The organism is Streptomyces sp. NBC_00094 (assembly GCF_026343125.1).
Lineage (GTDB): Bacteria > Actinomycetota > Actinomycetes > Streptomycetales > Streptomycetaceae > Streptomyces.
Window position 1 is genome coordinate 3,955,184 of record NZ_JAPEMB010000001.1, and the last position, 56,966, is coordinate 4,012,149.

Annotated in this window: 50 protein-coding genes (2 of these 50 running past the window's edge); 25 read left to right on the plus strand and 25 right to left on the minus strand. The window is 72.1% G+C overall.

The features are described from left to right. A protein-coding gene (locus tag OG580_RS17360) for a hypothetical protein (RefSeq protein ID WP_267044591.1) crosses the window boundary here: on the plus strand, positions 1-112 show its final stretch. 788 nt of this gene lie to the left of the window's left edge; 112 of the gene's 900 nt are visible here — the last part of the coding sequence; its start codon lies beyond the left edge, outside the window; its stop codon occupies positions 110-112. Between the two features lie 155 nt (positions 113-267). Here OG580_RS17360 and aspS read toward each other — a convergent pair whose 3' ends face one another. Next, the gene (gene aspS, locus OG580_RS17365) at positions 268-2,094 is read right to left on the minus strand and encodes an aspartate--tRNA ligase (RefSeq protein WP_267044592.1); all 1,827 of its coding nucleotides are present in this window, start codon (positions 2,092-2,094) and stop codon (positions 268-270) included. Positions 2,095-2,271: 177 nt separating this feature from the next. Here aspS and OG580_RS17370 point away from each other — a divergent pair, with 177 nt between their 5' ends. Both OG580_RS17370 and OG580_RS17375 read left to right on the plus strand, forming a co-directional pair. After that, a complete protein-coding gene (locus tag OG580_RS17370) occupies positions 2,272-4,386 on the plus strand; it encodes a SpoIIE family protein phosphatase (RefSeq protein WP_267044593.1) in 2,115 nt (704 codons plus the stop codon). Positions 4,387-4,529: 143 nt separating this feature from the next. Next, positions 4,530-5,345: an MBL fold metallo-hydrolase gene (locus OG580_RS17375; protein ID WP_267044594.1), complete on the plus strand. Its 816-nt coding sequence runs from the start codon at positions 4,530-4,532 to the stop codon at positions 5,343-5,345. 14 nt (positions 5,346-5,359) lie between these two features. Here OG580_RS17375 and OG580_RS17380 read toward each other — a convergent pair whose 3' ends face one another. From OG580_RS17380 to OG580_RS17390, 3 genes are all read right to left on the minus strand, one after another. After that, positions 5,360-6,451: an AI-2E family transporter gene (locus tag OG580_RS17380; RefSeq protein WP_267044595.1), complete on the minus strand. Its 1,092-nt coding sequence runs from the start codon at positions 6,449-6,451 to the stop codon at positions 5,360-5,362. A 250-nt stretch (positions 6,452-6,701) separates the two neighbouring features. Then, positions 6,702-7,664 carry a pirin family protein gene (locus OG580_RS17385; RefSeq protein ID WP_267044596.1) on the minus strand — a complete coding sequence of 321 codons (963 nt, stop codon included), beginning with the start codon at positions 7,662-7,664 and terminating at the stop codon, positions 6,702-6,704. Positions 7,665-7,787: 123 nt separating this feature from the next. Then, the gene (locus OG580_RS17390; protein WP_267044597.1) at positions 7,788-8,240 is read right to left on the minus strand and encodes an SseB family protein; all 453 of its coding nucleotides are present in this window, start codon (positions 8,238-8,240) and stop codon (positions 7,788-7,790) included. A 144-nt stretch (positions 8,241-8,384) separates the two neighbouring features. Here OG580_RS17390 and OG580_RS17395 point away from each other — a divergent pair, with 144 nt between their 5' ends. Both OG580_RS17395 and OG580_RS17400 read left to right on the plus strand, forming a co-directional pair. After that, entirely contained in the window at positions 8,385-10,214 is a 1,830-nt protein-coding gene (locus OG580_RS17395; RefSeq protein ID WP_267044598.1) for an acyl-CoA dehydrogenase, read from the plus strand. Between the two features lie 290 nt (positions 10,215-10,504). After that, complete coding sequence (locus OG580_RS17400) at positions 10,505-11,812, plus strand: M18 family aminopeptidase (protein ID WP_267044599.1); 1,308 nt, start codon at positions 10,505-10,507, stop codon at positions 11,810-11,812. 83 nt (positions 11,813-11,895) lie between these two features. On the opposite strand, the gene OG580_RS17405 is transcribed toward OG580_RS17400, so the two are convergent. Further along, a complete protein-coding gene (locus OG580_RS17405) occupies positions 11,896-13,704 on the minus strand; it encodes an NHL domain-containing thioredoxin family protein (protein ID WP_267044600.1) in 1,809 nt (602 codons plus the stop codon). Positions 13,705-13,772: 68 nt separating this feature from the next. Here OG580_RS17405 and OG580_RS17410 point away from each other — a divergent pair, with 68 nt between their 5' ends. Further along, complete coding sequence (locus OG580_RS17410) at positions 13,773-14,258, plus strand: LURP-one-related/scramblase family protein (RefSeq protein ID WP_267044601.1); 486 nt, start codon at positions 13,773-13,775, stop codon at positions 14,256-14,258. 8 nt (positions 14,259-14,266) lie between these two features. Here the strand turns inward: OG580_RS17410 and OG580_RS17415 are convergent, their stop codons facing one another. After that, positions 14,267-15,502, minus strand: coding sequence for a PLP-dependent aspartate aminotransferase family protein (locus OG580_RS17415; RefSeq protein WP_267044602.1), 1,236 nt, complete (start codon positions 15,500-15,502; stop codon positions 14,267-14,269). Positions 15,503-15,565: 63 nt separating this feature from the next. Between OG580_RS17415 and OG580_RS17420 the strand changes: the two genes are divergently transcribed. From OG580_RS17420 to OG580_RS17430, 3 genes are all read left to right on the plus strand, one after another. Continuing rightward, the gene (locus OG580_RS17420) at positions 15,566-17,035 is read left to right on the plus strand and encodes a PLP-dependent aminotransferase family protein (RefSeq protein ID WP_267044603.1); all 1,470 of its coding nucleotides are present in this window, start codon (positions 15,566-15,568) and stop codon (positions 17,033-17,035) included. Positions 17,036-17,062: 27 nt separating this feature from the next. Then, on the plus strand, positions 17,063-17,671 hold the full coding sequence (locus tag OG580_RS17425) for a hypothetical protein (RefSeq protein ID WP_267044604.1): 609 nt from the start codon (positions 17,063-17,065) through the stop codon (positions 17,669-17,671). A gap of 163 nt (positions 17,672-17,834) precedes the next feature. After that, positions 17,835-18,134, plus strand: a complete 300-nt coding sequence (locus OG580_RS17430) for a hypothetical protein (RefSeq protein WP_267044605.1) — start codon at positions 17,835-17,837, stop codon at positions 18,132-18,134. A gap of 113 nt (positions 18,135-18,247) precedes the next feature. Here OG580_RS17430 and OG580_RS17435 read toward each other — a convergent pair whose 3' ends face one another. After that, a complete protein-coding gene (locus OG580_RS17435) occupies positions 18,248-19,051 on the minus strand; it encodes a carbon-nitrogen family hydrolase (RefSeq protein ID WP_267044606.1) in 804 nt (267 codons plus the stop codon). 155 nt (positions 19,052-19,206) lie between these two features. Between OG580_RS17435 and OG580_RS17440 the strand changes: the two genes are divergently transcribed. Then, positions 19,207-20,034, plus strand: a complete 828-nt coding sequence (locus OG580_RS17440; RefSeq protein ID WP_267044607.1) for a maleylpyruvate isomerase family mycothiol-dependent enzyme — start codon at positions 19,207-19,209, stop codon at positions 20,032-20,034. A 228-nt stretch (positions 20,035-20,262) separates the two neighbouring features. Here OG580_RS17440 and OG580_RS17445 read toward each other — a convergent pair whose 3' ends face one another. From OG580_RS17445 to pdhA (OG580_RS17465), 5 genes are all read right to left on the minus strand, one after another. Continuing rightward, positions 20,263-21,621 carry a nitrate/nitrite transporter gene (locus OG580_RS17445; RefSeq protein WP_267044608.1) on the minus strand — a complete coding sequence of 453 codons (1,359 nt, stop codon included), beginning with the start codon at positions 21,619-21,621 and terminating at the stop codon, positions 20,263-20,265. Beyond that, positions 21,618-22,259, minus strand: a complete 642-nt coding sequence (locus OG580_RS17450) for a GntR family transcriptional regulator (RefSeq protein WP_267044609.1) — start codon at positions 22,257-22,259, stop codon at positions 21,618-21,620. The genes OG580_RS17445 and OG580_RS17450 overlap by 4 nt, the downstream gene beginning before the upstream one ends. Positions 22,260-22,436: 177 nt before the next feature. After that, positions 22,437-23,840, minus strand: a complete 1,404-nt coding sequence (locus OG580_RS17455; RefSeq protein ID WP_267048036.1) for a dihydrolipoamide acetyltransferase family protein — start codon at positions 23,838-23,840, stop codon at positions 22,437-22,439. Between the two features lie 31 nt (positions 23,841-23,871). Next, positions 23,872-24,852, minus strand: coding sequence for an alpha-ketoacid dehydrogenase subunit beta (locus tag OG580_RS17460; protein ID WP_267044610.1), 981 nt, complete (start codon positions 24,850-24,852; stop codon positions 23,872-23,874). 2 nt (positions 24,853-24,854) lie between these two features. Then, positions 24,855-26,045: a pyruvate dehydrogenase (acetyl-transferring) E1 component subunit alpha gene (gene pdhA / locus OG580_RS17465; RefSeq protein WP_267044611.1), complete on the minus strand. Its 1,191-nt coding sequence runs from the start codon at positions 26,043-26,045 to the stop codon at positions 24,855-24,857. Positions 26,046-26,386: 341 nt separating this feature from the next. Here pdhA (OG580_RS17465) and OG580_RS17470 point away from each other — a divergent pair, with 341 nt between their 5' ends. The 3 genes from OG580_RS17470 (at position 26,387) to OG580_RS17480 (ending at position 28,678) form a co-directional block, all read left to right on the plus strand. After that, positions 26,387-27,046 carry a response regulator transcription factor gene (locus OG580_RS17470; RefSeq protein ID WP_267044612.1) on the plus strand — a complete coding sequence of 220 codons (660 nt, stop codon included), beginning with the start codon at positions 26,387-26,389 and terminating at the stop codon, positions 27,044-27,046. 144 nt (positions 27,047-27,190) lie between these two features. Further along, entirely contained in the window at positions 27,191-27,646 is a 456-nt protein-coding gene (locus OG580_RS17475) for a pyridoxamine 5'-phosphate oxidase family protein (protein WP_267044613.1), read from the plus strand. Positions 27,647-27,661: 15 nt separating this feature from the next. After that, the gene (locus OG580_RS17480) at positions 27,662-28,678 is read left to right on the plus strand and encodes a phosphotransferase (protein ID WP_267044614.1); all 1,017 of its coding nucleotides are present in this window, start codon (positions 27,662-27,664) and stop codon (positions 28,676-28,678) included. 87 nt (positions 28,679-28,765) lie between these two features. On the opposite strand, the gene OG580_RS17485 is transcribed toward OG580_RS17480, so the two are convergent. Continuing rightward, positions 28,766-30,373, minus strand: a complete 1,608-nt coding sequence (locus OG580_RS17485; protein WP_267044615.1) for a protein kinase — start codon at positions 30,371-30,373, stop codon at positions 28,766-28,768. Positions 30,374-30,651: 278 nt separating this feature from the next. On the opposite strand from OG580_RS17485, the gene OG580_RS17490 reads away from it, so the two are divergent. From OG580_RS17490 to OG580_RS17515, 6 genes are all read left to right on the plus strand, one after another. After that, the gene (locus tag OG580_RS17490) at positions 30,652-32,316 is read left to right on the plus strand and encodes a protein kinase (protein ID WP_267044616.1); all 1,665 of its coding nucleotides are present in this window, start codon (positions 30,652-30,654) and stop codon (positions 32,314-32,316) included. A 135-nt stretch (positions 32,317-32,451) separates the two neighbouring features. Continuing rightward, positions 32,452-33,294: a hypothetical protein gene (locus OG580_RS17495; RefSeq protein WP_267044617.1), complete on the plus strand. Its 843-nt coding sequence runs from the start codon at positions 32,452-32,454 to the stop codon at positions 33,292-33,294. A 96-nt stretch (positions 33,295-33,390) separates the two neighbouring features. Next, positions 33,391-34,044 carry a PadR family transcriptional regulator gene (locus tag OG580_RS17500; RefSeq protein WP_267044618.1) on the plus strand — a complete coding sequence of 218 codons (654 nt, stop codon included), beginning with the start codon at positions 33,391-33,393 and terminating at the stop codon, positions 34,042-34,044. A gap of 159 nt (positions 34,045-34,203) precedes the next feature. After that, on the plus strand, positions 34,204-34,938 hold the full coding sequence (locus tag OG580_RS17505) for an ABC transporter ATP-binding protein (RefSeq protein WP_267044619.1): 735 nt from the start codon (positions 34,204-34,206) through the stop codon (positions 34,936-34,938). Continuing rightward, the gene (locus OG580_RS17510; RefSeq protein ID WP_267044620.1) at positions 34,935-37,805 is read left to right on the plus strand and encodes an FtsX-like permease family protein; all 2,871 of its coding nucleotides are present in this window, start codon (positions 34,935-34,937) and stop codon (positions 37,803-37,805) included. The genes OG580_RS17505 and OG580_RS17510 overlap by 4 nt, the downstream gene beginning before the upstream one ends. Before the next feature lie 110 nt (positions 37,806-37,915). Continuing rightward, entirely contained in the window at positions 37,916-38,464 is a 549-nt protein-coding gene (locus OG580_RS17515; RefSeq protein WP_267044621.1) for a bacterial proteasome activator family protein, read from the plus strand. 174 nt (positions 38,465-38,638) lie between these two features. Here the strand turns inward: OG580_RS17515 and OG580_RS17520 are convergent, their stop codons facing one another. From OG580_RS17520 to pdhA (OG580_RS17550), 7 genes are all read right to left on the minus strand, one after another. Further along, positions 38,639-39,625, minus strand: a complete 987-nt coding sequence (locus OG580_RS17520) for an NAD(P)H-quinone oxidoreductase (protein ID WP_267044622.1) — start codon at positions 39,623-39,625, stop codon at positions 38,639-38,641. 94 nt (positions 39,626-39,719) lie between these two features. Beyond that, a complete protein-coding gene (locus tag OG580_RS17525; protein WP_267048037.1) occupies positions 39,720-40,781 on the minus strand; it encodes a TrkA family potassium uptake protein in 1,062 nt (353 codons plus the stop codon). A 20-nt stretch (positions 40,782-40,801) separates the two neighbouring features. Then, positions 40,802-42,157, minus strand: coding sequence for a molybdopterin molybdotransferase MoeA (locus tag OG580_RS17530; protein WP_267044623.1), 1,356 nt, complete (start codon positions 42,155-42,157; stop codon positions 40,802-40,804). Further along, entirely contained in the window at positions 42,154-43,008 is an 855-nt protein-coding gene (locus tag OG580_RS17535) for an NTP transferase domain-containing protein (RefSeq protein WP_267044624.1), read from the minus strand. The genes OG580_RS17530 and OG580_RS17535 overlap by 4 nt, the downstream gene beginning before the upstream one ends. Positions 43,009-43,090: 82 nt before the next feature. Then, positions 43,091-44,494, minus strand: a complete 1,404-nt coding sequence (locus tag OG580_RS17540) for a dihydrolipoamide acetyltransferase family protein (protein WP_267044625.1) — start codon at positions 44,492-44,494, stop codon at positions 43,091-43,093. Beyond that, positions 44,494-45,540, minus strand: coding sequence for an alpha-ketoacid dehydrogenase subunit beta (locus tag OG580_RS17545; RefSeq protein ID WP_267044626.1), 1,047 nt, complete (start codon positions 45,538-45,540; stop codon positions 44,494-44,496). The genes OG580_RS17540 and OG580_RS17545 overlap by 1 nt, the downstream gene beginning before the upstream one ends. Further along, entirely contained in the window at positions 45,540-46,700 is a 1,161-nt protein-coding gene (gene pdhA / locus OG580_RS17550; RefSeq protein WP_267048038.1) for a pyruvate dehydrogenase (acetyl-transferring) E1 component subunit alpha, read from the minus strand. The genes OG580_RS17545 and pdhA (OG580_RS17550) overlap by 1 nt, the downstream gene beginning before the upstream one ends. Positions 46,701-46,877: 177 nt before the next feature. Between pdhA (OG580_RS17550) and OG580_RS17555 the strand changes: the two genes are divergently transcribed. Next, positions 46,878-47,504 carry an Lrp/AsnC family transcriptional regulator gene (locus OG580_RS17555; RefSeq protein ID WP_267044627.1) on the plus strand — a complete coding sequence of 209 codons (627 nt, stop codon included), beginning with the start codon at positions 46,878-46,880 and terminating at the stop codon, positions 47,502-47,504. Between the two features lie 103 nt (positions 47,505-47,607). Here the strand turns inward: OG580_RS17555 and OG580_RS17560 are convergent, their stop codons facing one another. Both OG580_RS17560 and OG580_RS17565 read right to left on the minus strand, forming a co-directional pair. Continuing rightward, positions 47,608-48,201, minus strand: coding sequence for a TetR/AcrR family transcriptional regulator (locus OG580_RS17560; protein ID WP_267044628.1), 594 nt, complete (start codon positions 48,199-48,201; stop codon positions 47,608-47,610). After that, a complete protein-coding gene (locus tag OG580_RS17565; protein WP_267044629.1) occupies positions 48,198-49,769 on the minus strand; it encodes a 3-hydroxyacyl-CoA dehydrogenase in 1,572 nt (523 codons plus the stop codon). The genes OG580_RS17560 and OG580_RS17565 overlap by 4 nt, the downstream gene beginning before the upstream one ends. Before the next feature lie 124 nt (positions 49,770-49,893). Between OG580_RS17565 and paaN the strand changes: the two genes are divergently transcribed. Further along, positions 49,894-51,591 carry a phenylacetic acid degradation protein PaaN gene (paaN, locus tag OG580_RS17570; RefSeq protein ID WP_267044630.1) on the plus strand — a complete coding sequence of 566 codons (1,698 nt, stop codon included), beginning with the start codon at positions 49,894-49,896 and terminating at the stop codon, positions 51,589-51,591. A gap of 80 nt (positions 51,592-51,671) precedes the next feature. Here the strand turns inward: paaN and OG580_RS17575 are convergent, their stop codons facing one another. Genes OG580_RS17575 through OG580_RS17585 form a run of 3 tightly spaced genes read right to left on the minus strand, consistent with a single transcriptional unit; the run spans position 51,672 to position 54,417 of the window. After that, entirely contained in the window at positions 51,672-52,352 is a 681-nt protein-coding gene (locus tag OG580_RS17575) for a TrmH family RNA methyltransferase (protein ID WP_267044631.1), read from the minus strand. After that, complete coding sequence (locus tag OG580_RS17580; protein ID WP_267044632.1) at positions 52,349-53,632, minus strand: HTTM domain-containing protein; 1,284 nt, start codon at positions 53,630-53,632, stop codon at positions 52,349-52,351. The genes OG580_RS17575 and OG580_RS17580 overlap by 4 nt, the downstream gene beginning before the upstream one ends. Beyond that, entirely contained in the window at positions 53,629-54,417 is a 789-nt protein-coding gene (locus tag OG580_RS17585; protein WP_267044633.1) for a DUF5819 family protein, read from the minus strand. Before OG580_RS17585 ends, OG580_RS17580 begins: the two co-directional genes overlap by 4 nt. Positions 54,418-54,529: 112 nt before the next feature. Between OG580_RS17585 and paaA the strand changes: the two genes are divergently transcribed. The 4 genes in view from paaA to paaD are tightly spaced (each overlapping or abutting the next) and all read left to right on the plus strand, a layout consistent with a single transcriptional unit that may run on beyond the window. Continuing rightward, positions 54,530-55,546, plus strand: coding sequence for a 1,2-phenylacetyl-CoA epoxidase subunit PaaA (gene paaA, locus OG580_RS17590; RefSeq protein WP_267044634.1), 1,017 nt, complete (start codon positions 54,530-54,532; stop codon positions 55,544-55,546). Then, complete coding sequence (paaB, locus tag OG580_RS17595) at positions 55,543-55,830, plus strand: 1,2-phenylacetyl-CoA epoxidase subunit PaaB (RefSeq protein ID WP_267044635.1); 288 nt, start codon at positions 55,543-55,545, stop codon at positions 55,828-55,830. The genes paaA and paaB overlap by 4 nt, the downstream gene beginning before the upstream one ends. Beyond that, positions 55,827-56,564, plus strand: a complete 738-nt coding sequence (paaC, locus tag OG580_RS17600) for a 1,2-phenylacetyl-CoA epoxidase subunit PaaC (RefSeq protein ID WP_267044636.1) — start codon at positions 55,827-55,829, stop codon at positions 56,562-56,564. Before paaB ends, paaC begins: the two co-directional genes overlap by 4 nt. Continuing rightward, positions 56,558-56,966, plus strand: partial view of a 1,2-phenylacetyl-CoA epoxidase subunit PaaD gene (gene paaD, locus OG580_RS17605; RefSeq protein WP_267044637.1) — the 5' portion only. Its footprint extends 89 nt past the window's final position; 409 of the gene's 498 nt are visible here — the first part of the coding sequence; its start codon is at positions 56,558-56,560; its stop codon lies beyond the right edge, outside the window. Before paaC ends, paaD begins: the two co-directional genes overlap by 7 nt.

The window sequence follows — 56,966 nt, forward strand, 5'->3', positions numbered from 1 at the left end:
CGACGTCCGCGACCGCGTCACCGGCTGCGGCGATCCCGAGACGCTGCGCGGCTGGCTGACCCGTGCCGTCACGGCGTCCTCGGCCGAGGAGATCTTCGGGGACGAAGCGTAGGGATCCGGCCGCCCGCGCCGCCTGACGAATGCGTTGCCGACCACCGACCACCGACCGCCTGACAACCGACTCGGCTGATCTCCGCCGCGTATGCCGAAGGGGCCCGGGACCGTATCCACGGTTCCGGGCCCCTTCGGGTGACAGAACGTCAGTGACTACCGCGCGGCGTCCGGGTGGACCGCCTCCGTGACCGGGCGCTCGTCGGACGGCTTCTCCGCCGCCTTCTCGACCGGCTTGCGCAGCTGGATGTTCAGCTCGCGCAGGCGGGACTCGTCCAGCTCGGTCGGGGCGCCCATCAGGAGGTCCTGGGCGTTGCCGTTGAGCGGGAAGGCGATCGTCTCGCGGATGTTGGGCTCGTCCGCGAGGAGCATGACGATGCGGTCGACGCCGGGGGCGATGCCGCCGTGCGGCGGGGCGCCGTACTCGAAGGCGCGGAGCATGCCCGCGAACTCGTGCTCGACGGTCTCGCGCGAGTAGCCCGCGATCTCGAAGGCCTTGAACATGATCTCGGGCTCGTGGTTCCGGATCGCGCCCGAGGACAGCTCGATGCCGTTGCAGACGATGTCGTACTGCCAGCCGAGGATGTCCAGCGGGTCCTGGGTCTCCAGGGCCTCGAGACCGCCCTGCGGCATCGAGAAGGGGTTGTGCGAGAAGTCGATCTTGCCGGTCTCCTCGTCCTTCTCGTACATCGGGAAGTCGACGATCCACGCGAAGCGGAAGACGTTCTCCTCGAACTGGCCGGCGCGCTTGGCGGCCTCGACCCGGACCGGGCCCATGATCTTGGAGACCTCGTCGAACTCGCCCGCGCCGAAGAAGATCGCGTGACCCGGCTCCAGGCCGAGGCGCTCGGTGAGGACCTTGACGTTCTCCTCGGTGAGGAACTTGGCGATCGGGCCGGTGAGGGCGTTGCCCTCGCCGACGCGGACCCAGGCCAGGCCCTTCGCGCCGAGGGAGACCGCGAAGTCGCCGAGCGCGTCGAAGAACTTGCGGGGCTGGTCACCAGTGTTCGGCACGGCCAGGGCACGGACGTGCTTGCCGGCGAAGGCCTTGAACTCGGACGCCTCGAAGACGTCGGAGATGTCGACGAGCTCCAGGGCCGTGCGCAGGTCGGGCTTGTCGTTGCCGTACTTGAGCATCGACTCGCGGAACGGGATCCGCGGGAAGGGGGACGTGACGTGGCGTCCGCCGCCGAACTCCTCGAAGATCTCCGTCATCAGCTTCTCGATCGGCTGGAAGACGTCCTCCTGCTCGACGAAGCTCATCTCGACGTCGAGCTGGTAGAACTCGCCCGGCGAGCGGTCCGCGCGGGCGTCCTCGTCGCGGAAGCAGGGCGCGATCTGGAAGTACCGGTCGAAGCCGGAGATCATCAGCAGCTGCTTGAACTGCTGCGGCGCCTGCGGCAGCGCGTAGAACTTGCCCGGGTTCAGGCGGGACGGGACGACGAAGTCGCGGGCGCCCTCGGGGGAGGTCGCGGCGAGGATCGGGGTCGCCATCTCGTTGAAGCCGAGGGCCACCATCTTGGAGCGGATGGAGGCGATGACGGCGGAGCGCAACATGATGTTGCGGTGCATGCGCTCGCGGCGCAGGTCGAGGAAGCGGTACTCCAGGCGCCGCTCCTCGTTGACGCCGTCGTCGGCGTTGATGGTGAACGGGATCTGCTTCGCGGCACCCAGGACCTCGACCGTGACGGCCTCGATCTCGACCTCGCCGGTGGCGAGCTCCGGGTTGACGTTCTCCGCGCCACGCGAGACGACCTTGCCGTCGACGCGGACGACGGTCTCCTTCGTCAGCTTGTCGAGGACCTCGGCCGCGGCGGTGCCGGGGCGGGCGACGAGCTGCGTGATGCCGTAGTGGTCGCGCAGATCGATGAAGAGGATGCCGCCCAGGTCGCGCCGATTGTGCAGCCAGCCGCTCAGCCGGACGTCGGTGCCGACGTCAGAGGCGCGGAGCTCGCCGCAGGTGTGGGACCTGTACCGATGCATCGTCGTTCATCCAGTCTTCGGGATCTTGGGATGGGGCGCCGTCACCGCACGCCGTGACTCGCGGGACGCAAGTCACAGGACACGCAGACAGACCCACCCAGGGTACCGGCCTGCCCATGATCCCTTTTCGAATACTCTCAGTGGCGACCTGCTGTCCGATATTCATAAAGTGGGGCAATGCGCACCGAGGACGTCCTGGCCGCGATCGCGACCGGCCTGTGGCGCTGGGACAACGCGTCCGGGATCGTCTCGCTCGACGCCGAGGCGGCCCGGCTCCTCGGGCTGCCCGCCGAGTCCGTCCAGCTCACCGAGGCGGCCGTACGGGCCCGTTTTCACCCGGTCGACTGGAACGAGATCGACGGGGTCGTCCATCTGGCCGTCGCCGAGGACACCCTCGCCGAGGCCAGGCTGCGGATCATGGACGGGCACGGCCGGGTGATCCGTACCGTACGGAGCAGGTCGAAGCCGCTCATCGAGGGTGACGACTACCAGCTGGTCGGCACCCTCCAGGAGGTCGCCGAGCAGCTCCCCGGCACCGCCGCGCACACCCCGATCACCGGCGACTGGCGCCGCTCCCGCGAGGCCTTCCTGCTCGACGCGGGGCGGGCGCTCGCCGAGGCCCGGTCGACGGCCGAGGTCCTGCGGGTGGCGGCCTCGCTCTCCATGCCGGGCTTCTCCCCCGACGGGCTCGCCGTCTTCGGCGTGGCCGGCGACCGGCTGACCGTCATCGGCCACCACGGACACGACCAGGGCGACGAGGGACCGTTCTCGTCGATGTCGCTCGACACCGACTACCCGGCGGCCGAGGTCGTACGGAACGGGCGGGCGATCTACCTGCCGACGCCGGACGAGTACCTGCGCCGCTACCCCACGACCTGGCCGCTCGCCCAGCGCTTCGGCCGCCGCTCCTGGGCCTTCGTGCCGCTGGTCGTCGCCGGGCGCACCATGGGCGCCTGGATGGCCGCCTTCAAGCACCCGGTCGCCTTCACGCCCGACGAGCGCTCGGTGCTCACGACGGTGGCGCGGATGCTCGCGCAGGCCCTCGCGCGCGCCGGGGTGGCCGAGTCGGAGCGCGAGCTGTCCCTGGGGCTCCAGCGGACGATGATGCCGGTCCTCGGCCCCGGCATCCCCGGCATCCAGGTCGCCGCCCGGTACGTGCCGACCGGTGGCGGGCTCCAGGTCGGCGGCGACTGGTACGACATGATCCGGCTGCCCGGCGGCACGTCCCGCACCGGCGGCCACGGCGCCGGGCGCATCGCCCTCGTCATCGGCGACGTCCAGGGCCACGACGTGCGGGCGGCGGGCCTGATGGGGCAGCTGCGGATCGCCCTCCGCGCGTACGCCTCCGAGGGCCACCGGCCGGACGCGGTGCTCTCGCGGGCCTCGCGCTTCCTGTACGGGATCACGGACGACGACGGGGAGAACGGCGGCCCGCGCTTCGCGACCTGCCTCTACCTGGAGGTCGACCTGGAGACGGGCACCGTCGACATCGCCCGGGCGGGCCATCCGGACCCTGCCGTACGGATGAACGACGGAACGGTCCTCCTGAGGCCCACGGCCGGCGGGCTCCCGCTCGGCATCGTCCCCGACACGGACTACCCCACGACCCGGCTCACCCTGGATCCCGGCGAGACGCTGATGATCTGCACCGACGGCCTCCTGGAGACCGGCGGGCACGACCTGGACACCGGCTGGGAGCGGGTCAGGAAGATCCTGGAGTCCCACGACGGCGAGGACCTGGAGCAGCTCGCCGACACCCTCGTCGAGGCCGTCCACGGCCCCGGCTCGCACCACACGACGGGCCCGCTCGCCGACCGCCGCGAGGACGACATCGCGGTCCTGCTGCTCTCCCGCCGGCCCGTGGGCCCGGTGGTGGAGGCCCCGCGCCGCACCCTGATGACGATCGCCCAGGCGGAGCCGGAGCGGATCGCCGAGGCCCGCGAGCAGCTGCGGCAGCTGCTGCACGACTGGGCGGACGAGGAGCAGCTCGACTCGGCGGTCCTGATGGTCTCCGAGATGACCACCAACGTCCTCGTCCACACGGACGGTGACGCCCTCCTGGTCGCCGAGGTCGCCTGCGCGGAGGAGGGGCGGCGGCTGCGCGTGGAGGTCTCCGACCAGAGCGACGAGCTGCCGCACAAGCGGCACCCGGGCGAGATGGCGTCGAGCGGCCGGGGCCTGATGCTGATGGAGATGCTGGCGGACGCGTGGGGCGTCGACCCGCGGGGCGAGGGCAAGTCGATCTGGTTCGAACTGAACGAGCGACCGTCGGGGAAGGGCTGCTGCGGGTAGGAGGCGCGGCGGGGCCCCGCCCGCTTCCACCGGCGCGCGGCGCGCCTCGCACGACCGCGCGGCGCCTCGCACGGCGCGCGCCCCTCCCCCGTACGGCGCAGACTGGTGTCGTACGGCCGCCCGGGGGGACCACGGAGTTCGCCATGGACACCCACAAGGTCGGCAGTGACACCACCGTGCTGGCCGACAGCCTCGAAGTCCCCGGGATCGGGCACATCCCCGCCAACGCCTACGTCCTGACCGCCGCCGAACCGGTCGTCGTCGACACCGGCCTCTCGGTCGAGGACCGTGACTTCGTCGCGGCGCTCGGCGAGGTCATGGACCCGGCCGACGTGCGCTGGATCTGGCTCACCCATCCCGACCGCGACCACACGGGCGGGATCTTCGACCTGCTCGACGCCGCCCCGCACGCGCGCGTGGTCACGACCTTCGTCGGCGCGGGCATCATGACGACCGAGCGGGCGCTGCCCATGGACCGGGTGTACTTCCTCAACCCGGGCCAGTCCCTCGACGTGGGCGACCGCGCGCTGCACGCCTTCCGGCCGCCGCTCTTCGACAACCCGGCCACCGTCGGCTTCTACGACGACCGGACCCGGATCTGCTTCAGCTCCGACTGCTTCGGCGGCCCGATGCCGAGCGCCGAGATCGCGGAGAGCGGGCACGCGAGCGACCTCAAGCCGGAGGACCTGCGGCAGGCGCAGCTGCTGTGGGCGTCGATCGACAGCCCGTGGGTGCACATCGTGGACCCGGAGAAGTACCGGGCGACGATCGCGCCGCTGCGGGAGATGAACCCGGAGATCGTGCTGTGCACGCACCTCCCGCCGGCCGTACGGATGACGGACCGGATGCTGGAGACGCTCGCGCTGGCCCCGGACGCCGACCCGTTCGTCGGCCCCGACCAGGTGGCCCTGGAACAGCTCCTGGCCTCCTTCGAGCCGGGCGGGATGGCAGCGGCCTGATCGACGAGACACCCCTAGGCGGTGCCCTCAGGCGCCGCCGCGGTTCCCTCCGGCGGCGCGTCGCGGGGCACCTCGTACCGCGAACGCAGCTCACCGAGGATCCCCGTCGCCGCGGCGGTCAGCGGTACGGCGAGCAGCATCCCGAGGATGCCGGCGACGGACGCGCCCGCCGTGATCGCCAGCATGACCGCGGCGGGATGCATCTGCACGGTCTTGCTCTGCACGAAGGGCTGCAGGACGTTCCCCTCCAGGACCTGGACGGCCAGGACGATGCCGAGCACCCACAGCGCGATGGCGAAGCCCCGGTCGGCGAGGGCGACGAGGACGGCGACGGCGCCGGAGAGGAAGGCCCCGAGGTACGGGATGTACGCGGTGACGAAGACGAGCGCGGCGAGTCCCACCGCGCCCGGCACGTCGAGGACGAGCAGTCCCGCGCCGATGATGACCGCGTCGACCAGGGCGACGAAGGTCGTCCCGCGCATGTACCCCTCGACGGCCTCGAACGCCCGGCGGGCCATGGCTTCGACGAGGTCGCCGGTGGCGCGGGGGGCGAGGGAGCGCAGGGCGCCGGCGGCGCGGTCCCCGTCCTTCAGGAAGAAGAAGATGAGGAGCATCGCGAGGACGGCGGTGGCCATCATCTCGCCGACGACGCTGAGGCCGCTGATCACCCCGGAGGCGGCGGTGCCGCCGAACCGCTTGAGGAGGCCCTCGGCGTTCGCGGCGAGGTCGTCGAGGGAGGTGCCGGCCGCGCCGAAGTGCTTCGCGATGTCCTCGGCGGCCTGCCGCAGCGAGTCGACGATCTGACTGCCGCTCTCGATGAGCGCGAGGACGACGATGTACGTGGCGCCGCCGACGACCGCGACGACGGCGACGACGGTGAGCGCGGCGGCGAGCGCCTTCCGCACCTTCATGCGGAGCAGCCGCCGGTAGAGCGGCCCGAGGAGGGCGGTGCCGAGGATCGCGAGGAGGACGGGGGTGACGGCCGTCTGGAAGAAGATGCACAACCAGATGCCGACGGCGGCGACCCCCGCGGCGAGCAGCAGGACGACACACCAGGCGGCGAAGCGACGGGCGGGTTCGGGGAGGAGCGCTCTGGTCGTCTGCACCCGTCCACCGGACCACGCGCTTCGGCGTGTCGTCGCGCGCTGACGGCCGTACGGGTGACATCCCGTCAGTGACCGGCCGGTGATCCGTCAGCGCGCTCCCCGCACTCCCTTACCGCTAGGCGCCCGTAACGCTGTTCACCTACTCGCCCGTACCGCCACTCGCCCGTCCCTTGATTCGCTCTCCCGTCATCCGCTCATCCCGTCATTCGCCCATCCCGTCATTCGCCCATCCCGTCATTCGCCCATCCCGTCATTCGCCCATCCCGTGCACCGCCGGGATCGTGCCGAGCCGGCCCGCCTGGAAGTCCTCGAAGGCCTGGCGGAGTTCGTCCTGGGTGTTCATGACGAACGGGCCGTAGTGCGCCATGGGCTCGCGGATCGGCAGGCCGCCGAGGAGCACGACCTCCAGGTCCGGGGTGTTCCCGTCCTGCTTCTCGTCGGCGCGCAGGGTGAGCGCGCCGCCCTTGCCGAAGACGGCGGTCTGGCCCGTGCGGACCGGGCGGCGCTCGGCGCCGACGGTTCCGCGGCCGGCCATGACGTACGCGAGGCCGTTGAAGTCCTCGCGCCACGGCAGGCTGATCTCGGCGCCCGGCCGCAGGGTGGCGTGGATCATCGTGATGGGGGTGTGGGTGATGCCGGGGCCCTCGTGGCCGTCGAGCTCGCCCGCGATGACGCGGAGCAGCACGCCGCCGTCGGGGGAGGTGAGCAGCTGGACCTGGCCGCCGCGGATGTCCTGGTAGCGGGGGGCCATCATCTTGTCGGCCGCGGGCAGGTTCACCCAGAGCTGGAGCCCGTGGAAGAGTCCGCCGCTGACGACGAGGGCCTCCGGCGGGGCCTCGATGTGGAGGAGGCCGGCGCCCGCGGTCATCCACTGGGTGTCACCGTTGGTGATGGTGCCGCCGCCGCCGTTGGAGTCCTGGTGGTCGAAGGTGCCGTCGATGATGTAGGTGACGGTCTCGAAACCGCGGTGGGGGTGCCAGGGCGTGCCCTTGGGCTCGCCGGGGGCGTACTCCACCTCGCCCATCTGGTCCATCATGATGAACGGGTCGAGGTACTGGTAGTTGATCCCGGCGAACGCGCGTCGCACCGGGAATCCCTCGCCCTCGAAGCCGGACGGGGCCGTGGTGACGGCCAGCACGGGGCGGGAGACGGCGTCGGCCGGGGCGGCGACGCGCGGCAGGGTGAGCGGGTTCTCGACAGTCACAGCGGGCATGACCGGACCTCCTAGGTGTGACCTTGTATGTCCACTTTAGTTGAACGCTGAACTTTCTGCCACCAGGAACGCGGAACGCCCGGGAGGAATTCCTCCCGGGCGCCTCATGAGGTCAAGGATCGGTCAGCCGTACATCCGGCGCATCGCGTAGTCGACCATCTGCTCCACGGCCTTCGCGTCGAAGACCATGCGGTGGTCGCCCTCCATGTCGAGAACGAAGCCGTAGCCGGTCGGCAGCAGGTCGATCACCTCGGCGCCGGTGATGACGAAGTACTTCGACTCCTTGCCCGCGTACCGCCGCAGCTCCTTGAGCGAGGTGAACATCGGGATCACCGGCTGCTGGGTGTTGTGCAGGGCCAGGAAGCCGGGGTTGTCGCCACGCGGGCAGTAGACCTTGGAGGTCGCGAAGACCTGCTGGAAGTCCTCGGGGGCGAGGGTGCCGGTGGTGAAGGCCCGTACGGCGTCGGCGAGAGACGGAGGCGAGGGCTCCGGATAGAGCGGGGGCTGCTGCGCGTACCCCTGCTGCGGCGGGGCGTACTGCTGCTGGGCACCCGGATTCTGGTCGTAGCCGTACATGGGTCCTGAGCCTACTGCGTCACAGATGGCCCGTAAGGGGTTGCTCTTATTACCGACGGGTAGCATCATCGGAGAGAGCGTGTTGCTACTCGCTGGTACGTGTAAGAGGAACCTGCCTCCCCGAGCCTTTACGGAGCCGTCGCCATGGGGCACTACAAGTCGAATCTCCGCGACATCGAGTTCAACCTCTTCGAGGTCCTCGGCCGCGACAAGGTCTACGGCACCGGTCCGTTCGAGGAGATGGACGTCGAGACCGCCAAGAGCATTCTCGACGAGATCCGTCGCCTCGCCGAGAACGAGCTCGCGGAGTCCTTCACCGACGCCGACCGCAACCCGCCGGTCTTCGACCCGGAGACGAACACCGCCCCCGTCCCGGCCTCCTTCAAGAAGTCCTACAAGGCCTTCATGGACTCCGAGTACTGGCGCCTCGGCATCCCCGAGGGCATCGGCGGCACCGTCGCCCCGCGCTCCCTCGTCTGGGCCTACGCGGAGCTGCTGCTCGGCGCGAACCCGGCCATCTGGATGTACTCCTCCGGCCCGGCCTTCGCCGGCGTCCTCTACAACGAGGGCAACGAGGCGCAGAAGAAGGTCGCCCAGATCGCGGTCGAGAAGCGCTGGGGCTCCACCATGGTCCTCACCGAGCCCGACGCCGGTTCCGACGTCGGCGCCGGCCGCACCAAGGCCGTCCAGCAGGAGGACGGCTCCTGGCACATCGAGGGCGTGAAGCGCTTCATCACCTCCGGTGAGCACGACATGGAGGAGAACATCCTCCACTACGTCCTCGCCCGCCCCGAGGGTGCCGGCCCCGGCACCAAGGGCCTCTCCCTCTTCCTCGTCCCGAAGTACGAGTTCGACTGGGAGACCGGCGAGCTCGGCGCCCGCAACGGCGTCTACGCCACCAACGTCGAGCACAAGATGGGCCTCAAGGCCTCCAACACGTGCGAGATGACCTTCGGCGACCGGCACCCCGCCAAGGGCTGGCTCATCGGCGACAAGCACGAGGGCATCCGCCAGATGTTCCTCATCATCGAGTTCGCCCGCATGATGGTCGGCACGAAGGCGATCTCCACCCTCTCCACGGGCTACCTCAACGCCCTGGAGTACGCCAAGGAGCGCGTGCAGGGCACCGACCTGGCCAACTTCATGGACAAGGCCGCGCCCAAGGTCACCATCACGCACCACCCCGACGTCCGCCGCTCGCTGATGACGCAGAAGGCGTACGCCGAGGGCATGCGCACCCTCGTCCTCTACACGGCCTCCGTGCAGGACGAGATCGCCATCAAGGAAGCGGCCGGCGAGGACGTCAAGGCGCTCCACGGCCTGAACGACCTGCTGCTCCCGATCGTGAAGGGCTACGGCTCCGAGAAGGGCTACGAGCAGCTCGCGCAGTCGCTCCAGACCTTCGGCGGCTCCGGCTTCCTGCAGGAGTACCCGATCGAGCAGTACATCCGGGACGCCAAGATCGACACCCTCTACGAGGGCACCACGGCCATCCAGGGCCAGGACTTCTTCTTCCGCAAGATCGTCCGCGACCAGGGCGCGTCCCTGAACGCCCTGTCCGAGGAGATCAAGAAGTTCCTCGCGGTCGGCACCGGCGGCGAGGAGCTGGCCGGCGCCCGCGACGCGCTCGCCAAGGCCGCCGTCGACCTCGAAGGCATCGTCGGCACGATGATCACCGACCTCACCGCCACCGGCGAGGACGTCAGGAACATCTACAAGGTCGGCCTCAACACCACCCGCCTGCTGCTCGCCTCCGGCGACGTCGTCGTCGGCTACCTGCTCCTCAAGGGCGCTGCCGTCGCCGCCGAGAAGCTGGCCGCCGGCGCCACCCCCAAGGACGTCCCCTTCTACCAGGGCAAGATCGCGGCCGCGAAGTTCTTCGCCGCGAACGTCCTGCCGGGCGTCTCCGCCGAGCGCGCGCTCGCCGAGGTCGTCGACGGCTCGGTGATGGACCTGGACGAGGCCGCGTTCTAGTCGTACGTCTCGTACGCACGACGGGTACGCCCACGTCCTGCCGGCACAGCCCGTCCCCGGGGAGGGGGGCGGGCTGTGCTGTTTCCTTTTTCCTTTTGAGGCTCGGTTCGCCTCCGGGGCGCTCCAGCCGGGCTCACGGTCCCGACCGTGCTCGACCCCTCCTTCGTCGGGGCCTCCGCGCGCTCGGGACCGTTCCCCCGGCGCGCCCCTTCGGCTCACTCGCCGGTCCCGGGGGTGAACGTCCTCCGGGGCCCCGCATCCGCATTCCGGTCCCTGACTAAGGTGAACCCATGAGCAGCGCAGCTTCCCGCCCCACGGCCGGCCCCTTCGACCGCGGTCACACCGATGACCTCATGTCCTTCCTGGCGGCCTCGCCGTCGGCGTACCACGCGGTGGCGAGCGCCGCCGGGCGGTTGGAGAAGGCCGGTTTCCGCCGCGTCGAGGAGACCGCCGAGTGGGACGGCACGAGCGGCGGGAAGTACGTGATCCGCGGCGGCGCGATCATCGCCTGGTACGTGCCGGAGGGCGCGGCCGCCCACACCCCGTACCGCGTCGTCGGCGCCCACACCGACTCCCCCAACCTGCGCGTCAAGCCCCGCCCCGACATGGGCGCCCAGGGCTGGCGTCAGGTCGCCGTCGAGATCTACGGCGGGACCCTCCTCAACACCTGGCTCGACCGCGACCTCGGCCTCGCCGGCCGTCTCACCCTCCGCGACGGCAGCCACCACCTCGTCAACGTGGACCGGCCGCTGCTGCGCGTCCCGCAGCTCGCCATCCACCTCGACCGCCAGGCCAACGACGGCCTGAAGCTGGAGCGCCAGCGCCACATGCAGCCCGTCTGGGGCCTGGGCAAGGTCCACGAGGGCGACCTGATCTCGTTCGTCGCCGCCGAGGCCGGCGTCGACGCCGAGGACGTCACCGGCTGGGACCTCATGGTCCATCCCGTCGAGGCGCCCGCCTACCTCGGCCGCGACCGCGAGCTCCTCGCCGGACCGCGCATGGACAACCTCCTCTCCGTGCACGCCGCCGTCGCCGCGCTCGGCTCCCTCGCGGGCCGCGACGACCTGCCGTACATCCCGGTCATCGCCGCCTTCGACCACGAGGAGAACGGCTCCGAGGCCGACACCGGCGCCCAGGGCCCGCTCCTCGGCAACGTCCTGGAGCGCTCGGTCTACGCCCGCGGCGGCTCCTACGAGGACCGCGCCCGCGCCTTCGCCGGCACGATCTGCCTCTCCTCCGACACGGGCCACGCCGTGCACCCCAACTACGCGGAGCGCCACGACCCGACGCACCACCCGCGCGTCAACGGCGGCCCGATCCTCAAGGTGAACGTCAACCAGCGGTACGCCACCGACGGCAGCGGCCAGGCCGTCTTCACCGCCGCCTGCGAGAAGGCGGGGGTGCCCTGGCAGTCCTTCGTCTCCAACAACGACATGCCCTGCGGCACCACGATCGGCCCGATCACCGCCGCCCGTCACGGCATCAAGACCGTCGACATCGGCGTCGCGATCCTCTCGATGCACAGTGCCCGCGAACTCTGCGGCTCCGACGACCCGTACCTCCTGGCGAACGCGCTCGTCGCCTTCCTGGAGGGCTGAGAAAGCGGAAGGGGCCGCCTGTTCCTCTGGAGGAACAGGCGGCCCCTTCTGCTTCCCGGAGACGTCCCGGGTACGTCCGGCGGTCAGTCGTCCATGCCCGCGAGGATCAGCGGCAGACGGGCGGTGCCCGCCTCCGTGACCTTCAGCGGAACGCCCCAGTCCTGCTGGTGGACGTGGCAGGCCGGGTACTCGTTGTCCGGGTCGTCGTCGCAGGACGCCGCCATCGCGGAGACATGCAGGACGCCCTCCGTGATCTCCGGGTTCAGGTCGAGCTCCCGGAAGAGGTCCGTGCCCGTGCCCTCGCCGCCGAGCAGCAGCTCCGGCGGGGTCGAGGAGACCAGGAGCCGGGTCGCGGGGCCGTACCGGTCGTCCTGCTTCTGTCCGGTCGGGGCCTGGAAGACGACGTCGAGGCGGAGACGGCCGGGGGCGACCTCGGTGGCCTCGCGCCGCGTGCGGTGGGCGACCGCCTCGACCTGGACGGCCTCCTCGGGCAGCCGCAGCCGGGTCAGCCGGTGCCGGGCGGACTCGACGACGACGATGTCGCCGTCGACGAGCACGGCGTCGCTCGGCTCGCGCAGATCGGTCGCGAGGGTCGTCACCTCGCCGGTGGCGGGGTCGTAGCGGCGCAGAGCGTGGTTGTACGTGTCGCTGACGGCGACCGAGCCGTCGGGGAGCGCGGTCACGCCCAGCGGGTGCTGGAACAGGGCCTGGCCGGCGGCGCCGTCGCGGTGGCCGAAGTCGAAGAGGCCGGTGCCGACGGCCGTGTGCACGATCCGCTCGGTGTCGATCCAGCGCACGGCACTGTTCTCGGAGTCGGCGATCCACAGCCGGTCCTCGGTGGCGGCGAGCCCGGACGGCTGCGCGAACCAGGCCTCGGCGGCGGGGCCGTCGACGAGGCCCTCGTTCGTCGTCCCGGCCGCGACCTCGACGGTCCCGCTCTCGGGGTCGTACGTCCACAGCTGGTGGACGCCGGCCATGGCGATCCACACCCTGCCCTGCCACCAGGCCACGTCCCACGGCGAGGACAGGTCGACCTCCAGGGCCGGCCCGGAGGTGGGCGAACCCTGCCACCACTGCTTCCCGGTACCGGCGACCCGCTCGATCTCCCCGGTGGCCGGGTCGAGGACGCGCAGGGCGTGGTTCACGGTGTCGGCGACGACGACCTTGCCGTCGGGCAGCAGGGCGAGCCCCTGCGGCTCCCGGAAGACGCCCTCCCCGATCCGCCGCACCACGGTCTCGCCGTCCGGCGCGAGCTCGACGAGCTGGTGCCGGGTGGTGTCGGAGACGAGGAGGTTCCCGGAGGGCAGCAGGATCGCCTTGCCGGGGAACCGCAGGTCGGTGGCGACGGGCTCCGGCGGCACGTACGGCCCGTCCCCGCGCCGCAGCGTCCCCTTGGCCTCGTGCTCGGCCTCCAGCTCCTCGACGAGCGTCCGGATCGCGTTGGCGTGCCCCTCACCGGCGTGCTGGGCGACGACGTACCCCTCGGGGTCGATCACGACGAGCGTCGGCCAGGCCCGGACGGCGTACTGCTTCCAGGTCGCGAGCTCCGGGTCGTCGAGCACGGGGTGGTGCACCTCGTACCGCTCGACGGCGTCGACGACGGCCTGGTGCTCGGCCTCGTGCACGAACTTCGGCGAGTGCACCCCCACGATCACCAGGGTGTCGCGGTGCTTCTCCTCCAGGTCCCGGAGCTCGTCGAGGACGTGCAGGCAGTTCACACAGCAGAAGGTCCAAAAATCAACAACAACGCACTTACCTCGCAGGTCGGCAAGGGTGAGCTCTTTACCTCCAGTGTTGAGCCAGCCGCCCTTGCCGATCAACTCGGGGGCACGGACACGGGCACGTCGGCGGGGCTCGGGCGCGGGGGCGGGCGCCGGGGCGGCATCGTTCATGCTTCAAGCTTGCCATTCGCGCTGCGTGAGCCGCGTGAGAAGAGACAGGGCGGGGCAGGCATATCCGCGTGAAATATCTCGTACGGGACAAGATCTTCGCGATCGGCGACGACTACTGGATCGAGGACGAGCAGGGCCGCCACGCCTTCCTCGTCGACGGCAAGGCCATGCGGCTGCGCGACACCCTGGAGCTCAAGGACCCCGACGGGCAGGTCCTGATCACCCTGCGCCAGAAGATGCTCAGCCTGCGGGACGCGATGACGATCGAGCGGGACGACCGCCCCCTCGCGAGCGTCCGCCGCAAGCGGCTCTCGCTGCTGCGCAACCACTACCGGGTGACCCTCGTCGAGGGGACCGAACTGGACGTCAGCGGCCGGATCCTGGACCGGGAGTTCACCGTCGAGTACGACGGCGAACTCCTCGCCCACATCTCCCGGCAGTGGTTCCACGTCCGCGAGACGTACGCCGTGAACGTGGTCCGCGAGGACGCGGACGCGGCCCTGCTCGTCGCGGTGGCGGTGTGCGTGATCCGGATGGCCGAGCGGGAGGACTGAACCGGCCTTCAGGAGGACTTCGTCAAGGCCTGCTCCAGGTCCGCCCACAGGTCCTCGACGTGCTCGATGCCGACCGAGATCCTGACCGTGCCCGGGCCGATCCCGGCCGCCGCCAGGGCCTCCGCGTCGAGCTGGTGGTGCGACGTGGAGGCCGGGTGCATCACCAGGGTCTTCACGTCGCCCAGGGAGACGCTCAGCGAGGCCACCCGTACCGCCTCGACGAAGGTACGGCCCGCCTCCCGGCCGCCCACGAGGTCCACCGACACGACCCCGCCGCCCCCGTCGGGCAGCAGCCGCTCGGCGATCGCCCGGTCCGGGTGGCTCGCGAGGGCGGGGTGGCGGACGCCCGCGACCGCCGGGTGCGCCTCCAGCCGGGCGCCGAGCTCGGCCGCGTTCGCGCACTGGCGCGCGATCCGCAGCGACAGGGTCTGCATGCCGCGCAGGGTGAGCCAGGCGGCGAACGGGTCGGTGGACGCGCCCTGTTCGACGGTGTGGTGGCGGACACGGCGGAACAGCTCCGGGTCCTTGAAGACGGCGACGCCGCCGAGGACGTCCGCGTGCCCCGCGAGGTACTTGGTGGCGGAGTGGATGACGATGTCGGCGCCGTGGTGGAGGGGCCGGCAGAGCAGCGGGGAGGCGAAGGTGTTGTCGACGACGACCGGTACCCCCGCCTCGCCGGCGACGGCGGCGAGCGCGGGCAGGTCGGAGACCCGGGTGGTCGGGTTGGCGATGGTCTCCAGGTAGAGGAGACGGGTCTCGGGACGCAGGGCGGCCCGCACCTCCTCCGGGTCCGTGCCGGAGACGTAGGTGACGTCGACGCCCCAGCGCGTGGCCAGGTCGGTGAGAACCGCGTACGTACCGCCGTACAGGCAGGTCTGGGCGACGACATGGCCCCCGCTGCCGAGCAGGCCGTGGAGGACGCCGCTGACGGCGCCCATGCCGGAGGCGAAGGAGAGGCCGGCGGCGCCGCCTTCGAGGCGGGCCACGGCGTCCTCCAGGGTGCGGACGGTGGGGTTGCCGTGGCGGCTGTACATGAACGCGTCGGTGGAGGTGAAGGCCTCGGCGAGGGCGTCGGCCGAGTCGAAGGCGAAGACGTGGCCCTGGTGGAGCGGGACACCGAGCGGCCTGCTGCCCCGGATCTCGACGTGCGGCGGGTGGACGGCGAGGGTCTCGGAGCGAAGCGTCTCGGGACGGGACGCACCTGAGAGGGAAGGGGACGTGGCGGCGGAGTCGGCGTGGCTCATGCGCCCAGTCTGTGGACCCGGCGTTTGCCTTCCCAGGGCCAATCCCGGCAGATTGGTTCGGTAATGGAGCCAATCGACACGTCCGCTGACACCCTGGGTGCGCTGGTCGCGCGCCTCGGCCGCTGGTCGGCCGGGCGCGGCCCGCTCCACCTGCTGCTCGCCGCCCGGCTGCGACAGCTGATCGACGAGGGCGCGCTGCCGCCCGGCGCGCTCCTTCCGCCGGACCGACGGCTCGCGACGGCCCTCGCCGTGGGCCGTACGACGGTGGTCGCCGCGTACGACACCCTGCGCCAGGAGGCGCGGCTGGTACGGCGGCAGGGCAGCGGGACCCGGGTCGCCCCGGCCGCGCTGGCCGCTCCGGCATCCGAGGCGCCCCGCGTGGCGGAGACGTCGAACCCGCTCTTCCTGCACCTCCTGGAGGCGCCGGACGACGTGATCCTGCTGAGCTGCGCCGCGCCCGCGCAGCCGCCGCCCGAGCTGGCGGAGGCGTACCGCTCCCTCGTCCTGCCCGACGCCGACCTCGGCTACCACCCGGCCGGGCTCGGGGCGCTGCGGACGGCGGTCGCCGGGCGGTACGCGGCGCGGGGCGTGCCGACCGGGCCGGAGCAGATCCTGGTCACCACCGGCGCCCAGCAGGCGCTCTCGCTGCTCACCCGGCTGCTGCTCGCCCCCGGCGACGGGGTGCTGGTGGAGGCGCCGACGTATCCGGGGGCGCTCGACCTGTTCCGGGAGGCGGCGGCCGTACCGCTGCCGGTGGCGGTCGGGCCCGACGGCGTGGACGTGGCGGAGGCGGTACGGGTGATGGAGCGTCACCGTCCGGCGCTGGCCTATGTCGTGGCCCGTTTCCAGAACCCGACCGGGACCGTCCTGCCGCCGCTCGCCGGCCGCCGGCTCGTCGAGGCGGCGAACGCGCTGGGCGTGCCGCTCGTGGACGACGAGGTCCTCGCCGACCTGGCGTTCGACACCGGGCCCCAGGAGCCCTCCCTCTCCTCCTACGGCGACGTGATCGCGGTCGGCTCGCTGAGCAAGGTCGTGTGGGGCGGGCTGCGGATCGGCTGGGTCCGGGGCCCGGCGCCGCTGATCGCCCGCCTCGCGCGGCTCAAGGCCCTCCACGACCTCGGCAGCGACCTGCCGTCCCAACTCGCCGCGACCCGCCTCCTCGACGGCTTCGGCCCGGTCCTGGCGGCCCGCACGGCGGCGGTACGAGCGGGCCACGACCACCTCCGGGCCGAGCTCGCCCGCCTCCTGCCCTCCTGGTCCTGCGCACCGGCGACGGGCGGCCAGACCCTGTGGGTACGGCTCCCGCACGGCGACGGCGTGTCCTTCGCCCAACTCGCCCTCCGCCACGGGGTGGCCGTCCTCCCGGGCGCCACGACCGACGCCCTCGGCGGCAGCCTCCGTCACCTCAGGCTCCACTTCCAGGCGCCGCCCGAGGTCCTCACGGAGGCGGTACGGAGGCTGGCGGCGGCCTGGGCGGAGTACACCCCGGGCCCGGAGCCGGAGCGCGCCTCCCTCCATGCGATCGTCGTCTGACGACCGAAGGAACCTCGGGGAGGCACCATGCACACCGCCGTCACGCCGTTCGCGCTGCGCCCGTGGCGCGAGGGCAAGGGGTACGAGCGGCGGGCCGGATGGCGGGGTGTGTCCACCGAGTTCGGCGAGATCACCGTGGAGGCCCCGCTGCGGCAGACCGTGCCGGAGGTGGTGGTCTCCGAGCTGCGGGGCGGGCTGCTCCCGCCGGTCTCGTACGAGACGCGGGGCATCCACACCGAGACGATCCGGCTGCCGACCCTGAACCGCGCGACCCTCCGCGTCGGCGACGCCCACGTCCACACGACCCGCAACAGGATCGGCGCGACGGCCCGTCAGCGGGCGCTCCGGCTGCGGTACGGCGGCGACCACTACCGGCTGTGGGCGCGGGACCGGCGCTCCTGGACGCTGGAGCGCGCGGCGGACGCCGAGGACCCGGGGGTCACGGTGTCGGTGCGCGGGGCGGGGTGGGGGAGCCGACGGCGGCTCGACGTCACGGTGGCGGGCCGGGCGGCCGCGGCGGACCTGTCCCTGGCGCTGATCTTCGCGGGGGTGGACCGCGCGGCGCTCACCCGGGGCGGGGCGGTCCGCGCGGGCTTCTCCCGGGTCACGCAGCTGTGGGCGGAGGCGCAGGCCTAGGGGGACGTCCGGTAGCCGGATGGTCCGCTGCCGGGTGGTCCGCTGCCGGGTGGTCCGCTGCCGGGTGGTCCCGCCGGGCGGGAGGGGGGACGCTGGAGGTGAGCGCGTCCGGGTGTCGAGGGCGTACCGAATGGAGCGCCTGCCCGGCCGGAAAGGCCGCGTCATGCGCATGCTGCTGAAGGTTCAGATGGACACCGCGTCCTCCAACGAGGCCATCAAGCAGGGCAATCTGCAGAAGATCATGGAGACGGCGATGGAGCAGATCCGCCCCGAGGCGGCCTACTTCGGCGCCGAGGACGGCTGTCGGACCGCCTACATCTTCTTCGACCTGGCCGACCCGTCCCTCATGCCGAAGATCTCGGAGCCCTTCTTCCTCCAACTCGGCGCCAAGATCTCCTACAGGCCGGTCATGAACCGGGAGGACCTGGCCAAGGGCCTCGCCGCGCTCATGACCAGCAGCTGACCTCCGGGAAGCCCGCCTCGCGGCAGCCGACCTCCCGGAAGCTGACCTCCCGGAAGCCGGCCTCCCAGCAGCCTCGCGGCAGCCGGCCTCCCGGAAGCCCCGCTCCCGGCCGCTCAGGGGCGGCGGACGCGCGGCGCCGCCACGCCCAGGACCCGGTCCTTCAGCGCCGGGAACTGTTCCCGGGTCTCCGTCACCTTCGCCGGGTCGAGGACGACCCGCAGGGTCTCCTCGTCCGGGCCGGCCTCCGCGAGGACCTCGCCCCAGGGGTCGACGACGATCGAGTGCCCGGCCTGTTCGACGCCCGCGTGGGTGCCGGCGGTGCCGCAGGCGAGGACGTACGCCTGGTTCTCGACCGCCCGCGCCTGGGCGAGGAGCGTCCAGTGCGCGCGGCGGCGCGCGGGCCAGCCGGCCGGGACGACGAACGCCTGGGCGCCCGCGTCGACGAGGCCGCGGAAGAGCTCGGGGAAGCGCAGGTCGTAGCAGGTGCCGACGCCGAGGGTGAGGTGCGGCAGGTCGACGGTGACCAGGTCCTCCCCGGCGGCCATCAGCACCGCCTCGCCCTTGTCGAAACCGAAGCGGTGGATCTTCCGGTAGGAGGCGGCGAGTTCACCGTCCGGGGAGAGGACGAGCGAGGTGTTGTAGAGGGCGCCGCCCTCCGCCTCGACGAAGGAGCCGGCGTGCAGCCAGACCCCGGCGTCCCGCGCGGCCGCCGCCATCGCCTGGTGCGTCGGTCCGTTCAGCGGCTCGGACTCGGCCGCGAACGACTCGTACGCGAAGGCCCCCATGGGCCACAACTCCGGGAGGACGACCAGGTCGGCGTGGCCGGATTCCTCCCGTACGAGACGTGCCACGCGGGCACGTCGGGCGTCGACCGGTTCGTCCGGGTCTACCGCGATCTGGATCAGCGAGGCGCGCACACTACCACCGTCCTGGCATTCGAGCCGTCAACACCGGCCTACGATCGTCACACGAAAGCACTGCCGGGGTGCCTCCGGGCAGCGTAACTTAGCGTCCGAGCCGCCCACCCAGTCGTGTTTTCAGCCCGCGCACCGAAGAACCGCCGAGGGGTCCCGTGACCGTCCATCCCAGCCTCCAGAACTACGCCGACGCCTGGACCCATTCCATCGAGGCGATAGCCGAGCTGGTGCAGCCGCTCGCGGAGGGCGAATGGAACCGGCCGACCCCGTGCATCGGCTGGTCGGTGCGGGACATCGTCTCCCATGTCATCGGCGTGGAGACGGAGATGCTCGGCGACCCCCGGCCGATCCACTCCCTGCCGCGCGATCTGTACCACGTACGCAGTGACTTCGCCCGCTACATGGAGGTCCAGGTCGATGTGCGGCGGCACCACACCGCGCCGGAGATGACCTCCGAGCTGGAGTACATCCTCATCCGCCGGGCACGGCAGCTCCGCAACGAGAACCGCTCCCCCGAGCACCTGATCCGCGCCCCCCTCGGCGCCGAGCAGACGCTCGAACTGGCCTACCGGCTGCGCGCCTTCGACGTGTGGGTACACGAGCAGGACCTGCGGACCGCGCTGGGTGTGCCGGGCAACCTGGACTCGGCCGGTGCGCACGTCACCCGGGACGTGCTCCTGGCGGCGCTGCCGAAGGTGGTCGCCAAGGACGCCGGGGCGCCCCCGTCCTCGGCGGTGGTGCTCGACGTGACCGGTCCGGTGGAGTTCCTGCGGACGGTACGGGTCGACGCGGAGGGCCGGGGGACGGTCGACGGAGCGCCCTCGCTGGGCCCCGCGGTGACGATCGCGACGGACTGGGAGACGTTCGTCCGGCTCGCCTGCGGCCGCGTCCGGCCGGCGGACGTCGCCGACCGGGTCAAGACGGAGGGCGACGCGGAGCTGGCGCGGGCCATCCTCGACAACTTCGCGGTGACGCCCCGCTAGGGCCTGTCTGACAATTCGCGTCGGATCAGGCCGGGTCGTTCGGTGCGTGCGGTCGGCGTGCGGTCGGGACGTCCTCGTAGCGGGCTACGTGGGCGTTTCGGCCGTGCGTCGAGCGTGCGTGCCGGGCGGGCCGGACCCGGCGGGAATTGTCAGACAGGCCCTAGGGGCGCCCTGACGAACCCGGTGTCCCGGCCGGGCCCGGCGTGATCCGCAGGACCGCGCCCGGCTCTACACCGGTACGTGCACGGCCTCCACGCGGCTCGCGACGAGCCGTTCCCGCTCCCTGCGGTGGGTGCGGGCCTTGAGGCGCAGGATCTGCACGACGCCCAGGGCCTCCAGGACGAAGACGGACGAGAACGCGATCCGGTAGTTGTCCCCGGTCGCGTCGAGCAGCACGCCGACGGCGAGCAGCGTCGTCATCGAGGCGACGAAACCGCCCATGTTGACGATGCCCGAGGCGGTGCCCTGACGCTCCGGCGGATTGGCCGGGCGCGCGAAGTCGAAGCCGATCATCGAGGCCGGTCCGCAGGCCCCGAGGACCAGGCAGAGGGTGATCAGCAGCCACATCGGGGCGTGGTCGCCGGGGTACGCGAGCGTGGCGGCCCACAGCAGGGCGGTGGCCGCGACCGTACCGAGGGCGAGCGGGGCGCGGGCCGTGTGGTGGCGGGCGATGATCTGCCCGTACGCGAGGCCGATGACCATGTTGGAGAGCACGACCAGGGTCAGCAGCTCGCCTGCGGTGCCCCGGGACAGGCCCTGCGCCTCGACGAGGTACGGCAGCCCCCACAGCAGCAGGAACACCATGGCCGGGAACTGCGTCGTGAAGTGGACCCACATGCCGAGCCGGGTGCCGGGCTCCCGCCACGACTCGGCGATCTGGCGGCGGACGAAGGCGGCGCCCGCGTGCCGGGCGGGCTCGGGCTCGTACCCCTCGGGGTGGTCCTTGAGGAAGAGCAGCAGCAGGACGAGGACGACGACGCCCGCGAGCGAGCTGCCGACGAAGGTGGTCGTCCAGCCGAGGCCGTGCAGGGCGCGGGCGATGAAGACGGTCGAGACGAGGTTGCCGGCCATGCCGAAGAGGGCGGCGACCTGGCCGATGAGCGGGCCGCGGCGGGCGGGGAACCAGCGGGTGCCGAGCCGCAGGACGCTGATGAAGGTCATGGCGTCGCCGCAGCCGAGGAGGGCGCGGGAGGCGAGCGCCGTGCCGTAGGTGGGCGAGAGCGCGAAGCCGAGCTGGCCGAGGGTGAAGAGCAGGACCCCGAGGGCCAGGACCTTCTTGGTGCCGAGCCGGTCGACCATGAGGCCGACGGGTATCTGCATGCCCGCGTAGACGAGCAGCTGGAGGATGGAGAAGGTGGAGAGCGCGGAGGCGTTGACGTCGAAGCGGTCGGCGGCGTCGAGGCCGGCGACGCCCAGGGACGTACGGAAGATGACGGCGACGAAGTAGACGGCGACGCCGACGCCCCAGACGAGGGCGGCGCGGCGGCCGCCGGGCGGATCGCCGGGGAGGGTGACGGCGGAGCCGTACCCGTTCCGGCTGCCACGCTCCCTTCGGCCGCCCTTGGCCTTCCGGTTGTCGCGGCTCATCGGTCCTCACCCCTGACCAGGATCTTGACCCAGCTCAGGTGCTGGCGGACGCAGCGGGCCGCGCCCTCCACGTCGCCCTCGCGGATCCGGTCGAGGATCTCGGCGTGCTCGGTGATGTTCTTGGCGATCCGGTCGGGCTGGGACTGCATCACGGCGACGCCCATACGGAGCTGGCGGTCGCGGAGCTGGTCGTAGAGGCGGGCGAGGATCTGGTTGCCGGCGTAGCGGACGATCTCGGCGTGGAAGCAGCGGTCGGTGGCGGCGACCTCGGCGAGGTCCCCGGCCTCCGCGCGCCGCTTCTGCTCCTCCAGGAGCTCTTCGAGCCGCTCGATCAGTCCGGCGGGCGCGGGCACGGCCCGGCGTACGGCGAACTCCTCGACGAGCAGCCGGGTCTCGACGACGTCGGCGATCTCCTGGGCGGAGACGGCGAGGACGAGGGCGCCCTTCTTCGGATAGAGCTTGAGCAGTCCTTCCATCTCCAGCTTGAGCAGGGCCTCTCGGACGGGGGTCCGTGACACCCCCACCGCCAGTGCGAGCTCCCCCTCGGTGAGGAGGGTGCCGCCTTCGTAACGACGGTCGAGCACCGCCTGCTTGACGTGCATGTAGACGCGGTCTGCGGCTGGGGGTGCGGATGCCATGCGCACAGCTTAGATACAACAGAGGTGCAACAGGAGCCACCATCCAGGATGCGGACGGAGGCCGATGCCCTCCGCGGACGGAGGTCGATGCCCTCTACGCAAACATCCGGTGGCGGCAGAAGCCACCACCGGATGTTTCACGTGAAACGGGCGAACCCGCTCGCTCTACCCGGGCGATCAGGCCCAGGTGATGAGCCGCTTCGGCTGCTCCAGGATCGCCGCGATGTCCGCGAGGAACTTCGAGCCGAGCTCACCGTCGACCAGGCGGTGGTCGAAGGAGAGCGCGAGCGTGGTGACCTGGCGCGGCTTCACCTTGCCCTTGTGGACCCACGGCTGGAGCTTGATCGCACCGACCGCGAGGATCGCGGCCTCGCCCGGGTTCAGGATCGGCGTACCGGTGTCGACGCCGAAGACGCCGACGTTGGTGATGGTGAAGGTGCCGCCCTGCATCGCCGCCGGAGTCGTCTTGCCCTCGCGGGCGGTGGCGACCAGCTCGCTGAGGGACTTCGACAGCTCGGGCAGGGCCTGGGCGTGCGCGTCCTTGATGTTCGGCACGATCAGACCGCGCGGGGTGGCCGCGGCGATGCCCAGGTTCACGTACCGCTTGAGCACGATCTCCTGCGCCGCCTCGTCCCAGGCCGCGTTGATGTCCGGGTTGCGCTTGACCGCGACCAGCACGGCCTTGGCGATGAGGAGCAGCGGGTTGACCCGCAGGCCCGCCATGTCCTTGTCGGACTTCAGCTCCTCGACCAGCTTCATCGTCCGCGTGATGTCGAAGGTCACGAACTCGGTGACGTGCGGCGCGGTGAACGCCGAACCCACCATCGCCGCCGCCGTCGCCTTCCGCACACCCTTGATGGGGATACGGGTCTCCCGCGCCTCCGACGACACCTCGGCCGTCGCGGCCGGGGCCGGAGCCTGGACCGGGACCGGCACCTGAGCCGGGGCGGCCACGGGGGCCGGGGCCTCGACGACCGGCGCGGGAGCGGGAGCCGCCGCCGCGTGGACGTCCTCACGGGTGATGATGCCGTCCGGGCCGGTCGGGGTGACCGTCGCCAGGTCGACGCCGAGGTCCTTGGCGAGCTTCCGGACCGGCGGCTTGGCCAGCGGCCGGGCCGCGGCCGGACCGTGGCCGTTGAGCTGCTCCGGTACGGAGACGACGGCGGGAGCCTCGGGAGCGGCCGTCACCGTCGACGACGTCTTGCGCTGGCGGCGCTTGGTGGAGCTCGCGGCCACGCCGTAACCGACGAGGACGGGCTGGCGCCCCTTGGGCTCCTCCTCCTCGGCCACCGGGGCGGCGGGGGCCGCCACCACCGGGGCGGCCTCGGCCACCGGCGCCTCGACGGCGGGCGCGTCTCCGCCGCCCACGTTCACCGAGATGATGACCTGGCCGACGTCGACCGTCGTCCCCTCGGGGAAGTGCAGCGCGTGGACCGTGCCGTCGAACGGGATCGGCAGCTCGACGGCGGCCTTGGCCGTCTCGACCTCGATCACGACCTGGCCGTCGGTGACGGTGTCACCGGGCTGGACGTACCACTTGAGGATCTCGGCCTCGGTGAGGCCCTCGCCCACATCGGGCATCTTGAATTCGCGGATCGTCACGGTGCTCTCCTCAGTACGCCAGCGAGCGGTCGACGGCGTCGAGCACGCGGTCCAGGCCCGGCAGGTACTCCTCCTCCAGGCGCGCCGGCGGGTACGGCGCGTGGTAGCCGCCGACCCGCAGGACGGGGGCCTCCAGGTGGTAGAAGCAGCGCTCGGTGATCCGGGCGGCGATCTCGGCGCCGGAGCCGAAGAACACCGGCGCCTCGTGGACGACGACCAGGCGGCGGGTCTTCTCGACCGAGGCCTGAATGGTGTCGAAGTCGAGCGGGGAGATCGAGCGGAGGTCCACGACCTCGATCGACTTGCCCTCCTCGGCGGCGGCCTCGGCCACCTCCAGGCAGGTCTTCACCATCGGGCCGTAGGCCAGCAGGGTGAGGTCCGTGCCCTCGCGGGCGACCCGGGCCTTGTGCAGCTCGCCGGGGATGGCCTCGGTGTCGACCTCGCCCTTGTCCCAGTAGCGGCGCTTGGGCTCGAAGAAGATGACCGGGTCATCGCTCTGGATCGCCTGCTGGAGCATCCAGTAGGCGTCGGAGGAGTTCGCCGGGGTGACGACCTTGAGGCCCGCGACGTGCGCGAAGAGCGACTCGGGGGACTCGGAGTGGTGCTCGACGGCACCGATGCCGCCGCCGTACGGGATGCGGATGACGACCGGCATCTTCACGGCGCCGAGCGAACGGGCCCGGATCTTCGCCAGCTGGGTGACGATCTGGTCGTACGCCGGGAAGACGAAACCGTCGAACTGGATCTCCACGACCGGCCGGTAGCCGCGCAGCGCGAGGCCGATCGCGGTGCCGACGATGCCGGACTCGGCGAGCGGGGTGTCGATGACACGGTCCTCGCCGAAGTCCTTCTGCAGACCTTCGGTGATCCGGAAGACACCGCCGAGCTTGCCGACGTCCAGGCCCATGATGAGGACCTTGGGGTCGGTCTCCAGCGCCTTGCGCAGCGACTCGTTGAGCGCCTTCGCGAGGGGAAGCTTCTGAACAGCCATGATTACTCGGCCTCTCCGTTCGCGAAGGACGCCTGGTAGGCGGCGAACTCCGCGCGCTCCTCGTCGACGAGCGCGTGCCCGTCCGCGTACACGTTGTCGAAGATCGCCATGTGCTCCGGGACGGGCATGGCGCGCACGACCTCGCGGACCTGCTTGCCGAGGGCCTCGCTCTCCGCCTCCAGCTCCTCGAAGAAGGCCGCGTCGGCGTGGCCCTCGTTCTCCATGTACGTCTTGAGGCGCTGGATCGGGTCCTTCGCCTCCCAGGCCTCGCGCTCCTCGTCCCGGCGGTACTTCGTCGGGTCGTCGGAGGTGGTGTGGGCGGCCATGCGGTAGGTGAACGCCTCGATGAGCGTCGGGCCCTCGCCGCGGCGGGCGCGCTCGAGCGCCCAGCGGGTGACCGCCAGGCAGGCGAGGACGTCGTTGCCGTCGACGCGGACGCCGGGGAAGCCGAAGCCGGCGGCACGCTGGTAGAGCGGGACGCGGCTCTGCTTCTCGGTGGGCTCGGAAATGGCCCACTGGTTGTTCTGGCAGAAGAACACGACCGGGGCGTTGTAGACCGCGGAGAACACGAACGCCTCGTTCACGTCGCCCTGGCTGGAGGCGCCGTCACCGAAGTACGCGAGCACGGCGGAATCCGCGCCGTCCTTGGCGATACCCATGGCATAGCCCGTGGCGTGCAGGGTCTGCGAGCCGAGGACGATCGTGTACAGGTGGAAATTGTTGGTGCTGGGATCCCAGCCACCGTGGTTCACACCGCGGAACATTCCCAGCAGGTTCGTGGGGTCGACCCCGCGCACCCAGGCGACACCGTGCTCGCGGTAGGTGGGGAAGACGTAGTCGTCGTCCCGCAGGGCGCGGCCCGAACCGATCTGCGCGGCTTCCTGGCCGAGCAGCGAGGCCCACAGGCCCAGCTCGCCCTGGCGCTGGAGGGACGTCGCCTCGGCGTCGAAACGACGGGTGAGGACCATGTCGCGGTAGAGACCGCGCAGTTCCTCGGCGCTGAGGTCGATGTCGTAGTCGGGGTGCTGGACGCGCTCTCCCTCGGGCGTCAGCAGCTGGACGAGCTCGGGCTCGGTCACGTTCGCCTCCGCGCGCGTGCTCGTCTTCTTGGTGGTGCTCGTGCGCGCGCTTGCGGTGCGCTTGGCGCCGCTGCTGCGCGTCGTCTTGCGCGCGGCAGTGCTTTCCACGGTCACGTGCGTGCTCCTCCGTCGGTCCGGCCACCGGGTTCGCCGATAAGCCAGTGCGGCTCTCCGCCTTATCCGTACCCTTCGCACGGGGTGGGTGCGACGCGGCCGGGGTCGGGCGTGACAGGTATCCCGGCGAGCGCCCTGTCTTAGGCACGTTACCCACAGCGCAGCAATCCCGCGAAACACCACTTGACCTGCGATTTTGCTTGGATTTCCAAGTAAATCGAGAAAAGCGGGAACAGCGGCTGGTCAACGCGTCGGCAGCGGCCAGACGGGCCGCCGGAACACCCGGCACGTTATCCCGCGCACCCCGGGCGCGGGAAGAGCCAATATGTGAGACTGACTGGGTGCGCGAAGAGGGAAAAATCCGGGTATTTCTGCTGGACGACCATGAAGTCGTCCGGCGCGGCGTCCACGAGCTGCTCTCCGTGGAAGACGACATCGAGGTGGTCGGAGAGGCCGGGACGGCGGCGGATGCGCTGGTCAGGATCCCTGCGACCCGTCCGGACGTCGCCGTGCTCGACGTCCGGCTGCCGGACGGCAGCGGTGTGGAGGTGTGCCGAGAGATCCGTTCGCAGGACGAGGACATCAAATGTCTGATGCTCACGTCGTACGCCGACGACGAGGCGCTCTTCGACGCGATCATGGCCGGGGCCTCGGGATACGTCCTCAAGGCCATCCGGGGCAACGAACTGCTGAACGCGGTGCGTGACGTGGCGGCCGGCAAGTCGCTGCTCGACCCGGTGGCGACGGCCCGCGTCCTGGAGCGGCTGCGCGACGGCAACAACCCGAAGGGTGACGACAAGCTCTCCCACCTGACCGACCAGGAGCGCAGGATCCTGGACCTGATCGGCGAGGGCCTGACCAACCGGGTCATCGGCGAGCGGCTCCACCTTGCGGAGAAGACCATCAAGAACTACGTCTCCAGCCTGCTGTCGAAGCTGGGCATGGAGCGGCGCTCGCAGGCCGCGGCGTACGTGGCGAGGCTCCAGGCCGAGCGTCGCTGAGGCCCTCCCGGCCCCGGCCCGGCCCGTGCCTCACCCGTATGGACCAGCCCGGGGCCGACGGCCCGGATTCGGGACCTACGTCCCCGAGAAACCGGGGCAGGGGGCTCTTTTCCGGCACACCGCCGGTGGCGGAGAGTGGTAGCCATGTCCACCGAGGAGATCCGCGCCATCGAACTGCTCGGCCGTGTGTCGTACGGCCGGGTGGCGACGAGCATGCGAGCGATGCCGTTCGTCGCCCCCGCCCGGCACATCGTGACCGAGGGACGTGTCCTGATCCGGATGCACCGAGGTCTCGGCTACCACCGCGCGTGCAACGGCAGCGTCGTCGCGTACGGCGCGGACAACTTCAACTCCGGCTCGCAGAGGATCTGGTCCGTGCAGTTCACCGGCACCGCCGAGATCGTCGAGCCGACGGAGGAGCAGCTCACCGCGTTCGGGCCCGAGCCCCGGTCCGTCGACGACGAGCCGTTCGAACCGGTCTACCTGCGGATCGAACCGCAGTTCGTGACGGTCCACGAGCTCGACTACGCGGCCGGGCACTCCGTCGGCCACTCCGCCGGGCTCCATTCCGTGGAGCGCCACCTCCACCACGTAGCGTGATCTAACATCTGCGGAGTGCCGCGCTCATCTGTAACCCTCGCTCCGCCCGTCGGCGTCCTCCTTCGCCGCTACGCGTCCGCGGGCGAGCCCCTCTCCTGCGTACCCGTGGCCCAGGGCCTGCTGAACCGCGGCTACCGCCTCTCCACCACGCGCGGCGCCTACTTCCTCAAGCAGCACATCGACGCCCCCACCGCCGACCGCGCCACGATCGTCCGCCAGCACCGCGCGACCCAGCGCCTGCAGGCCCTCGGCCTGCCCGTGGCCCCGCCGCTCGCCGACAGCCGGGGCCGTACGGTCGCGGTCGTCGACGGCCTCTGCTACGCCCTGCACCCCTGGATCGACGGCCGCCACCGGGACGGCGCCCAGCTCTCCACCGGCGGCTCCCGGCGCCTCGGCGCCCTCCTGGGGCACGTCCACACCTGCCTGGAGCGGGTCATGGAGTCCCCGCCGCCCGGCGACGACCACCGGAGCGCCCGCCCCGAGGACACCTTCCGCGCCATCGAGGAGCTGATCCGCCTCGCCCGCGCGCACCGCCCCCACGACAGCTTCGACGCGCTCGCCGAGCACCGGCTCAGGGAGCGGCGCCGACTGCTCGCCCAGCACGCCCACCACAGGCCGCCGCCTGCCGCCACGTCCGGCTGGGTGCACGGCGACTTCCACCCGCTGAACCTGCTGTACCGGGGCGCGGAGCCCGCCGCGATCGTCGACTGGGACCGGCTCGGGGTCCGGCCCAGGGCCGAGGAGGCGGTCAGGGCGGCCGCCATCTTCTTCGTACGGCCGGGGGGTGAGCTGGCCCTGGAGAAGGTACGGGCGTACGCGTGCGCGTACCGGCGGGCGACGGGCGCCGACGGCGCCGAGCTGGCCGCGGCGGCGCACCGGGTCTGGTGGGAGCGGCTCAACGACTTCTGGACGCTGCGCTGGCGCTACCAGCTGCACGACCGAAGGGCCGACCCGCAGTTTCCCGCGGTGTCGGCCCTGGCGGTCTGGTGGACCCGTGAGTACGACGCCGTGCGTGACGCCTTCGCCGGCTGAGCGGGCGAGCCTGCGAGCAGGCGGGCAGCGGGCGAGCCGGCAAGCAGGCAGCAAGCGGACGAGCGGGCGCGAACGACGTCCGGCGGGTCAGCCGGTCGCGGTGGCGCCGCCCGTCGGCGGGTCGTCCGGGTTTCCGTCGTCGCCGGTGGGGTCGCCCGTCGGGTCGACCGGCGGAGCCGTCGTCGTCGGGTCCGTCGGCGGCGGGGTCGTCGACTCGGTCGGCGGCGGAGTCGTCGTCGGCTCGGTCGTCGGCGGCTCCGTCGTCGGCGGAGTCGTCGTCGGGGGCTCCGTCGACGGCTCGTACGACGGCGGATTCCACGGCTGCTGCGTGGCGCCTCCGGTCGACGTGTCCGGGTCCCGGGTCTGCTCCTCGGTGGTGGGCTCCTCCGAGGGGGTGGGCTCCTCGGAGGCCGTCGACGGCGAGGTGCTGACGGTCGCCGGCGGGGTCACCTTGCCGCCGTTCTTCTCGCCCGCCTTGTCGATGGCGTACACGACACCCGCGACGACCGCGATCAGCGCGAGCGCCACGAAGAGGACCAGCTTGCCGCGGCCGCCCCTGCCGCCGCCGTTCGCGCCGTACGCCACGTCCTGGCCGTAGCCGCCCGTGCCGCCGCCGTATGCGCCGACGCCCCCGTCGTCCGGGTTCATCTGCGGAAGGATCCGGCCCTGCGCGGTCTCCCCGTGCATCGGGTGACCCATCGCGGTCGTCGCGGCCATGCCGCCGACCGGCGTGTGCCCGACGTCGTGCATGTCGACAGGCCCGGTGTTCCACGTGCCGGTGTGCCCGCCCTGCTGCTGCAGCATCTGCAGGCCGTACTGGATGAGCCCGCGCATCTCCTCGGCGCTCTGGAACCGGTCGTCCGGGTCCTTCGCGAGGGAACGCATCACCAGGCCGTCGAGCTCCGGCGGAACACCGGGAGTCACCTCGGACGGCGGGATCGGCGCGTCCTGCACGTGCTGGTACACGACGGAGAGCGGGGTCTCGCCGGTGAAGGGGGGCCGCAGCGCGAGCAGTTCGTAGAGCAGGCAGCCCGTCGCGTACAGGTCGGAGCGGTGGTCGACGGCCTTGCCGAGCGCCTGCTCCGGGGAGAGGTACTGCGGGGTGCCCATGACCATGCCGGTCTGGGTCATCGTCGACTGCGCGCCGTGCAGGGCACGGGCGATGCCGAAGTCCATGACCTTCACGGCCCCGCCGTGGGTGATGATGACGTTCGCCGGCTTGATGTCACGGTGCACGATGCCGTGCTGGTGTGAGTAGGCCAGGGCCTCCAGGACACCGGAGACGATGATGAGCGCCTGCTCGGGACCCGGCGCGTCGGCGCTGATCAGCAGGTCACGGATGGTGCGGCCCTCGACCAGCTCCATCACGATGTACGGCACGGGCCGGCCGGCCACGAGGTCCTCGCCGGAGTCGTACACGGCGACGATCGCGTGGTGGTTGAGCCCGGCGACCGACTGCGCCTCACGCGTGAAGCGGGCCTTGGAGACCGGGTCCTCGGCGAGATCGGCGCGGAGGAGCTTCACCGCGACCGTACGTCCGAGGCGCACGTCCTCGGCGGCGAACACCTCGGCCATGCCGCCGCGCCCCAGACGGTGCGTCAGCCGGTATCGTCCATCGCCTACGACGCCACCGACGCCCCACGACTCCGCGGCCGCGTCCGGCACACCACCACCTGCTCCGGAATCGGGTGCCATCAGTCCTCGCCGTCGTCTGGTCGTGCCGTGTCCAGTCGTCACGCTACAGGCTCCGTACGACATCACGGTCCGCTATGGACAGGCCACCCAACCCCGGCCCCGTACGCCTGTGCAAACTCGACGGGATTCCCCGGACACTTCGGGAACGCTTCGAAGACGCGTCCTGTGCAGAGGGTCACGGAACGGGCACGCGGCTTGACGTGTCGGTGCCCTGGGGCAAACTTGGCCAGGAAATTCCGGAATTCGACGCCGCCACGCGCGCGTAGGGGGAAGCACAGATGAGCCAGGACGGCGCACAGGGCCGCTATGCGGGCGGTTCGGTAGCGGGCGGCCGGTACCAGCTGCGCGACCTCCTCGGCGAGGGTGGCATGGCGTCGGTGTACCTGGCCTACGACAGCGCGCTCGACCGCCAGGTCGCGATCAAGACGCTGCACACGGAACTCGGCCGCGAGCAGTCGTTCCGCGAGCGGTTCCGGCGCGAGGCGCAGGCCGTCGCGAAGCTTTCGCACACGAACATCGTCTCGGTCTTCGACACCGGCGAGGACACCCTCGACGGCGCCGTCATGCCGTACATCGTCATGGAGTACGTGGAGGGGCTGCCGCTCGGCTCGGTCCTCGCCGCCGACGTCCAGCAGTACGGAGCGATGCCCGCCGACAAGGCGCTCAAGGTCACGGCCGACGTGCTGGCCGCCCTGGAGGTCAGCCACGAGATGGGCCTGGTCCACCGGGACATCAAGCCGGGCAACGTGATGACGACCAAGCGCGGCGTGGTCAAGGTCATGGACTTCGGCATCGCGCGGGCCATGCAGTCCGGCGTCACGTCGATGACGCAGACCGGCATGGTCGTCGGCACCCCCCAGTACCTCTCCCCCGAGCAGGCCCTCGGGCGCGCGGTCGACGCCCGCTCCGACCTTTATTCGGTCGGCATCATGCTCTTCCAGCTGCTGACGGGCCGCCTCCCGTTCGACGCCGACTCCCCGCTGGCCATCGCCTACGCGCACGTACAGGAGGAGCCGGTCGCCCCGTCCTCCGTCAACCGCGCGGTGACGCCGGCGATGGACGCGCTCGTCGCCCGGGCCCTGCGGAAGAACCCGAACGAGCGGTTCCCGAGCGCCGCGGCCATGCGCGACGAGTGCCTGCGGGTGCTCTCCGCCGGTCAGACCGGTGCCCCGATGATCGTCCAGGGCGGTCCCGTCAGCAGCGGCTCGGGCGTCGGCTCGGCGGTCTTCCCGCCGATCGGACAGACCCCGCCGCCGGCCCCGCAGCCCGGCCCGCACGGCGTGCAGCAGCCGTACCTGCCGCCGACGCCCCAGCCCGGACCGTACGGCCCGGCGACGCCCGCGCCCGGCCCTTCGTACGGGTACCCGCAGCAGGCCCCGACGCCCGCGCCGGTCTACCAGACCGCCCCGACCCCCTCGCCGTACGCCACGGGCCCGATGCACACGTCGACCCCGGCGCCCGCTCCCCTGCCGACGGGCGGCGGCTCCCGCCGGAACATGCCCGTCCTCGTGGGCGCCGTCCTCGTCGCCCTGCTCGCGATCGGCGGCCTGGTCGTGGTCCTCACCCAGAAGGACGACCCCGGCAAGGAGGCGGGCGGCACGGGCGGCAGCACCGGCGGCACGGATCAGACCCAGACGGTGACCCCCGGCCACAAGGGTCCCGACCTGACCAAGACCATCGACGTGAAGAAGTGCACGCAGCCTTCCGAGTCGAGCGACGACCCCGCCAAGTTCGAGGTCCCCAACTTCAGCTACAAGAACATCCAGTCGGTGAAGGACTGCATCCAGGCGGCCGGGTGGAAGATCACGACCCAGACCCCGGTGGACGAGGCGACCTACGGCGAGGGCACGATCCTTGAGCAGTACCCGCCCGCCGGCGAGGACATCACCGCCGAGGACGCCGAGTTCACCTTCAAGGTCTCGACGGGCAACCCGCCTCTGTAATACGGACGGCCGGTGGGCACGATCGGCCCCTTCCCCCCGCCTACTCCCGTCGACCCCGCCCCGGATGCCGGAATTGCCCCGACATGTGACGCTGAGTCGACACCTCGGCGGCTCGGCATGGGAGGGGGTCACCCGGTGACTCCAGCACTCCGCAGGGCACGGGCGCGGGCCCTCGGCCCCGCGCTCGCCTGCACATTCGCCTGCGCGGTCGCCCTCGGTGCCGCGCCACTCGCCTCCGGGGCGGAGGCACTCGGCGGTACGCGGGCGGAGGCAGCACTCGGCGGTACGCGGGCGGAGGCGCCCGGCGGTACGCGGGCGGTGGCACCCGGCGGTACGCGGGCGGTGGCACCCACCACGCCCCCCGCGCCGCCCTCGACCCCGACGTCCGGGGTCTCCACGCCGCCGCCCGTCACGGATCCGGCGCCGTCCTCCGCGACGCCCGAGCTCCCCTCCTCCTCCGTCTCCTCCTCCTCGTCCGGCCCCGGGACCGGCTCCGCCTCGCCCGGTCGCACCGGGGGCCCCGGCACCCCCGTCCCGCCCGCGCCCGCGCCGACCGGCACCGCGCCGTCCTCCCCTGCCACGCCGAGCGCCGAGCCCACCGACGCCCCCGCCCCCAGCGACTCCGCCTCCCTCGCGGGCCGACCGGCCGGGGAGGGGCGGCCGCGGCCCGGGCGCTCCGAGACGCCCACCGCGTCGCCGACCACCGCCACGCCGTCGCCCGGCCCCTCCCGTACCAACTCGGCAACAGACTCCCGGTCGTACGAGGCCGCCGAGGAGGAGGCCGAGGCGGTACGCGAGGAGGACGCGGTCCTGACCGAGGTGGCGCCCGCGACCCGGCCCGCCGCCGCGCCGCAGCTGGCGACCGATGCCACGCCCACCTTCGCCGACCAGCGGATTCCCGTGCTCACCCTGGGCGTGGGGCTGGCCCTGATGGGCCTCGGAATCGGGTTCCTCGGGCTCCGTATGCGCCGCCGCTGAGCCGTACGGGCCGGCAGGGGTCCCCCTTGAGTCGGACCTTCCCCTTCCGTCTCAGGACGGTTGTCCGCCGCGGCATACTCGGTATACATACTGAGTATGTCGATCCGCCACGGGCTTCTCGCCCTCCTCGAACGCGGCCCTCGGTACGGCTCCCAGCTCCGTACGGAGTTCGAGTCCCGCACCGGTTCCACCTGGCCGCTCAACGTCGGCCAGGTCTACACGACCCTGAGCCGGCTGGAGCGCGACGGCATGGTCGCGCAAGGGGGACAGGACGAGGCCGGGCACGCGCTCTACACGATCACCGACGCGGGCCTCGCCGAGCTCAGGACCTGGTTCGAGAAGCCGGTGGACCGCACCAGCCCCGCCCGTGACGAGCTGGCCATCAAGCTCGCCATGGCGGTGGGCGCGCCCTGCGTCGACATCCGCGACGTCATCCAGTCCCAGCGCCGCCACACCGTGAAGGCCATGCAGGACTACACCCGGCTCAAGGCCCAGGCGCTCGTCGCCGTCGAGCGCGGGGGAGCGCGGGAGCGGGACGACGTGGCCTGGCTGCTCGTCCTGGAGCAGCTGATCTTCCAGACCGAGGCCGAGGCCCGCTGGCTGGACCACTGCGAGGCCCGGCTGATCCGTCTGTCGTCGACGACGACGGCGGCTTCCGCATCCGCACCTGCGACGACGCCGTCCCCGGCCCGGGCCCCGGTCGACCCGCACACGACCACCCCGGCGCCGGCCGCGGGCGGGGCGCCCTGACCGGCTTCACCTCGCCCCACCCGCACCACTGCCGCACAGGCCCGCACCGCTGCCGCACAGGCCCGCACCGCTGCCGCACAGCCATATCGCTGTCGCACCACCTTCCACCGCTCGCTCCGTACCGGCCGACCGCCGCGTACGTCCAAGGGGGACCCCTCCATGTCCACACAGCAGCCCGTGCTGCAACTCCAGAACCTGGCCCGCGTCCACGGCTCGGGTGCCACCGAGGTGCACGCCCTGCGCGGCATCGACCTCGCCGTGTACCCCGGTGAACTCGTCGCCGTCATGGGCCCATCAGGCTCCGGGAAGTCCACGCTCCTCACCATCGCGGGCGGCCTGGACATCCCGACCTCCGGCCGGGTGATCGTCGAGGACACCGACATCACCACGGCGAGCGCCAAGGAGCTCGCGGCCCTGCGCCGCCGCAGCATCGGGTACGTCTTCCAGGACTACAACCTCATCCCGGCGCTCACCGCCGCCGAGAACGTCGCCCTGCCCCGCGAGCTCGACGGCACCTCCGCCCGCAAGGCGCGCGTCGAGGCCCTCGCCGCCCTGGAGGAGATGGGGCTCGGGCACCTCGCCGACCGCTTCCCCGACGAGATGTCCGGCGGCCAGCAGCAGCGCGTGGCCATCGCCCGCGCCCTCGTCGGCGACCGCCGTCTCGTCCTCGCCGACGAGCCGACCGGCGCCCTGGACTCCGAGACCGGCGAGTCCGTGCTCGCCCTGCTCCGCTCCCGCTGCGACGCGGGCGCCGCCGGCGTCCTGGTCACCCACGAGCCACGGTTCGCCGCCTGGGCCGACCGGGTCGTGTTCCTGCGGGACGGCGCGATCGTCGACCAGACCGTGCGCAGCGAGGCCGACTCCCTCCTCTCGGGCCAGGTGGCGGAGGCGTGAAGACCTGGTTCCACAGCTGGCGGGCCGCGATCCGCATCGCCCGCCGCGACGCCTGGCGCTCCAAGGGCCGCAGCTCCCTCGTCCTCGCGATGATCGCCCTGCCGATCCTCGGCGTCAGCGCCCTGGATCTGACCTACCGCAGTTCCGAACTGTCCCCCGCCGAGCAGGTGGAGAGGACGATGGGTGCGGCCGACGCGATCTTCCGGGACGCCGATTACGAGGGCGTCCCGATCCTCCAGAACCCGGTCGGCGATATCCACAGGCCGGCCAAGGACTACGAGCAGCAGCCGTGGCCGAGCGGCCCCACCGACGTCACCAAGACCTTCCCGGCGGGCTCCACGGTCCTCACGGACCGTACCGGGGCGGCCAAGCTGACCACCGCCCACGGTCTCCTCACGGCCGATGTCCGTGAGCTGAAGTCCGCCGACCCGATGACCCGCGGCATCATGACGCTCCTGTCGGGGCGTTTCCCGGAGAAGAGCGACGAGGTCATGGCGACCTCGCACTTCCTGGAGGTCAGCGGCCTGTCGGTCGGCTCGACCCTTTCCGCCCGCAACTTCGACCGTACGTATCGGATCGTCGGCTCCTACGAACTTCCCGACGCGCTCGGCGCCGACCAGGTCAACGCGGTGCCGGGGGCCTTCCTCACCCCGTACGCGAAGGCAGTCGAGAAGGCCGGTCTGGCCAGGCCCGGCACCACCGTCAGCTACCTGGTGCGAAGCTCCGGTGGTTTCACGTGGAACACGGTCCAGCAGATCAACACCAAGGGTGTGGCCGTCACCTCGCGTGCCGTCGCCCTCGACCCGCCCGCCGATTCCGAGGTGCCGCTGTACTCGAAGAGCGACTGGGGCAACTACGAGTCCAGCACGGCGGCCGACGCCGGCGCCCTCGTCGCCGTCGCGACCGTCGTCGGTCTCGCGATGCTGGAGATCTGTCTCCTCGCCGGGCCCGCCTTCGCGGTGGGCGCCCGCCGCTCGCGCCGCCAGCTCGGTCTGGTCGGGGCCAACGGCGGTGCCCGCAGCCACATCCGGGCCATCGTGCTGAGCGGCGGTCTGGTCATCGGTGTCGCGGCGGCCGTCATCGGCACCGTCCTCGCCGTGATCCTCACGCTGGTGCTGCAGCCGGTCCTCGAAGACACCATGAACCAGCGCTTCGGCGCCTTCGACGTCCGTCCCCTCGAACTGCTCGGCATCGCGCTGCTCGCCGTCCTGACCGGTCTGCTCGCCGCCATCGTCCCGGCGATCACCGCCTCCCGGCAGACCGTCCTCGCCTCGCTCACGGGCCGGCGCGGCATCCGTCGCAGCAGCCGGGTCCTGCCCCTGGTCGGTCTCGCGGCCGTCCTCGTGGGTGCCGCCATCGCGCTCTTCGGCTCCCTCGTCAGCGAGCAGTTCATCGTCGTGGCGGGCGGCTCCGCCATCGCCGAGCTCGGTGTCGTCGCCATGACCCCGGCCCTGGTGGGGCTCTTCGGGCGCACCGGACGCTGGCTGCCGCTCTCGCCGCGGCTCGCGCTGCGGGACGCCGTCCGGAACCGGGGGCGTACGGCACCCGCCGTCGCCGCCGTCCTCGCCGCCGTCGCGGGCACGGTCACCGTCTCCACCTTCATGGCCAGCAGCGAGGCGCAGAGCAGGGCCGGCTACGAGGCCCGTCTGCCGTACGGAGCGGTCTCCGCCTTCGCCCTGGAGGAGGGCGGCCGGGACGTCCCCGCGGTCCGGGAGGCGATCCAGCGCCACCTCCCCGTCGATGTCCGCGCCGACGTCGAGCGGGTCTCGGTCGGCAAGCCGGGCTGTCCCACCTGGGGCGGCGGCCCCGGCTGCGGCCGCTACGAGGTCGTGCTTCCCCTGGCGAACGAGTGCCCGCTGTACGCCACCGGCCTTCCCGGCGCCGGCGACCCCAGCGAGAAGTACACCCCCGACCAGCGACGGAAGATGATCACCGAGGACTGGCGGTGCGACTCGTCGTCCGGAGGCGGCTGGATCTCCGTCGAGGGCGGTCTGCTCGTCGGTGACGAGAAGGTCCTGCAGGTCCTCGGTGTCGACGACCCGGGTGCCGCGAAGGCCCTCGCCGAGGGCAGGATCGTCACCTTCTCCCGGGCCCAGATCGACAAGAACGGCACCATCGGGATCAAGCAGATCACCGACATCGCCGCCGCCGACAAGGCCTCCGAGAAGGGCCTGCCCGCGCCCGGGAAGGTCAGCTCCGTCCCCGCGTACCTGGTGCCCAAGGACCAGGAGTCCTACGGCGTCATCGCGCTGATGACCCCGGCCACCGCGAAGGCCGCCGGACTCTCCACCCTGCCGGCGGGTGCGTACTTCAGCACCGAGCGGTTGCCGGACAGCGAGCAGCGCCAGAAGCTCGAGGGCGAGCTCGCCAAGCTCGGCGGCAACGTCGAACTCCACGTGGAGGAAGGCTTCGTCAATGACAACAGCCTCTTCCTGATCGCGCTGGCCGTCTTCGCCGGCCTCGTCACCGTCGGCGCCGCGGGCATCGCCACCGGCCTCGCCCAGGCCGACGCCGAGGCCGACCTGAAGACGCTCGCCGCCGTGGGCGCCCCGCCCCGGGTCCGCCGCACACTCAGCGGCTTCCAGTGCGGAGTCATCGCGGCGATGGGGGTGATCCTCGGTTCGGCGGCCGGCGTGCTGCCCGCGATAGGCCTCCGGCTCACCGAGGAGCGCGAGGCGATCCGCTACTACGAGCAGGCGATCCGTCAGGGCTGGGACAACGGCATGTCGGGCCCCCCGTACGTGCCGATCGTCATCCCCTGGGAGACGCTGGCCGGCCTGCTCATCGCCGTACCGCTCGGCGCCGCCCTGCTCGCCGCCCTGGTGACCCGCTCGCGCGGCGCGCTCGCCCGGCGCGAGGCGACCTGACAGATCCGGCCCCGCCGGTTCGTTGCCTTCCTGTGCCCCTGTACGAGGGTGGATCACCCTCGTACAGGGGCACACCGTCTGGTGAGGCATGTGTGCGAGAGAATGGCGGCATGGAGATGCCGAGGAATGACAGGTCGCAGGAGAGCCCCCAGGTCCTCATCGTGGGACAGGACGGAACGGCGCTCGGCGGCACTCAGGGTGACGACGAATCCCGCGAGGTCCCGGTGACGGAAATGGTCGAGCAGCCTGCGAAGGTCATGCGGATCGGCAGCATGATCAAGCAGCTCCTGGAGGAAGTACGGGCGGCCCCTCTCGACGAGGCCAGCCGCGTCAGGCTCAAGAACATCCACGCCAGCTCGGTGAAGGAGCTGGAGGACGGGCTCGCGCCCGAGCTGGTCGAGGAACTGGAGCGGCTCTCCCTGCCGTTCACGGACGAGGCGATCCCCTCCGAGGCGGAACTGCGGATCGCGCAGGCCCAGTTGGTGGGATGGCTGGAGGGCCTCTTCCACGGCATCCAGACGGCGCTGTTCGCCCAGCAGATGGCGGCCCGCGCCCAGTTGGAGCAGATGCGCCGGGCGCTGCCGCCGGGCGCCTCGCACGACGATGACGACGACGACCGTGGCCACGGCCACGCGATCCGCTCGGGCCCGTACCTGTAGGTCCATGAGGTCGTACGGAGGAGGGGCCCGGCACACGAGACGTGCCGGGCCCCTCCTCCGTTCCGCGGTAGGTACGCGGTCACCGAGACGTACGCCGGTCATCGGGTACGCACGCGGTCACCGAGACGTACACCAGTCATCGGGTACGCACGCGGTCACCGGTACGTACGCGGGTCAGCCCCGGGGCGCGAGCAGCAGCACCTTGCCGACGTGGCTGCCGGACTCCAGCACCCGGTGCGCCTCGGCGGCCTCCGGCATCGGCACCGTACGGTCGACGACCGGCCGGACCGTGCCCGCGCCGATCAGCGGCCAGACGTGCTCCCGGACGGCGGCGACGATCGTCGCCTTCTCCTGCGGCGGGCGGGCACGCAGGGTGGTCGCCATGACCGCCGCACGCTTGGCGAGCAGCGCGCCGAGGTTCAACTCGCCCTTCACACCGCCCTGGAGGCCGATGATGACGAGCCGGCCGCTCACGGCCAGCGCCTGCACGTTCCGCTCCAGGTACTTGGCGCCGACGATGTCCAGGATGACGTCCGCACCCGCCCCGTCCGTCGCCTTGTGCACCTCCTCGACGAAGTCCTGCTCGCGGTAGTCGATGAGGACGTCCGCGCCCAGTTCGGCGCAGCGGGCCAGCTTCCCGGGGCTCCCGGCCGTGACCACGACCCGCGCCCCGACCGCCTTCGCCAGCTGGATCGCCATCGTGCCGATCCCGCTCGCCCCGCCGTGAATGAGCAGCGTCTCGCCGGGGCGCAGGTGGGCGAGCATGAAGATGTTGGACCAGACCGTGCACGCGACCTCGGGGAGCGCGGCGGCCGTGGCCAGGTCGACGCCCTCCGGCACCGGCAGGAGCTGGCCGACCGGGACGACGACCTTCTCGGCGTAACCGCCGCCGACGAGCAGCGCGCACACCTCGTCGCCGACGGACCAGCCGGAGACACCCGGCCCGAGCGCGGTGATCCGCCCGGAACACTCCAGGCCGGGGTACGGGGAGCTGCCCGGCGGCGGGTTGTAGAAGCCCTGGCGCTGGAGCAGGTCGGCGCGGTTGACGGCGCTCGCCACCACCTCGACGAGGACCTCGCCCTCGCCGGGTACGGGGTCCGGCACCTCGGCCCAGACAAGGGCCTCGGGACCGCCGGGTTCCGGAATCGTGATCGCATACATGGCGGCGAGGCTACTCCGGGCGCCCCGCGCCCGACGCGGTCCAATCGGCGCGGCGTGGCCCCTGCGCGGGGCGGCCTTCCCCGACCGTTCCGGATCAGTCCTGCGGCGGCGTGCTGAGCGGGGTCACCGGCGCCGCGCGCACGATGGTGATCACCCGGTCGGTGAGCTGGAGCGGGCTGGCGGACGGGTCGTCGTATCCGAGCAGCCGATGGCCGCGGAGCACGCTCACCACCAGGTCCCCGGTCTCCCGGACACTCTTGCCCACCTCGCTCTTGGTCACCGGACGCTCGACGAGGTCGAGGCCGGAGCCCTGCTGGATCAGGTCCTCCATGACCGTGCCGGCGCTGGGGCTCAGCACGGAGAGGCCGAGCAGCCGGCCGGCGGCGCTGGCACTGGTGATGACCGCGTCCGCGCCCGACTGACGCAGCAGCGGCGCGTTCTCCTCCTCGCGGACCGCGGCGACGATCTTCGCGCCCCGGTTGAGCTGGCGGGCCGTCAGGGTGACCAGGACGGCCGTGTCGTCGCGCTGGGTGGCGATGACGATCTGACGGGCCCGCTGCACCTCGGCACGGAGCAGGACGTCGCTGCGCGTCGCGTCGCCGACGACACCGACGAAGCCATCCGCGTTCGCCGTCTCGATCACCTTGCCGGACGGGTCGACGATGACGATCTGGTCCTTGCGGAGACCGGTCGCGCAGAGCGTCTGGATCGCGGACCGCCCCTTGGTGCCGAAGCCGACGATGACGGTGTGGTCGCGCAAGGTGGACCTCCAGCGATTCAGCCGGAACTCCTCCCGGGTCCTCTCCGTGAGGACCTCGAGAGTGGTGCCGACCAGGATGATCAGAAACAGCACGCGCAGGGGCGTGACCAGCAGAATGTTGGCGAGCCGCGCCGTGTCGCTGTACGGGACGATGTCGCCGTATCCGGTGGTGGAGAGCGTCACGGTCGCGTAGTAGACGCAGTCGAGGAAGTCGAGCGTCTCGTTGGCGTTGTCGTGGTAACCCTCGCGGTCGACGTAGACGATGATCACCGTCAGCATCAGCACGCCGAGCGCCATGAGCAGCCGCTTCCCGACCTGGCGCAGCGGCTGCTCGACGACGCGGCGGGGCAGCCGGATCTGGGGGCCCGCGATGCGTTCGTCCGCATGGCGGGCCATCACGTCACGGCTGGGTAGTTTCACGTGAAACACACTCCTTGGGCCGGGGCGGTCCCCACCGCCGTCGGCCAGGGAAGATCGAGGATTTCCAGCTCTTGGCCCGGACGGGCACCGCCGGGCGGAACGACGGCCAGGCCGTCGGCCGCGGCGATGCCCCGGAGCATGGCCGGTCCGTTGTAGTGCAGCGGGACGGCCCGGCCGGCGCGTCGGACGACCGGGACGAGCCGTGTGTCGTGCGGATGCCCCTGGACCTCGTCCTGGACGGGTACGCCGGGCACGTGGTGGGGCTCCCGTACGCCTCCCGCGAGGGCGGTGAGCAGCGGCTCGGCGAGCGTGAGGAGCCCGGAGACCGCGGCGAGCGGGTTGCCGGGGAGTCCGACGAGGTGGCGGGGGCCCGTGCCCGCGAGACGGGCGAGGAGCATCGGGTGGCCGGGCCGGACCTTCACCCCGTCGACGAGGAGGGTGGCGCCCGCCGCGTCGAGCACGCGGTGCACATGGTCGACGGGCCCGGCGGCGGTCCCGCCGGTGGTGATCACCAGGTCGGCGACGGAGCCGGTGACGGCCTCGTACAGCTCCTCGGCGTCGTCGCCGATCCGGCGGGTGGCGAGGACCTCGGTACCGAGCGCGTCCAGCCAGGGTCCGAGCATCGGGCCGAGGGCGTCACGGATGAGCCCCTCGCGGGGGAGGCCCGCCGTGAGCAGCTCGTCGCCGAGGACGAGGATCTCCACCCGGGGGCGGGGCAGGACGGCGAGCGCGTCGTAGCCGGCGGCCGCGGCGAGGCCGAGGACGGCGGGCGTCACGAGGGAACCGGCGGGGAGCAGCGGGTCCCCGGCACGGCACTCCTGGCCTCGGGGGCGGATGTCCTGCCGGGACCGCACCTCACGCAGGGCGTACAGCAGCGAGCCGGACGTCCCTGCACCGCGCTCGGCGGCGGACTGCTCGGTGCGGGAGTGTTCGGTACGGATGACGGCGGCGGTCCCGGAGGGCACGCGGGCGCCGGTGGCGATGCGTACGGCCTCGCCGTCGGCCAGCTCGGCGGCGGAGGCGTGACCCGCGAGGACGGCGTCCTCCTCACGGATCGTCCAGGGGCCCGTGCCCGCGACGGCCCAGCCGTCCATGGCAGAGGTGTCGAAGGAGGGCAGGTCGGTGAGGGCCAGGAGCGGCCCGGCGAGAACCCGGCCGAGGGCCGCACCGAGCGGGACGGCCTGTGGCTCCCACCCGGCGGCTTCTCCGGCTCGGGCGGCCCGGGCCTCGGCACCTGCCCGGGCGGCGACGGCCCGCGCCTCGGGCCAGGCGGTGGCGCGGTGCGGCTGCTCGGCCGGCTGGGAGCGGGGTGCGGTCTCGGGTGTCACGAGGGCGGACTCCTTGAGGGTCATCCCGCCTCGTCCTGCTCGGCGGCCCACCGCTTGGCGAGCTCCGCCGCCTTGCGGGCCGCCTCGGCGACCGCCTCCGGACCGCCGTCGGCGCCCGCGCTTGCCGCCGCGTAGCCGACCAGGAAGGTGGTCAGGGGCGCGGCGGGGCGGGCTACTCCGTGGGCGGCGTCGCGGGCCAGGTCGAGGAGTACGCCGGTGTCGACGTCCAGCTCGATGCCCAGTTCGTCCTTGACTGCGGTGATCCATTCGTCCAGCACGGTCCCATGCTCCCTGATGCGGGCCCGGGCCGCGGCGATGTCCTCCCAGGTGTCGCAGTCGAAGGAGGCGAGGGGCCCCGCGGTGACCCGGGTGAGGCGGAGCCCGTCCGAGAGGTACCGCAACGGCATGTGGGCCAGACCGCGGTGGTCGTGCGTGAGCCGGGTCAGTTCGCGTACGAGCGGCCCGGTCCGGTACGCGGCGACGAGCGGCTGGTCCCGGCCGTCGGCGTCGGTGAGGAGAGCCGCCTCCGCTTCGGGTGCGTCGACGAGCGCCGTGAGGAGGCGCCGGACGGTGTCCCGGTCGAGGAAGGGCAGGTCGGCGGAGAGGACGAGGAGGACCTCGGCCTCCGTCTCGCGTACCCCGGCGGCGACGGCGGGCAGCGGGCCGCCACCGGGCGGCTCCTCCCTGGTCCAGCGGACGGGGCGGACGGTCGGGCGCGGATCCCCGACGACCACGGTCCGGCCGGCGTCGGGGAAGGCCGCGAGCACCCTGTCGAGGAGCGTCCGGCCCCCCACCCGTACTCCGGGCTTGTCCGATCCGCCGAGACGCCTCGCGGCGCCCCCGGCGAGTACGACGGCGTCGTATGCGGTGGTCACCCGAGCAGTATGGGCCGCCGGGTACCGCGGGCGCCCGGCCCGTCCCACCAAGAGAGACGAGCCGGGTCGGCCGGACGGGGTGTCAGACCGTACGGAGCAGGACCGCGGGCTGTTCGACGCAGTCCGCCACGTACCGCAGGAAGCCGCCCGCGGCGCCACCGTCGCAGACGCGGTGGTCGAAGGTGAGCGAGAGCTGCACCACCTGACGCACGGCCAGTTCGCCCTGGTGGACCCAGGGCTTGGGGATGATCCGGCCGACGCCGAGCATCGCGGCCTCGGGGTGGTTGATGATCGGCGTGGAGCCGTCGACCCCGAACACCCCGTAGTTGTTCAGGGTGAACGTGCCGCCCGTCAGATCGGCCGGGGTGAGCGTCCCCTGCCGGGCGGACTCGGTGAGCCGGGCGAACTCGGCCGTCAGCGACTCGGCCGTGCGCGTCCCCGCGTCCCTGACCACCGGGACGACCAGACCGCGCGGGGTCTGGGCGGCGAACCCGATGTGCACGGCGGGCAGCCGGACGATCTCCCGGGCGGCCGTGTCCACCGTGGAGTTGAGCTCGGGGAACCGGGCCAGGGCGTGGGCACAGATCCGGGCGAGGAGCGCGAGCAGCGAGATCTTCGGCCCGCCCGCCGCGTTCATCGCCGTCCGCGCCGCCATCAGCTCGGTCGCGTCGGCGTCGACCCAGCAGGTCGCGTCCGGGATCTCCGTACGACTGCGCGAGAGCTTGTCCGCCACCGCGCCGCGGAGCCCGCGCAGCGGAATCCGCTCGCCGGCCGCCGCGGAGCCCACCGAAACAGCCCCCGTGGCGACCGCGGATGCCGGGGCGACCTGCGCGGCGGCGGCCGGCCGGTCCAGGGCCGCGAGGGCCAGCTCCACATCCGCCCGCAGGATCAGCCCTTCGGGCCCCGATCCACGGACCTCCCGCAGATCGAGCCCCCGGTCCCGGGCCAGCTTCCGTACGAGCGGCGAGATGACCGGCACGGGCCCCTCGGGCGCGGCGGCGGCCGGGGCGACGGGCTCCGGCGCCTTCACGGCAACGGCGGCCGGGGCAGGAGTCGGGGCAGCGGCCGGAGCCTGGGCCACCGCGGGGTTCGCGGGCCGTACCCGGCGGCGCCGGGCGGCGGGTCCCGCCGTGCCGTAGCCGACGAGCACGTTGCCGGAGTACTCCGACGAGACGGCGGACTCGGCGTCCCCGCCGGACGCGGAGGCCCCCGTCGCGACGGGCGCGGAGGTGGCCTCCGTACCGCCCACCGCGACCGTCAGGAGCGGCGCGCCGACGGGCAGTTCGGTGCCCTCCTCCCCGTACCGCGCGGTGACGACACCGCCGTACGGGCAGGGCACCTCGACCATCGCCTTGGCCGTCTCGACCTCGACGACCGGCTGGTCGATGGCGACGACGTCACCGACGGCGACGAGCCAGCGGACGATCTCGGCCTCGGTGAGTCCCTCGCCGAGGTCGGGCAGCTTGAATTCGAGCACCTGGGCCATCAGCTCTGCGCCTCCCACTGCAGCCGCGCCACCGCGTCCAGGACCCGGTCCACACCGGGAAGATGGTGCCGCTCCAGCATCGGCGGCGGGTACGGGATGTCGAAGCCCGCGACCCGCAGCACCGGCGCCTCCAGGTGGTGGAAGCAGCGCTCCATGACCCGTGCGGCTATCTCCGCGCCCGGGCCGGCGAAGCCGGTCGACTCGTGCACCACGACCGCGCGGCCGGTGCGCCGCACGGAGGCGCAGACGGTCTCGTCGTCGAACGGCACGAGCGAGCGCAGGTCGATGACCTCCAGGTCCCAGCCCTCGGCCTGGGCCGCCTCCGCCGCCTCCAGGCAGACCGGAACCGACGGACCGTAGGTGATCAGGGTGGCGCCGGTGCCCCGCCGCCGTACGACCGCCTTGCCGATCGGCTCGACGGGCGCCGGCGCCTCGGGGGACCAGTCGGACTTGGACCAGTAGAGCCGCTTGGGCTCCAGGAAGACCACCGGGTCGTCGGAGGCGATGGCCGCGCGCAGCAGCCCGTAGGCGTCCTCGACGGTGGCCGGGGTGACGACGTGCAGGCCGGGGGTGGCCATGTAGTAGGCCTCGGAGGAGTCGCTGTGGTGCTCGACCCCGCCGATCCCGCCGCCGTACGGCACACGGATGACGATCGGCATCGGCATCGCGCCGCGCGTGCGGTTGCGCATCTTCGCCACGTGGGAGAGCAGCTGCTCGAACGCCGGGTAGGCGAAGGCGTCGAACTGCATCTCGACGACCGGCCGCAGGCCGTACATGGCCATGCCGACGGCCGCACCGAGGATGCCCGCCTCGGCCAGCGGGGTATCGGTGCAGCGGTCCTCGCCGAACTCCTTGGCGAGCCCGTCGGTGACCCGGAAGACACCGCCGAGCGTGCCGACGTCCTCGCCCATCACATGGACGGTGGGGTCCTCGGCCATCGCGTCGCGCATGGCGCGCTGGAGCGCCTGCGCCATCGTCGCGGGCTTCGGCTTCCCGGCGGCGCCGGCCGCCCTGGCCGCCGCCGTCCCGGTCGTCGCGGTCGTCATCACGCCTCACCCTCGGCATCGAGCTCGGCGCGCAGCTGCGCCGCCTGCTCCCGCAGCTGCGCGGTCTGCTCCGCGTACACGTGGGAGAACAGGTCCATCGGATCGAGCACCGGGTCGGCGTTCATCCGTTCGCGCAGCTCCGCCGCCATCGTCTCGGCGGCCTCGGCCGCCGCGCGCCGACCGTCCTCGTCGAGCAGGCCACGCTCCGTCAGCTCCCTTTCGAGGAGCAGGATCGGGTCGTGCGCCCGCCAGGTCTCGACCTCGCCGGCCGCGCGGTAGCGGGTGGCGTCGTCGGCGTTGGTGTGGGCGTCGATCCGGTACGTGATGGCCTCGACGAGGGTGGGGCCGCCGCCGCGCCGCGCGCGGGCCACGGCCTCGGTCAGCACCTGGTGGACGGCGACCGCGTCGTTGCCGTCGACCAGCCGGCCCGGCATCCCGTATCCGACGGCCTTGTGGGCGAGGGAGGGGGCGGCGGTCTGCTTGGCCAGCGGCACGGAGATCGCGAAGCCGTTGTTCTGCACGAAGAAGACCACGGGGGCCTTCCAGACGGCCGCGAAGTTCAGGGCCTCGTGGAAGTCGCCCTCGCTGGTGCCGCCGTCGCCGACCATGGCGAGCGCGACCACGTCGTCGCCCTTGAGGCGGGCGGCGTGGGCGAGGCCCACCGCGTGCGGGAGCTGGGTGGCCAGCGGGGTGCTGAGCGGCGCGATGCGGTGCTCGCGCGGGTCGTACCCGGTGTGCCAGTCGCCGCGCAGCAGCGTCAGGGCCTGTACGGGGTCGAGCCCGCGGGCGACCGCCGCCAGGGTGTCGCGGTACGAGGGGAAGAGCCAGTCCCGCTCCTCGAGGGCGAGGGCGGCGCCGATCTCGCACGCCTCCTGGCCGGTGGTGGACGGGTACACGGCGAGCCGGCCCTGCTTGGTGAGCGCGGTGGCCTGCGTGTTGTACCGGCGGCCGCGGATCAGCTCCGCGTACAGCCGGAGCAGCAGCGCGGGGTCGGCGTCGGCCACGGCCTCGGTGCCGAGCACGCGCAGCGGCTCGGCCTCGGGCAGCAGCGGGGCGGGGTCGGTCCGCGGCTGCCATGCCGGCGGCGGGGTGGGCCGGTGGGCGGGGGCGGCACCGGGCGGCTCTTGGACTGTCGAACTGCGCTGTTGCAACGAGTCCACCTCCTCGTGGGAGCGGGCATAAGACCCGAAGGCGGGTGGCGCGAGTGTGGTGCGCCTCACCTACCGATTGTTCGGTCGTGGAGGCATTTTGGCTACAGGCACCTCCAGCCTGTGGACAAACGGTTCTCCACAGCCTGGGATAGAAGCAGGTCGTCCAGCGGAGAGAGGCGGGGGGACATGGCGGATGAACAAATGGCCGTCGACCGGAGCAGGGTTCCGAGCGACACCACGGGCGGAGTACCGGGCGAGACCCCGGACGGGGCACTCGGCGGGGCACTCGACGCCTCCGACGGCGAGGTGCCCGGCGAGGCCCTGAGCGCACCGATCGGCGCGCCGACGGGCGCCCTGCCGGCGCGCCCGCTCGACGCGATCGACCGCGACATCCTGCGGTTGCTGCAAACGGACGGTCGCGCCTCGGTACGCTCCGTGGCCGAGCGCGTGCACGTCTCCCGGGCCAACGCCTACGCACGCATCAACCGGCTCATCGACGACGGGGTGATCCGCGGCTTCAGCGCCCGGGTCAACCACGAGCGGGCGGGGCACGGCGCCTCCGCGTACATCACGCTCAAGATCGTCCAGAATTCGTGGCGCACGGTCCGCGAGCAGCTCAGGGCGCTGCCGGGCGCGACGCACATCGCCCTGGTCAGCGGCGATTTCGATGTGCTGCTGCTCGTGCACACCCCGGACAACCGGACGCTGCGCGAGCTCGTGCTCACCCGGCTCCAGTCGATCCCCGAGGTGCTGTCCACCCGCACCCTGCTGGTCTTCGAGGAGACGGACCTCAACACCGACCACCGCCTCTGACCCACGAGAGCCGCCCGAAACAGCAGGACGGCCCCCGAAGGGGCCGTCCGCGAGCCGTCGGCATGCTGTCCGCAAGCCGTCCGCAGGCCGGTGGTGCGCCTGCTCAGCGGGCCGTCTTCAGCCCGTCGAACGCGAGGTGCGCGACGGTCTCGGCGAGCCGCTCCCGCTCGCCCACCGCGTCCGGATGCGGCCGGTACCACTCCACCAGCGAGTTGATCATGCCGAAGAGGAGCCGGGTCGCCAGCCGGATGTCCACGTCGGCCCGCAGGTCGCCCTCCGCCACGGCGGCCTTCAGCAGCTCGGCCACCCTCTGGTCGAACTCGCGCCGCCGCTCCATCGCCCACCGCTCGGTCGCGGTGTTGCCCCGCACCCGCAGCAGCAGCGTCACGTACGGCAGCTCCGCTATCAGCACCTCGACGGTGCGGCGCGTGACGTACTCGACCCGCTCCACGGCCCGGCCGCGCACCGCGCCCGGCTCCTCGAGCACCGCGAAGAGCCCGTCGAGCGCCCGGCTGACCGCCCGCCGCAGCAGCTCCTCCTTGCCGGAGACGTGGTGGTAGATCGACGACTTGGAGATCCCCGCCGCCTTGGACAGGTGCTCCATGGAGGTGCCGTCGTAGCCGCGCTCGTTGAAGGCCCGCACCGCGACCGAGAGCAGCGTCTCCGGGGTGTACGTGTCGCGCTTCGCCGTCGTCATCGGGCGTCCTTTCCGATCCGGGCCGCATCGACGCTTCCCCGGCGGGCGGAGGCCAGGCTCGGCGCGTACCGCCCCGTCGGGTAGCGCTTGTCCATCTCCGACAGCAGGTCGCACACGCGCATGTGCCCCACCTTCTCGGCCCACTCCAGCGGGCCGGCGGGGTAGTTGACCCCGAGCCGCATCGCCGTGTCCACGTCCTCTGCGGTGGCGACGCCCCGGTCGACCGCGTCGGCCGCCAGATCGGCCAGCATCGCGACCGTACGGGCGACGATCATGCCGGGCACGTCGCCGATCACCGACACCTTCTTGCCGAGCGCCTGGAAGAGGCCCACGGCCTCCGCGAGGGCCTCGGCCGAGGTCCGCTCCGCGGTGGAGAGCACGATCCGGCTCGCGCTCGCGTAGTCGAGCGCGAGGTCGAAGTAGATGACGTCGTCGCTGAAGTACTCGAAGGAGCTCTCCCCGTCCGCGAGGACGAGGTGGCCGCCGCCGGGCAGCACGACGTGCCCGTGACCGCCCTTGCGCCGCACCTTGACCCCCGCCTCCTCGAAGAGCCCCACCAGCGGCTCGGCGGGCCCCAGGTCACCCCGGACGACGATCTTCGCGGGCGCCTCGGCGGGCGGAGCGTTGTGCGGCTCGGGACGGACCGCCCCCTCCTCGTACGAGAACCAGCCCTGCCCCGACTTGCGGCCGAGCCGCCCCGACTCCACGAGCCGCCGCTGCGCGAGCGAGGGCGTGAACTTCGGATCCTGGTAGAAGGACTCCCAGACGGAACGGGTGACGGCCTCGTTCACGTCCTGGCCGATGAGGTCGGTGAGCTCGAAGGGCCCCATGCGGAAACCGCCGCACTCGCGCAGGGCGGCGTCGATGGTGGCGGGGTCCGCCGCGCCCTCCTCGTAGACCCTCAGCGCCTCCGCGTAGAAGGGGCGCGCGACCCGGTTCACGATGAAGCCGGGGGTGTCCGCGCAGCGCACCGGCGTCTTGCCCCAGCCCTTCATCGTCTCGTACGCGCGCGTGGCGACGTCCGCGTCGGTGGCGAAGCCGCTGACGACCTCGACGAGCGGGAGCAGCGGCGCCGGGTTGAAGAAGTGCAGTCCGACGAACCGGCCGGGCAGGCGCAGTCCTCCCGCGATCGCCGTGACGGAGAGGGAGGAGGTGTTCGTGGCGAGGACGGTGTCGTCGCCGACGACCTTCTCCAGGTCGGCGAAGAGCTGCTGCTTGACCGGGAGGTGCTCGACGATCGCCTCGACGACGAGCGCCGCGTCGGCGAGCTCCGCGAGGTCCTCGGCGGCGTGCAGCCGTGCGACGGCCGCCTCGCGCGCGGCGGCGTCCAGGCGCCCCTTCTCCACGAGCCGGTCCAGCCGGCCGGTGAGGGCGGCCACGGCCTCCCCCGCGCGGCCGGGGGCGCTGTCGTAGAGCCGGACGGGATGACCGGCGACCAGCGCGACCTGGGCGATGCCCTGGCCCATGGTGCCGGTGCCGACGACGGCCACGGTGCGGTCCTGCGCGAGTGCGGTGGGCTCACTGGCGGTCACGTCGTCGCTCCCCCTGACGGTCACGTTGGCGCTCATAGGAGTGATCCTCCCCGATGGGTTTTCCACAGGATCGACGGACCCCCTTGTCCCGACCGATCGTTCGGTTACTCTAACTCCGTACGTGTCTCCCTGCCCAGCTCGACGAGGAGTTGGTCCACCCATGGCCACCGCTCAGCCGACCACCGACCGTCTGGCCGAGAAGCACCGGTCCACGCTCGATCAGGCACTCGCCACGATCCGCACCCGCGCCTACTGGTCTCCGCACCCCGAGCACCCGAAGGCCTACGGGGCGGACGGCTCGCTCGACGCGGCGGCCGGGCTCGCCGCCCACCAGGCCCTGCTGAACACCCGCTTCGAGCTCGACCAGCCCGGCACGGACGGCTGGACCGGCGGCGAGGTCTCGCCGTTCGGCCCGGAGCTCGGCATCGAGTACCCGCACGCCGACATCGACGTCCTGCTTCCCGCGATGCGCGCGGGCATGGCCGCCTGGCGCGACGCCGGCGCCGAGACCCGCGCCCTCGTCTGCCTGGAGATCCTGTCCCGGATCTCGGCCCGTACCCACGAGTTCGCCCACGCCGTCATGCACACCAGCGGACAGGCGTTCATGATGGCGTTCCAGGCCGGCGGCCCGCACGCCCAGGACCGCGGCCTGGAGGCCGTGGCATACGCGTACGCGGAGCAGACCCGCACCCCCGCGGGCCGCGCCGCCTGGTCCAAGCCCCAGGGCAAGCGGGACCCGCTGGAGCTCTCCAAGGAGTTCACCCCGGTCGGCCGCGGCATCGCCCTGGTCATCGGCTGCAACACGTTCCCCACGTGGAACGGCTACCCGGGCCTGTTCGCCTCGCTGGCCACCGGAAACCCGGTCCTGGTCAAGCCGCACCCGCGCGCCGTCCTGCCGCTCGCGCTCACTGTCCGCGTCGCCCGCGAGGTGCTCGCCGAGACCGGTTTCGACCCGAACCTGGTCGCGCTCGCCGTCGAGCGCCCGGGCGAGGGCATCGCCAAGACCCTGGCCGTGCGCCCCGAGATCCGGATCATCGACTACACCGGCTCCACCGCCTTCGGCGACTGGCTGGAGGCCAACGCCCGCCAGGCGCAGGTCTACACCGAGAAGGCCGGAGTCAACACGGTCGTGGTCGACTCGACCGACGACTACAAGGGGATGCTCGGCAACCTGGCCTTCTCCCTTTCGCTGTACAGCGGCCAGATGTGCACCACCCCGCAGAACCTGCTGATCCCCCGCGACGGCATCGCCACCGACCAGGGCCCCAAGTCGTACGACGAGGTCGTCACCGACCTCGCGACGGCGGTAGGCGGCCTGCTCGGCGACGACGCCCGGGCGAACGGTCTGCTGGGCGCGCTGGTCAACCCGGACGTGAAGGCGCGGCTGGAGGCCGCCGCCGGCCTCGGTGAGGTGGCGCTCGCCTCCCGCGAGGTGACGAACCCGGACTTCCCGGACGCCGTGGTCCGTACGCCGGTCATCGTGAAGCTGGACGGCACCAAGCCGGACGCCGAGGCCGCGTACTTCTCCGAGTGCTTCGGCCCTGTCTCCTTCGCCGTCTCGGTGGACTCCACCGCCGACGCCCTGGAGCTGCTGCGGCGCACGGTCCGTGAGAAGGGCGCGATGACGGTCGGCGCGTACACGACCTCGGCCGAGACCGAGCGCGCGGTGGAGGAGGTCTGTCTGGAGGAGTCGGCGCAGCTGTCGCTGAACCTCACGGGCGGGGTGTTCGTCAACCAGACGGCGGCGTTCTCCGACTTCCACGGCTCCGGCGGCAACCCCGCGGCGAACGCGGCGCTGTGCGACGGTGCCTTCGTCTCCAACCGTTTCCGGGTGGTGGAGGTCCGCCGCCAGGCCTGACGCTCCGGTACCGCGGGGGCCCTCCGGGGTCTCCGCGGGCCGTCAGGCGCGCGATTCGGGCATCGGACAGGGGTGTCGATCTAGTCGATCTCCGCGTACCTCTGCACCCACGCGTGCATGGCGACCGCGGCGGCCGCCCCGGCGTTGATCGACCGGGTCGAACCGAACTGGGCGATCGAGCAGACCATCTCCACGTGCGCGCGTGCCTCGTCCGTGAGCCCCGGGCCCTCCTGGCCGAAGAGCAGGACGCAGCGGCGCGGCAGCACGGTCCGCTCCAGCGGCACCGCGCCCGGGAGGTTGTCGATCCCGATGATCGGCAGGCCCTCGGCCGCGGCCCAGGCGGTCAGCGACTCGGTGTCCGGGTGGTGACGGACGTGCTGGTAGCGGTCGGTGACCATGGCGCCCCGCCGGTTCCAGCGCCGTCGGCCCACGATGTGGATCTCCTTCGCCAGGAAGGCGTTCGCGGTCCGCACCACCGAGCCGATGTTGAAGTCGTGGCCCCAGTTCTCCACCGCCACGTGGAAGTCGTGGCGCCGGGTGTCCAGGTCGGCGACGACCGCCTCCCGCGTCCAGTACCGGTAGCGGTCCACGACGTTGCGCCGGTCGCCGCCGGCCAGCAGCTCGGGGTCGTACCGCTCGCCCTCAGGCCACGGCTCCGGGTGCGGCCCGACCCCGATCTCGGGGCCGAAGCCCTCGTCGTACTGAACCGGCTCGGCCGCCTCGGCCGCCTCGGCTCCGGACTTCTCTTCGGTGGTGCTCACCCGACGAGGGTACGGGGGTCGTGCTCCTCACCCGTACGGCGCTGCCCCGGCAGCATCCCGGTGGACCGCCGCCCCAGCAGCCGTTCCCTGCCCCGTGCCACCCGCGCGCCGAGGGCCACCAGGAAGGCCGTCGGCAGGAACACGGCGTCGGCGGAGATCATCGCGAGGGAGAAGACCGGCAGCCCGAGGAGCACGGCGATGCCGGCGTGCTCCAGCATCATCGCGACCAGCAGGACGTTCTTGATCTTGCGGTGGAAGAGCGTGAACGGGAACGCGGTCTGCACGATCACGGTGCCGTAGGTCAGCAGCATCACCATGACCCCGCTGGAGCCGAGGAGCCCGGAGAGGACCGGCCAGGGCGAGAAGTAGTCCAGGTTCAGCGGGTAGTACAGCGCCGTGCCGTCCTGCCAGCGCGATCCCTGGATCTTGTACCAGCCGGCCGTGGCGTAGATCAGACAGACCTCGGCCATGATCACGACGAGGGCCGCGTTGTGCGTGAGGTTGGCGAGGACGTCGAGCAGCGTGCGCGGCTCCCCGGGGGCGTACCGGCACACCAGCCACCACAGCCCGTGCCCGAGCCACAGCACCCACAGCAGCACCGGCAGCCACCATTCGCCGGTGACGTCGCTGAACCAGGTGGTGGCGAGCAGGAAGCAGCCGAGCACGGTCCACAGCAGCGGGCCGACGAGATCCCGGCGCGCAGGAAGCCCACGCACCTCACTCATCTCGTGCGCCTCATGCGCCTCATGCGCCTTGCGTGCCTCGCGTGCCTCACGGGCGACCCGCCGGGCGTCGAGGGACCACACCTGTCCGCAGCGGGTCAGCACGAGGTAGATCGCCGCGAGGTGGAGGACGTTGTCGCCGCCGTCCCCCAGGAAGACGGAGCGGTTCTGCAGCGAGAGGACCCCGACCATGAAGACCACCGAGACGGCCCGGGTGTGCCAGCCGACGAGGAGCAGGGCGGCGGAGACCACCGCGAGCCCGTAGACGACCTCGAACCAGAGCCGCCCGTCCGACCACATCAGCACGGTGAAGGCGCGGTTGTCGGCGATCAGCCGGCGCGCCAGCTCCCAGGACCAGGGGCCGTCCGGCCCGTACATCTCGTGTCGGTGCGGCAGCTCGCGCAGCAGGAAGACGAGCCAGGTCAGCGAGAACCCGATCCGCACGATCGCGGTCTGGTGGGGGCCGAGGGCGCGGCCCGTGACGGCCTGGACGGCGCGGGCGATCCGCCGGTCGAAGGGCTCGCGCGGGCGCGCGGGGGTGGCGGTGGTGCCGCTCATCGGCCCGCCTCCGTACGGCTCCGGGCCGCGCCGTCCGGCCGGTCGGCGTCGGTCACCTTCCACCACGGGAAGTCGCGGTACGACGGGGTGTCGTCGTTCTTCTCGGTGCTCCACCGGGGTGCGGGTACCGGCCGGGTCACCGAGCGGAGCTGGACGCGCCGCACGTCGGCCGCCCGGAGGGAGGCGAGGCCGTCGAGCCGGAGCATCGCGATCCGGCGCATGTACGCCTCCGAGAGACGGCCGCGCATCCCGTTGGGGCTGTGGTCGTCGGAGTGGGAGTTCAGGTAGAAGTCCACAGCCCTGCGGAGCTCGTTCTGCTGGGTGTGGCTGGGCAGCGGGTTGTGGCGGATCGCGGCGGCGTCCTGGGCGGTGAGGTCGACCCAGCCGGTGGTGCGGCTGGAGCCGTCGGCCTCGGTGACCTCGGCGCGGACCTCGACGGAGACGTTCTGCTGGAGCGGGTTGGGCGCGAAGAGCTTCCAGTTCTGTTCGAACTCGGGATAGATCCAGTCGTCGACGGCCTGGCCGTGCCGCTTGGTGAGCGTGTTCGACGGCGCGACGTGCAGGAACACCATCGCGAGGTGCACACAGACGAAGACCCCGGCCACGGCGAGCGCCACGGCGGCGACGACCTGGTAGGGCAGCGAAAGGGCCATGATCCCGGTGCCTGCGGGCCCGGCGGGCGCCGGACCGGCACCCGTCCCGACCGGGGAGAGGCCTTCTCCCGCCCGGGCTGCGAGCGGGTCGTCCCTCACCTCGTCCGCGTCCTTTTCGACGTCCGCGTCCATCCTGCCCCGATCCCGATCGGCCCACCTCGGTTATCCACAGGGTTGACACCATACGGGCCGTCGACTCACCATTGAAGTCATTCAACCGAACGATCGGTCGGTAGGGGGTTCGATGACCGCAGTGACGGCAGGGACGACAGGAACAACAGGTGCGCCCAGCGTGTCGGACGCGGCCGTAGCAGCGACACAGGCTGCCTACGAAGCCGTGTTCGACGCTGCCGTGGCCGCCGACGAGCGGATCGAGCCGCGCGACTGGATGCCCGAGGCCTACCGCGCCTCGCTCGTCCGCCAGATCGCGCAGCACGCCCACTCCGAGATCATCGGCATGCAGCCCGAGGCGAACTGGATCACCCGCGCGCCCTCGCTGCGCCGCAAGGCGATCCTCATGGCCAAGGTCCAGGACGAGGCCGGCCACGGCCTCTACCTGTACAGCGCGGCCGAGACCCTCGGCACCAGCCGCGACGAGCTGCTCGACAAGCTCCACTCGGGCCGCCAGAAGTACTCCTCGATCTTCAACTACCCCACGCTGACCTGGGCCGACGTCGGCGCGATCGGCTGGCTCGTGGACGGGGCCGCGATCACCAACCAGGTCCCCCTCTGCCGCTGCTCCTACGGCCCGTACGCCCGCGCGATGGTCCGGGTCTGCAAGGAGGAGTCGTTCCACCAGCGCCAGGGATACGAGGCCCTGCTCGCCCTGTCGAACGGCACCGAGGCCCAGCACGCCATGGCCCAGGACGCGGTGGACCGCTGGTGGTGGCCCTCGCTGATGATGTTCGGCCCGCCCGACGACGAATCGACCCACACCGCCCAGGCAATGGCCTGGAAGATCAAGCGCCACACCAACGACGAACTGCGCCAGCGATTCGTCGACATCGCCGTGCCCCAGGCCGAGGCCCTCGGCCTCACCCTCCCCGACCCCGACCTCCGGTGGAACGAAGAGCGCGGGCACCACGACTTCGGACCGATCGACTGGACCGAGTTCTGGGACGTCCTCAAGGGCAACGGCCCCTGCAACGACCAGCGGATCGGCAAGCGACGCCAGGCCCACGAGGACGGCGCCTGGGTCAGGGAAGCCGCCGCGGCCTACGCGGAGAAGCACACCGGCAAGCACGGAGAGGCACAGGCATGACGAGCGACGGTTGGCCGCTGTGGGAGGTGTTCGTGCGCTCCCGCCGCGGACTGTCCCACACCCACGCGGGCAGTCTCCACGCGCCCGACGCGGAGATGGCCCTGCGCAATGCCCGCGACCTGTACACCCGCAGGAGCGAAGGCATCTCGATCTGGGTCGTCCCCTCCACGGCGATCACCGCCTCCTCGCCCGACGAGAAGGACCCCTTCTTCGAACCGGCCGCGGACAAGCCCTACCGCCACCCGACGTTCTACGAGATCCCGGAGGGGGTGAAGCACCTGTGAGCACCCCGGACACCCACACGACCGCCGCGCTCACCGGCGCCGCCCTCGCCCTCGGCGACGACGCCCTCGTCCTCTCCCACCGCCTGGGGGAGTGGGCCGGCTCCGCCCCCGTCCTGGAGGAGGAGGTCGCCCTGGCCAACATCGCCCTCGACCTCCTCGGCCAGGCCCGCGTCCTGCTCTCCCTCGTCGGCGACGAGGACGAACTGGCCTACCTCCGCGAGGAGCGCTCCTTCCGGAACGTCCAGCTCGTCGAGCAGCCCAACGGCGACTTCGCCCACACCATCGCCCGACAGCTGTACTTCTCCACCTACCAGCGGCTCCTGTACGGACAGCTGGCAACCGGCGACGGCCCCTTCGCCGGCCTGGCGGCCAAGGCCGTCAAGGAAGTCGCCTACCACCAGGACCACGCCGAGCACTGGACCCTGCGCCTCGGCGACGGCACTCCCGAGAGCCACGAGCGGATGCAGCAGGCCTGCGACGCACTCTGGCGGTACACCGGCGAACTGTTCCAGCCCGTCGAAGGACTCGACGTGGACCACACCGCCATGGAAACCGCCTGGCTGGAGTCGGTCACGGCCGTCCTCGGCAAGGCCACGCTCACCGTGCCCGCCGGACCCCGCACCGGCGCCTGGGCCGCGGGCGCCGGCCGACAGGGCCTCCACACCGAGCCCTTCGGACGGATGATCGCCGAGATGCAGCACCTGCACCGCAGCCACCCGGGGGCGACATGGTGACCATGACGGCCCTGGAAGAGGAACTGAACCGGATCGCCGGCGCCGTCCTCGACCCGGAGCTGCCCGTCCTCACCCTGGAGGAGCTCGGCGTCATGCGGGGCGTCCACGTCATGGGCCCCGGCCGGGTCGAGGTCTCCCTCACCCCGACGTACACGGGCTGCCCGGCGATCGAGGCGATGTCCTCGGACATCGAGCGCGCCCTCCACGAGCACGGAATACCGGACGTCTCCGTCGTCACGGTCCTCGCCCCCGCCTGGTCCACCGACGACATCAGCGACGAAGGACGGCGCAAACTCGCCGAGTTCGGCATCGCCCCGCCCCGCCCCCAGGGCCCCGCCGGCGGACCGGTACCGCTGACCCTGGCGATCCGCTGCCCCCACTGCGGCTCCACCGACACCGAAC

Coding starts and splice junctions, on each gene's coding strand:
- OG580_RS17565 (WP_267044629.1), bottom strand. CDS start 49,769: ATGAGCGCCAACGTGACCGTCAGGGGGAGCGACGACGTGACCGCCAGT.
- OG580_RS17415 (WP_267044602.1), bottom strand. CDS start 15,502: ATGAGCCACGCCGACTCCGCCGCCACGTCCCCTTCCCTCTCAGGTGCG.
- paaA (WP_267044634.1), top strand. CDS start 54,530: ATGACCGCAGTGACGGCAGGGACGACAGGAACAACAGGTGCGCCCAGC.
- OG580_RS17505 (WP_267044619.1), top strand. CDS start 34,204: ATGTCCACACAGCAGCCCGTGCTGCAACTCCAGAACCTGGCCCGCGTC.
- OG580_RS17490 (WP_267044616.1), top strand. CDS start 30,652: ATGAGCCAGGACGGCGCACAGGGCCGCTATGCGGGCGGTTCGGTAGCG.
- OG580_RS17475 (WP_267044613.1), top strand. CDS start 27,191: ATGTCCACCGAGGAGATCCGCGCCATCGAACTGCTCGGCCGTGTGTCG.
- OG580_RS17545 (WP_267044626.1), bottom strand. CDS start 45,540: ATGACGACCGCGACGACCGGGACGGCGGCGGCCAGGGCGGCCGGCGCC.
- OG580_RS17500 (WP_267044618.1), top strand. CDS start 33,391: ATGTCGATCCGCCACGGGCTTCTCGCCCTCCTCGAACGCGGCCCTCGG.
- OG580_RS17375 (WP_267044594.1), top strand. CDS start 4,530: ATGGACACCCACAAGGTCGGCAGTGACACCACCGTGCTGGCCGACAGC.
- OG580_RS17455 (WP_267048036.1), bottom strand. CDS start 23,840: ATGCCCGATGTGGGCGAGGGCCTCACCGAGGCCGAGATCCTCAAGTGG.
- OG580_RS17485 (WP_267044615.1), bottom strand. CDS start 30,373: ATGGCACCCGATTCCGGAGCAGGTGGTGGTGTGCCGGACGCGGCCGCG.
- OG580_RS17395 (WP_267044598.1), top strand. CDS start 8,385: ATGGGGCACTACAAGTCGAATCTCCGCGACATCGAGTTCAACCTCTTC.
- OG580_RS17515 (WP_267044621.1), top strand. CDS start 37,916: ATGGAGATGCCGAGGAATGACAGGTCGCAGGAGAGCCCCCAGGTCCTC.
- OG580_RS17580 (WP_267044632.1), bottom strand. CDS start 53,632: ATGAGCGGCACCACCGCCACCCCCGCGCGCCCGCGCGAGCCCTTCGAC.
- OG580_RS17370 (WP_267044593.1), top strand. CDS start 2,272: ATGCGCACCGAGGACGTCCTGGCCGCGATCGCGACCGGCCTGTGGCGC.
- OG580_RS17460 (WP_267044610.1), bottom strand. CDS start 24,852: ATGGCTGTTCAGAAGCTTCCCCTCGCGAAGGCGCTCAACGAGTCGCTG.
- OG580_RS17585 (WP_267044633.1), bottom strand. CDS start 54,417: ATGGACGCGGACGTCGAAAAGGACGCGGACGAGGTGAGGGACGACCCG.
- OG580_RS17555 (WP_267044627.1), top strand. CDS start 46,878: ATGGCGGATGAACAAATGGCCGTCGACCGGAGCAGGGTTCCGAGCGAC.
- OG580_RS17425 (WP_267044604.1), top strand. CDS start 17,063: ATGCACACCGCCGTCACGCCGTTCGCGCTGCGCCCGTGGCGCGAGGGC.
- OG580_RS17540 (WP_267044625.1), bottom strand. CDS start 44,494: ATGGCCCAGGTGCTCGAATTCAAGCTGCCCGACCTCGGCGAGGGACTC.
- paaN (WP_267044630.1), top strand. CDS start 49,894: ATGGCCACCGCTCAGCCGACCACCGACCGTCTGGCCGAGAAGCACCGG.
- OG580_RS17530 (WP_267044623.1), bottom strand. CDS start 42,157: ATGACCCTCAAGGAGTCCGCCCTCGTGACACCCGAGACCGCACCCCGC.
- OG580_RS17385 (WP_267044596.1), bottom strand. CDS start 7,664: ATGCCCGCTGTGACTGTCGAGAACCCGCTCACCCTGCCGCGCGTCGCC.
- OG580_RS17520 (WP_267044622.1), bottom strand. CDS start 39,625: ATGTATGCGATCACGATTCCGGAACCCGGCGGTCCCGAGGCCCTTGTC.
- paaB (WP_267044635.1), top strand. CDS start 55,543: ATGACGAGCGACGGTTGGCCGCTGTGGGAGGTGTTCGTGCGCTCCCGC.
- OG580_RS17405 (WP_267044600.1), bottom strand. CDS start 13,704: ATGAACGATGCCGCCCCGGCGCCCGCCCCCGCGCCCGAGCCCCGCCGA.
- OG580_RS17400 (WP_267044599.1), top strand. CDS start 10,505: ATGAGCAGCGCAGCTTCCCGCCCCACGGCCGGCCCCTTCGACCGCGGT.
- OG580_RS17445 (WP_267044608.1), bottom strand. CDS start 21,621: ATGAGCCGCGACAACCGGAAGGCCAAGGGCGGCCGAAGGGAGCGTGGC.
- aspS (WP_267044592.1), bottom strand. CDS start 2,094: ATGCATCGGTACAGGTCCCACACCTGCGGCGAGCTCCGCGCCTCTGAC.
- OG580_RS17390 (WP_267044597.1), bottom strand. CDS start 8,240: ATGTACGGCTACGACCAGAATCCGGGTGCCCAGCAGCAGTACGCCCCG.
- OG580_RS17525 (WP_267048037.1), bottom strand. CDS start 40,781: ATGGCCCGCCATGCGGACGAACGCATCGCGGGCCCCCAGATCCGGCTG.
- OG580_RS17450 (WP_267044609.1), bottom strand. CDS start 22,259: ATGGCATCCGCACCCCCAGCCGCAGACCGCGTCTACATGCACGTCAAG.
- OG580_RS17420 (WP_267044603.1), top strand. CDS start 15,566: ATGGAGCCAATCGACACGTCCGCTGACACCCTGGGTGCGCTGGTCGCG.
- OG580_RS17430 (WP_267044605.1), top strand. CDS start 17,835: ATGCGCATGCTGCTGAAGGTTCAGATGGACACCGCGTCCTCCAACGAG.
- OG580_RS17560 (WP_267044628.1), bottom strand. CDS start 48,201: ATGACGACGGCGAAGCGCGACACGTACACCCCGGAGACGCTGCTCTCG.